55 protein-coding genes (2 of these 55 only partly in view) are annotated in these 55629 nt (G+C 73.7%); 23 read left to right on the top strand and 32 right to left on the bottom strand.

Translation table 11 applies throughout. The features are described from left to right. Together pheT and pheS are read right to left on the bottom strand one after the other, a co-directional pair. Positions 1-1163, bottom strand: partial view of a phenylalanine--tRNA ligase subunit beta gene (gene pheT / locus NLU66_RS08710; protein ID WP_259362498.1) — the 5' portion only. It extends 1429 nt beyond the left edge of the window; only the first 1163 of its 2592 coding nucleotides appear in the window; its start codon is at positions 1161-1163; the stop codon falls past the left edge of the window. 1 nt (position 1164) lies between these two features. Next, positions 1165-2271 carry a phenylalanine--tRNA ligase subunit alpha gene (gene pheS, locus NLU66_RS08705; protein ID WP_259362497.1) on the bottom strand — a complete coding sequence of 369 codons (1107 nt, stop codon included), beginning with the start codon at positions 2269-2271 and terminating at the stop codon, positions 1165-1167. Between the two features lie 166 nt (positions 2272-2437). Here pheS and NLU66_RS08700 point away from each other — a divergent pair, with 166 nt between their 5' ends. Both NLU66_RS08700 and NLU66_RS08695 read left to right on the top strand, forming a co-directional pair. Continuing rightward, positions 2438-3538 (top strand): S-(hydroxymethyl)mycothiol dehydrogenase, encoded by a 1101-nt coding sequence (locus tag NLU66_RS08700; protein WP_259362496.1) that lies wholly within the window; start codon positions 2438-2440, stop codon positions 3536-3538. Then, positions 3535-4155, top strand: coding sequence for an MBL fold metallo-hydrolase (locus NLU66_RS08695; RefSeq protein WP_137770284.1), 621 nt, complete (start codon positions 3535-3537; stop codon positions 4153-4155). The genes NLU66_RS08700 and NLU66_RS08695 overlap by 4 nt, the downstream gene beginning before the upstream one ends. A gap of 7 nt (positions 4156-4162) precedes the next feature. Here NLU66_RS08695 and NLU66_RS08690 read toward each other — a convergent pair whose 3' ends face one another. From NLU66_RS08690 to infC, 5 genes are all read right to left on the bottom strand, one after another. Beyond that, a complete protein-coding gene (locus NLU66_RS08690; RefSeq protein ID WP_259362495.1) occupies positions 4163-6256 on the bottom strand; it encodes a bifunctional copper resistance protein CopD/cytochrome c oxidase assembly protein in 2094 nt (697 codons plus the stop codon). A gap of 16 nt (positions 6257-6272) precedes the next feature. Beyond that, complete coding sequence (locus NLU66_RS08685; protein ID WP_259362494.1) at positions 6273-7163, bottom strand: TrmH family RNA methyltransferase; 891 nt, start codon at positions 7161-7163, stop codon at positions 6273-6275. 10 nt (positions 7164-7173) lie between these two features. After that, positions 7174-7554 carry a 50S ribosomal protein L20 gene (rplT, locus tag NLU66_RS08680; protein ID WP_137770281.1) on the bottom strand — a complete coding sequence of 127 codons (381 nt, stop codon included), beginning with the start codon at positions 7552-7554 and terminating at the stop codon, positions 7174-7176. Positions 7555-7616: 62 nt separating this feature from the next. Further along, positions 7617-7811, bottom strand: a complete 195-nt coding sequence (gene rpmI, locus NLU66_RS08675) for a 50S ribosomal protein L35 (RefSeq protein WP_137770280.1) — start codon at positions 7809-7811, stop codon at positions 7617-7619. A gap of 25 nt (positions 7812-7836) precedes the next feature. Beyond that, positions 7837-8418 carry a translation initiation factor IF-3 gene (gene infC / locus NLU66_RS08670; RefSeq protein ID WP_259362567.1) on the bottom strand — a complete coding sequence of 194 codons (582 nt, stop codon included), beginning with the start codon at positions 8416-8418 and terminating at the stop codon, positions 7837-7839. 388 nt (positions 8419-8806) lie between these two features. Here infC and NLU66_RS08665 point away from each other — a divergent pair, with 388 nt between their 5' ends. Both NLU66_RS08665 and NLU66_RS08660 read left to right on the top strand, forming a co-directional pair. Beyond that, positions 8807-9712: a DUF4352 domain-containing protein gene (locus NLU66_RS08665; protein WP_259362493.1), complete on the top strand. Its 906-nt coding sequence runs from the start codon at positions 8807-8809 to the stop codon at positions 9710-9712. A gap of 71 nt (positions 9713-9783) precedes the next feature. Next, on the top strand, positions 9784-10152 hold the full coding sequence (locus NLU66_RS08660; RefSeq protein ID WP_259362492.1) for a DUF1844 domain-containing protein: 369 nt from the start codon (positions 9784-9786) through the stop codon (positions 10150-10152). 15 nt (positions 10153-10167) lie between these two features. On the opposite strand, the gene NLU66_RS08655 is transcribed toward NLU66_RS08660, so the two are convergent. The 8 genes from NLU66_RS08655 to NLU66_RS08620 all read right to left on the bottom strand — a co-directional run bounded on the left by NLU66_RS08655 (position 10168) and on the right by NLU66_RS08620 (position 16337). Beyond that, positions 10168-11496, bottom strand: coding sequence for an MFS transporter (locus NLU66_RS08655; protein WP_259362491.1), 1329 nt, complete (start codon positions 11494-11496; stop codon positions 10168-10170). Further along, complete coding sequence (locus tag NLU66_RS08650) at positions 11497-12321, bottom strand: SseB family protein (RefSeq protein ID WP_259362490.1); 825 nt, start codon at positions 12319-12321, stop codon at positions 11497-11499. Next, on the bottom strand, positions 12318-13052 hold the full coding sequence (gene priA, locus NLU66_RS08645; protein WP_137770274.1) for a bifunctional 1-(5-phosphoribosyl)-5-((5-phosphoribosylamino)methylideneamino)imidazole-4-carboxamide isomerase/phosphoribosylanthranilate isomerase PriA: 735 nt from the start codon (positions 13050-13052) through the stop codon (positions 12318-12320). The genes NLU66_RS08650 and priA overlap by 4 nt, the downstream gene beginning before the upstream one ends. A gap of 61 nt (positions 13053-13113) precedes the next feature. Then, positions 13114-13272 carry a hypothetical protein gene (locus tag NLU66_RS08640; RefSeq protein ID WP_168198061.1) on the bottom strand — a complete coding sequence of 53 codons (159 nt, stop codon included), beginning with the start codon at positions 13270-13272 and terminating at the stop codon, positions 13114-13116. Continuing rightward, positions 13269-13943: an imidazole glycerol phosphate synthase subunit HisH gene (gene hisH / locus NLU66_RS08635; RefSeq protein ID WP_259362489.1), complete on the bottom strand. Its 675-nt coding sequence runs from the start codon at positions 13941-13943 to the stop codon at positions 13269-13271. The genes NLU66_RS08640 and hisH overlap by 4 nt, the downstream gene beginning before the upstream one ends. Next, a complete protein-coding gene (locus NLU66_RS08630) occupies positions 13943-14551 on the bottom strand; it encodes a hypothetical protein (protein WP_259362488.1) in 609 nt (202 codons plus the stop codon). Before NLU66_RS08630 ends, hisH begins: the two co-directional genes overlap by 1 nt. After that, entirely contained in the window at positions 14548-15168 is a 621-nt protein-coding gene (hisB, locus tag NLU66_RS08625) for an imidazoleglycerol-phosphate dehydratase HisB (protein WP_259362487.1), read from the bottom strand. Before hisB ends, NLU66_RS08630 begins: the two co-directional genes overlap by 4 nt. Then, entirely contained in the window at positions 15165-16337 is a 1173-nt protein-coding gene (locus NLU66_RS08620) for a histidinol-phosphate transaminase (protein ID WP_259362486.1), read from the bottom strand. Before NLU66_RS08620 ends, hisB begins: the two co-directional genes overlap by 4 nt. Before the next feature lie 138 nt (positions 16338-16475). Here NLU66_RS08620 and NLU66_RS08615 point away from each other — a divergent pair, with 138 nt between their 5' ends. After that, positions 16476-16868: a DUF3054 domain-containing protein gene (locus NLU66_RS08615; protein ID WP_259362485.1), complete on the top strand. Its 393-nt coding sequence runs from the start codon at positions 16476-16478 to the stop codon at positions 16866-16868. A gap of 8 nt (positions 16869-16876) precedes the next feature. Beyond that, the gene (locus NLU66_RS08610) at positions 16877-17380 is read left to right on the top strand and encodes a hypothetical protein (RefSeq protein ID WP_259362484.1); all 504 of its coding nucleotides are present in this window, start codon (positions 16877-16879) and stop codon (positions 17378-17380) included. Positions 17381-17414: 34 nt separating this feature from the next. Here the strand turns inward: NLU66_RS08610 and NLU66_RS08605 are convergent, their stop codons facing one another. The 5 genes from NLU66_RS08605 to hisD all read right to left on the bottom strand — a co-directional run bounded on the left by NLU66_RS08605 (position 17415) and on the right by hisD (position 23803). After that, on the bottom strand, positions 17415-18944 hold the full coding sequence (locus NLU66_RS08605) for a glucoamylase family protein (RefSeq protein ID WP_259362566.1): 1530 nt from the start codon (positions 18942-18944) through the stop codon (positions 17415-17417). Positions 18945-19228: 284 nt separating this feature from the next. Then, entirely contained in the window at positions 19229-20047 is an 819-nt protein-coding gene (locus NLU66_RS08600; protein ID WP_259362483.1) for a carbohydrate ABC transporter permease, read from the bottom strand. Next, entirely contained in the window at positions 20047-20988 is a 942-nt protein-coding gene (locus NLU66_RS08595; protein ID WP_259362482.1) for a carbohydrate ABC transporter permease, read from the bottom strand. Before NLU66_RS08595 ends, NLU66_RS08600 begins: the two co-directional genes overlap by 1 nt. Position 20989: 1 nt before the next feature. Next, positions 20990-22276, bottom strand: coding sequence for a sugar ABC transporter substrate-binding protein (locus NLU66_RS08590; RefSeq protein WP_259362481.1), 1287 nt, complete (start codon positions 22274-22276; stop codon positions 20990-20992). Positions 22277-22465: 189 nt separating this feature from the next. Further along, positions 22466-23803 carry a histidinol dehydrogenase gene (gene hisD, locus NLU66_RS08585; RefSeq protein WP_259362480.1) on the bottom strand — a complete coding sequence of 446 codons (1338 nt, stop codon included), beginning with the start codon at positions 23801-23803 and terminating at the stop codon, positions 22466-22468. Positions 23804-24005: 202 nt separating this feature from the next. Between hisD and NLU66_RS08580 the strand changes: the two genes are divergently transcribed. Together NLU66_RS08580 and NLU66_RS08575 are read left to right on the top strand one after the other, a co-directional pair. Beyond that, on the top strand, positions 24006-26234 hold the full coding sequence (locus tag NLU66_RS08580; RefSeq protein WP_259362479.1) for an NADP-dependent isocitrate dehydrogenase: 2229 nt from the start codon (positions 24006-24008) through the stop codon (positions 26232-26234). A gap of 74 nt (positions 26235-26308) precedes the next feature. Continuing rightward, entirely contained in the window at positions 26309-27097 is a 789-nt protein-coding gene (locus tag NLU66_RS08575) for an alpha/beta fold hydrolase (protein ID WP_259362478.1), read from the top strand. 24 nt (positions 27098-27121) lie between these two features. Here NLU66_RS08575 and NLU66_RS08570 read toward each other — a convergent pair whose 3' ends face one another. The 4 genes from NLU66_RS08570 to NLU66_RS08555 form a co-directional block, all read right to left on the bottom strand. After that, a complete protein-coding gene (locus NLU66_RS08570) occupies positions 27122-27937 on the bottom strand; it encodes a sulfite exporter TauE/SafE family protein (RefSeq protein ID WP_259362477.1) in 816 nt (271 codons plus the stop codon). A gap of 36 nt (positions 27938-27973) precedes the next feature. Continuing rightward, the gene (locus tag NLU66_RS08565) at positions 27974-28357 is read right to left on the bottom strand and encodes a DUF488 domain-containing protein (protein ID WP_259362476.1); all 384 of its coding nucleotides are present in this window, start codon (positions 28355-28357) and stop codon (positions 27974-27976) included. Between the two features lies 1 nt (position 28358). After that, positions 28359-28856 carry a thiol peroxidase gene (tpx, locus tag NLU66_RS08560; protein ID WP_259362475.1) on the bottom strand — a complete coding sequence of 166 codons (498 nt, stop codon included), beginning with the start codon at positions 28854-28856 and terminating at the stop codon, positions 28359-28361. A gap of 66 nt (positions 28857-28922) precedes the next feature. Continuing rightward, positions 28923-29795: a PPK2 family polyphosphate kinase gene (locus NLU66_RS08555; protein WP_259362474.1), complete on the bottom strand. Its 873-nt coding sequence runs from the start codon at positions 29793-29795 to the stop codon at positions 28923-28925. A 67-nt stretch (positions 29796-29862) separates the two neighbouring features. Here NLU66_RS08555 and NLU66_RS08550 point away from each other — a divergent pair, with 67 nt between their 5' ends. The 3 genes from NLU66_RS08550 (at position 29863) to NLU66_RS08540 (ending at position 33928) form a co-directional block, all read left to right on the top strand. After that, positions 29863-31035, top strand: coding sequence for an amidohydrolase (locus NLU66_RS08550; RefSeq protein WP_259362473.1), 1173 nt, complete (start codon positions 29863-29865; stop codon positions 31033-31035). Positions 31036-31167: 132 nt separating this feature from the next. Then, positions 31168-33630 (top strand): phosphoketolase, encoded by a 2463-nt coding sequence (locus NLU66_RS08545; protein WP_259362472.1) that lies wholly within the window; start codon positions 31168-31170, stop codon positions 33628-33630. Between the two features lie 10 nt (positions 33631-33640). Continuing rightward, positions 33641-33928: an acylphosphatase gene (locus NLU66_RS08540; protein ID WP_259362471.1), complete on the top strand. Its 288-nt coding sequence runs from the start codon at positions 33641-33643 to the stop codon at positions 33926-33928. On the opposite strand, the gene NLU66_RS08535 is transcribed toward NLU66_RS08540, so the two are convergent. After that, complete coding sequence (locus NLU66_RS08535) at positions 33925-35079, bottom strand: MFS transporter (protein ID WP_259362470.1); 1155 nt, start codon at positions 35077-35079, stop codon at positions 33925-33927. The two genes, NLU66_RS08540 and NLU66_RS08535, sit on opposite strands and share 4 nt — an antisense overlap. A gap of 155 nt (positions 35080-35234) precedes the next feature. On the opposite strand from NLU66_RS08535, the gene NLU66_RS08530 reads away from it, so the two are divergent. Then, a complete protein-coding gene (locus NLU66_RS08530) occupies positions 35235-36242 on the top strand; it encodes a DUF808 domain-containing protein (RefSeq protein ID WP_259362469.1) in 1008 nt (335 codons plus the stop codon). Between the two features lie 78 nt (positions 36243-36320). On the opposite strand, the gene NLU66_RS08525 is transcribed toward NLU66_RS08530, so the two are convergent. Beyond that, a complete protein-coding gene (locus tag NLU66_RS08525; protein WP_259362468.1) occupies positions 36321-36965 on the bottom strand; it encodes an SDR family oxidoreductase in 645 nt (214 codons plus the stop codon). A gap of 190 nt (positions 36966-37155) precedes the next feature. On the opposite strand from NLU66_RS08525, the gene NLU66_RS08520 reads away from it, so the two are divergent. The 4 genes from NLU66_RS08520 to NLU66_RS08505 all read left to right on the top strand — a co-directional run bounded on the left by NLU66_RS08520 (position 37156) and on the right by NLU66_RS08505 (position 41739). Then, positions 37156-37917 carry a DeoR/GlpR family DNA-binding transcription regulator gene (locus NLU66_RS08520; protein ID WP_259362467.1) on the top strand — a complete coding sequence of 254 codons (762 nt, stop codon included), beginning with the start codon at positions 37156-37158 and terminating at the stop codon, positions 37915-37917. Beyond that, the gene (locus NLU66_RS08515; protein ID WP_259362466.1) at positions 37914-38879 is read left to right on the top strand and encodes a 1-phosphofructokinase family hexose kinase; all 966 of its coding nucleotides are present in this window, start codon (positions 37914-37916) and stop codon (positions 38877-38879) included. Before NLU66_RS08520 ends, NLU66_RS08515 begins: the two co-directional genes overlap by 4 nt. Positions 38880-38954: 75 nt before the next feature. Then, entirely contained in the window at positions 38955-40988 is a 2034-nt protein-coding gene (locus NLU66_RS08510) for a PTS fructose transporter subunit IIABC (protein WP_259362465.1), read from the top strand. A gap of 58 nt (positions 40989-41046) precedes the next feature. Further along, the gene (locus NLU66_RS08505; protein ID WP_259362464.1) at positions 41047-41739 is read left to right on the top strand and encodes a TIGR02206 family membrane protein; all 693 of its coding nucleotides are present in this window, start codon (positions 41047-41049) and stop codon (positions 41737-41739) included. On the opposite strand, the gene NLU66_RS08500 is transcribed toward NLU66_RS08505, so the two are convergent. Together NLU66_RS08500 and NLU66_RS08495 are read right to left on the bottom strand one after the other, a co-directional pair. Further along, positions 41723-42232, bottom strand: a complete 510-nt coding sequence (locus tag NLU66_RS08500) for a phosphoribosyltransferase (protein ID WP_259362463.1) — start codon at positions 42230-42232, stop codon at positions 41723-41725. The two genes, NLU66_RS08505 and NLU66_RS08500, sit on opposite strands and share 17 nt — an antisense overlap. Before the next feature lie 55 nt (positions 42233-42287). Next, positions 42288-45485, bottom strand: coding sequence for a GH92 family glycosyl hydrolase (locus NLU66_RS08495; protein WP_259362462.1), 3198 nt, complete (start codon positions 45483-45485; stop codon positions 42288-42290). Between the two features lie 95 nt (positions 45486-45580). On the opposite strand from NLU66_RS08495, the gene NLU66_RS08490 reads away from it, so the two are divergent. The 3 genes from NLU66_RS08490 to NLU66_RS08480 all read left to right on the top strand — a co-directional run bounded on the left by NLU66_RS08490 (position 45581) and on the right by NLU66_RS08480 (position 47207). Further along, positions 45581-46228: a mismatch-specific DNA-glycosylase gene (locus tag NLU66_RS08490; RefSeq protein WP_259362461.1), complete on the top strand. Its 648-nt coding sequence runs from the start codon at positions 45581-45583 to the stop codon at positions 46226-46228. 81 nt (positions 46229-46309) lie between these two features. Then, complete coding sequence (locus NLU66_RS08485; protein WP_259362460.1) at positions 46310-46639, top strand: plasmid stabilization protein; 330 nt, start codon at positions 46310-46312, stop codon at positions 46637-46639. A 73-nt stretch (positions 46640-46712) separates the two neighbouring features. Then, on the top strand, positions 46713-47207 hold the full coding sequence (locus tag NLU66_RS08480; RefSeq protein ID WP_259362459.1) for a VOC family protein: 495 nt from the start codon (positions 46713-46715) through the stop codon (positions 47205-47207). A gap of 10 nt (positions 47208-47217) precedes the next feature. Here NLU66_RS08480 and NLU66_RS08475 read toward each other — a convergent pair whose 3' ends face one another. Continuing rightward, positions 47218-47790, bottom strand: coding sequence for a thymidine kinase (locus tag NLU66_RS08475; RefSeq protein ID WP_259362458.1), 573 nt, complete (start codon positions 47788-47790; stop codon positions 47218-47220). Between the two features lie 397 nt (positions 47791-48187). Between NLU66_RS08475 and NLU66_RS08470 the strand changes: the two genes are divergently transcribed. Continuing rightward, positions 48188-49216 (top strand): transglycosylase family protein, encoded by a 1029-nt coding sequence (locus NLU66_RS08470; protein WP_259362457.1) that lies wholly within the window; start codon positions 48188-48190, stop codon positions 49214-49216. A gap of 104 nt (positions 49217-49320) precedes the next feature. Here NLU66_RS08470 and NLU66_RS17710 read toward each other — a convergent pair whose 3' ends face one another. Beyond that, positions 49321-51102, bottom strand: coding sequence for a GNAT family N-acetyltransferase (locus NLU66_RS17710; RefSeq protein ID WP_323374650.1), 1782 nt, complete (start codon positions 51100-51102; stop codon positions 49321-49323). Between the two features lie 48 nt (positions 51103-51150). On the opposite strand from NLU66_RS17710, the gene NLU66_RS08455 reads away from it, so the two are divergent. After that, positions 51151-51933, top strand: coding sequence for an alpha/beta fold hydrolase (locus tag NLU66_RS08455; protein ID WP_259362456.1), 783 nt, complete (start codon positions 51151-51153; stop codon positions 51931-51933). 18 nt (positions 51934-51951) lie between these two features. Here the strand turns inward: NLU66_RS08455 and NLU66_RS08450 are convergent, their stop codons facing one another. Then, positions 51952-52899, bottom strand: a complete 948-nt coding sequence (locus tag NLU66_RS08450; RefSeq protein ID WP_259362455.1) for an L-lactate dehydrogenase — start codon at positions 52897-52899, stop codon at positions 51952-51954. 161 nt (positions 52900-53060) lie between these two features. Here NLU66_RS08450 and NLU66_RS08445 point away from each other — a divergent pair, with 161 nt between their 5' ends. Together NLU66_RS08445 and NLU66_RS08440 are read left to right on the top strand one after the other, a co-directional pair. Then, on the top strand, positions 53061-53381 hold the full coding sequence (locus NLU66_RS08445; RefSeq protein WP_259362454.1) for a putative quinol monooxygenase: 321 nt from the start codon (positions 53061-53063) through the stop codon (positions 53379-53381). Between the two features lie 140 nt (positions 53382-53521). Beyond that, entirely contained in the window at positions 53522-54013 is a 492-nt protein-coding gene (locus tag NLU66_RS08440; RefSeq protein WP_259362453.1) for a GNAT family N-acetyltransferase, read from the top strand. Positions 54014-54076: 63 nt separating this feature from the next. Here NLU66_RS08440 and NLU66_RS08435 read toward each other — a convergent pair whose 3' ends face one another. Next, positions 54077-55629: the 3' portion of an HNH endonuclease signature motif containing protein gene (locus NLU66_RS08435; RefSeq protein WP_259362452.1), read on the bottom strand. Its footprint extends 145 nt past the window's final position; 1553 of the gene's 1698 nt are visible here — the last part of the coding sequence; its start codon lies beyond the right edge, outside the window; its stop codon occupies positions 54077-54079.

Raw genomic sequence — 55629 nt, 5'->3', positions numbered from 1 at the left:
CGCGCGGTGCGGGCCACGCTCACGGGGTCGAAGGTCGCGGCCTCCAGGACGATGTCGGTGGTGCTCACGGAGACCTCCGTGGAGGCGCCGCCCATCACGCCGGCGAGGCCGAGCACGCGCGAGGCGTCCGCCCCGTCGGTGATGAGCAGGTCCTCGGGGTCGAGGGTGCGCTCCACGTCGTCGAGGGTCGTGAGCTTCTCCCCCGCCCGGGCGCGGCGCACGACGATCGGCGCGGTCAGCTTCGCCGCGTCGTAGGCGTGCAGCGGCTGGCCGAGGTCGAGCATCACGTAGTTCGTGACGTCGACGATCAGGGAGATCGGGCGCATGCCGGCGAGGGTGAGGCGGCGCGCCATCCAGCGCGGGGTCTGCGCGGAGGGGTCCACACCGGTGACCTCGAGGGCGACGAAGCGGGTGCAGCCCTCGGCGCCGCGGAGCGGGGCGTCGTCGCGGCGCTCGACGGCGATGCCGGTCCCGCTCGCGGCGGGGACCTCGACGGCGAGCGCCGGGTCGGTGTAGGCGGCGCCGGTCGCGTGGGAGTACTCGCGGGCCACGCCGCGCATCGAGAAGCAGTAGCCGCGGTCCGGGGTCACGTTGATCTCGACGACCTCGTCGGCGAGGCCCAGCAGGGCGATCGCGTCGTCGCCGGGCTCGCCGGTGAGACCCTTCGCGTGCCCGCGGCCCAGGACGATGATGCCGTCCTCGCCGTCGGGGTCCGGGCCCAGGCCCAGCTCGTCGCCCGAGCAGATCATGCCGTCGGAGGTGTGGCCGTAGGTCTTCCGCGCGGCGATCGCGAAGTCGCCGGGGAGCACGGTGCCGGGCAGGGAGACGACGACGTGGTCGCCCTCGACGAAGTTGTGCGCGCCGCAGATGATGCCGCGGCTGGGGCGCTCCTGCCCGGGCTGCGGGTCCTTCGGGTCGTCGAGGTCCTCGTTGTGCTCGGGGCCGACGTCGACGCGCACCCAGTTGATGGTCTTGCCGTTCTTCTGCGGCTCCTTGACGAGCTCGAGCACGCGGCCCACCACGAGGGGGCCGGTCACCTGCGCGCCGAAGATCGCCTCCTCCTCGAGGCCCACACGGGAGAGGTCGGTCGCGACCTGCTGGGCGCCGGTGCCCTCGGGCAGGGTGGTGTGCTCGGCGAGCCAGGTCAGGGGAATGCGAGGCATGTCAGATCTCCGTCCCGTAGTGCTGGGAGAAGCGGACGTCGCCCTCCACCATGTCGCGCATGTCGGCGACGCTGTTGCGCAGCATGAGGATGCGCTCGATGCCCAGGCCGAAGGCGAAGCCCTGGTACTCCTCGGGGTCCACGCCGGCCGCGCGCAGCACGTTCGGGTGGACCATGCCGCAGCCGCCCATCTCGATCCAGCCGGTGCCGCCGCAGACCCGGCACTCCGGGTCCGCGTCGTGGTCCAGGCCCAGGCGCGCGTCGCAGGAGAAGCAGCGGAAGTCCATCTCCGCGCTCGGCTCCGTGAAGGGGAAGTGGTTGGGGCGCAGGCGCGTCACGGGCGCCCCGCCGAAGAGGTGCGCGGCGAAGGCGTCGAGCGTGCCGACGAGGTTCGCCATCGTCAGGCCCTTGTCGATCGCGAGGCCCTCGACCTGGTGGAAGACGGGCGAGTGGGTCGCGTCGATCTCGTCCGCCCGGTACACGGTGCCGGGGCACGCGACGTACAGCGGGGCGCCGCGCTCGAGCATGGCGCGGATCTGCACCGGCGAGGTCTGCGTGCGCAGCATCATCCCGGAGCCCTCGGGCGCGAGGTAGATCGAGTCCTGCAGCGAGCGGGAGGGGTGCTCGGGATCCGCGTTCAGCGCGTCGAAGTTCAGCCAGGAGGACTCCGCCTCGGGGCCCTCCGCGATCTCCCAGCCGATGCCGACGAAGAAGTCCTCGATGCGGTCGGTGAGCGTGCTCAGCGGGTGCGCGGCGCCGCGGGGACGGCGGTCCGTGGGCAGGGTCATGTCCACGGTCTCGGCGGCGAGCGCGGCCTCCTCCTCGGCGGCGGCGAGCTCGCCCTGGCGGGCGGCGAGGGCCTGCTGGACACGGCCCTTGCCCTGCCCCACGAGCTTGCCCGCGGCGGCCTTCTGGTCCTTGGGGAGGTCCTTGATCGCGCGGTTCGCGGTGCTCAGCACGCTCGCGTCGCCCACGTGGTCGATGCGCACCTGCTTGAGGGTCGCGGTGTCCGGGGCCGCGGCGATCGCGGCGAGCGCGGCGTCGACGGCGGCGGTGATCGCCTGCTCGTCGATCGCGGGCCCGCCGGGCGCGGGGTTCGTCTCTGACACGGGGTTCGCTTTCGTCCTGGGGTGCTCGGGAGGCGCCGGCCGCGAGGCGGGCACCGCGGACCATTCTAGGAGGGATGCACGGGCGTCGGGCCACGGCGCCCGCCCCGGCCCGCGCTCCCCGCTAGCCTGGGACGGCAAGCCCGACCACTGCTGAAGGAGCATCCCCGTGCCCACGACCGTGAAGGGCGTCATCGCCCGCGCCGAGAAGGCGCCCGCCGAGCTCGTCGACATCGTCATCCCCGACCCCGGCCCGCACGACGTGATCGTCGACGTGGAGGCCACCGGCGTGTGCCACACCGACCTCGCCTACCGCGACGGCGGCATCAACGACGAGTTCCCGTTCCTGCTGGGCCACGAGTCCGCCGGCCGCGTGTCCGTCGTCGGCGAGGCCGTGACCCACGTCGAGGTCGGCGACTACGTCGTGCTGAACTGGCGCGCCGTGTGCGGCGAGTGCCGCGCGTGCAGGAAGGGCGTGCCGCAGTACTGCTTCGCCACCCACAACGCCTCGCAGAGGATGACCCTCACCGACGGCACCGAGCTCACCCCCGCGCTCGGCATCGGCTCCTTCGCGGAGAGGACGCTCGTCCACGAGGGCCAGTGCACCAAGGTCTCCGAGGACGCCCCCGCCGAGGTCGCCGGTCTGCTCGGCTGCGGCGTCATGGCGGGCCTCGGCGCGGCCATGAACACCGGCCGGATCCAGCGCGGCGAGAGCGTCGCCGTGATCGGCCTGGGCGGTGTGGGCTGCGCCGCGATCGCGGGCGCGAAGCTCGCGGGCGCCACGACGATCATCGGCCTCGACGTCGACGAGAAGAAGCTCGCGGCGGCGACCGAGCTCGGCGCCACCCACACCCTCGCCACGCAGGGCCTCTCCCCGCAGGAGGTGGCCGAGAAGGTGCAGGAGCTCACCGGCGGCTTCGGCGCGGACGTCGTCATCGACGCCGTCGGCATCCCGCAGACCTACGAGACCGCCTTCTACGCGCGCGACCTCGCCGGCCGCGTCGTGCTCGTGGGCGTGCCGCGCCCGGGCGTGGAGCTCACGCTCCCGCTGCTGGACGTGTTCGGCCGAGGCGGCTCGCTGACGTCCTCCTGGTACGGGGACTGCCTCCCCGAGCGGGACTTCCCCTACCTCACCGACCTGTTCCTGCAGGGCCGCCTGCCGCTGGACCGCTTCGTCACCGGCCGCACGGACCTCGCCGGCGTGGACACGGCGCTGGACTCCCTCCACGAGGGCGGCACGCTGCGCACCGTGGCGGTGGTGGGCCGATGACCGCGCGGCTCGAGCGGACCGTCGTCTCCGGCACCTTCACGCTCGACGGGGAGACCTTCGACGTCGACAACAACGTGTGGGTGCTGGGCGACGACGAGCAGTGCGTCGTCTTCGACGCCCCGCACGACGTCGAGGCGATCGTGCGTCTCGTGGGCGAGCGCGAGTGCGTGGGCATCCTGCTCACCCACGCCCACGACGACCACGTGCGCTTCGCCCCGGAGCTCTCCGAGGCGCTCGAGGCGCCGCTGCTGCTGAACCCGGCCGATGCCGAGCTGTGGAAGCTCACCCACGGCGACCTGCCCTGGGACGCCGACGTCGAGGACGGGGACATGTTCACCGTCGCGGGTGTGGACATCGAGGCCGTGCACACGCCGGGCCACTCCCCCGGCTCGACCTGCTACCACCTCGACCAGCTGCAGGCCGTCATGACCGGCGACACTCTGTTCCAGGGCGGCCCCGGTGCGACCGGCCGCTCGTTCTCCTCCCGCGACACCATCGAGGAGTCGATCCGGGAGCGCCTGTTCGTCATGGACCCCGCGACGGTGGTGCACACCGGTCACGGCGACGACACCACGATCGGCGAGGAGCAGGAGCGCGCCCGCGGCGACTGGCTCTGAGGCCCGCTCAGCTCCCGGCGCCCGTCCCGGGCCCGTCGTCCTCCCGCGCGGAGACGGCCGGGCCGGGGGCGGGCGCCGTCGCGTCGGCCTGGTCCCCGTCGGAAGCGGCACCGCCCTGGAGCCCCGCGAGGTACGCGTTGTACGCGGCGAGCTCGGCGCCGCCGTCGCGCTCGGCCTTGCGGTCGTACTGCCGGGCGCGGCGGTCCTCGGAGCGTATCCACTGGAGCACCATGAGGATCGCGTAGAGCACCGTCGGGATCTCGGAGACGGCCCACATGATCGAGGCGCCGCGGGCCTGGATCAGCTCGAGCTGCGCGGGACCGTAGAGGCCCAGCTCGGTGTACCAGTCCTGCGCCACGATCCAGGTCGCCGAGTACAGGGCGATGCCGAAGAAGGCGTGGAAGGCGAGGGTGACGAGCAGGGTGATGAGCTTGAGGACCGGGTTGATGGGCTTCTGCGCCGGGTCCACGCCGATCAGCACCCAGGCGAAGAGGTACCCGGCGAGCAGGAAGTGCACGGTCATCGCGACGTGGCCCACGTGGGTGCGCATCGACAGCTCGAACAGCGGGGTGAAGTAGAAGACCACGAGCGAGCCGGCGAAGAGCAGCCCGGCCACGGGCGGGCTCGAGACGATGCGCGAGTACCCGGAGTGGAGCGCCGCGAGCACCCACTCGCGCAGGCCACGGGAGCCGTCGGTGCGGGGCGCGACGGCGCGGGAGAGCAGCGTGACGGGGCCGCCGAGCACCCACAGCGGCGGCACGATCATCATCATCGCCATGTGCTGGACCATGTGCGCGTCGAAGCGGTAGCGGCCCCACGCGGCGGCGCCCCCGTTCATCACCCACACGAGAGCGAGGCAGCCGGCGAGCCAGAGCGCGGTGCGCAGCAGCGGCCAGGCGTCGCCGCGGCGGCGCAGGCGCACGACACCCGCGAGGTACAGCCCGGCCATCGCGGAGGCGATGATGACGCTGCCCCAGTCCGGGTGCCAGACGGTGACCAGGGCGGCCGGGTCCAGGGGCGTGGAGGGCGGCAGATAGCCCACGAGCGCGAGCCGGCGCAGGTCCCCGACGAGCGGGACGGTCTGCGGGACGGGCGGGGCGGTGCGGCCCAGCGCGATCGACGCCCCGATGACGACGGCGAGCAGGACGCCCTCGGTGAGGGCGAGGTGGCGGAACCGCAGCCGCTCCCCCAGGCGCCGCCGCTGGGCGGCGCCGAGCGCGGCGAGCCCCACGAGCAGCACCGTCTTCAGCAGCAGCACGCGACCGTAGGCCGTGGTCAGCAGCTCACCGGGGCCGTCGAGCCGGATCGAGGCGTTGACCAGGCCGCTGAGGGCGAGCACGACCACTGCCGCGAGCGCCCACGGGGAGAAGCGGCGCACGACGACGGCCAGCTCCGCATCCGGCAGCCGCGGCGCGATCAGGGCGATCGCGAGCAGCCCGCCCGCCCACACCGAGACCCCGAGGAGATGCAGCACCATCGCGTTGACGGCATTGGTGTGGTCCAGGCTCGCACCGGCATGACCCTCGAGGCCGACGGCGGCGACGCCGAGGCCGGCTGCCGCGAGCGCCCAGGCGGCGCCGACGGTGCTGCGGGCGAGCAGCCCGAGGAGGGCCGAGATCCCGGCGAGGATCGCGACGGCGAGCTGGATCCGGCCGAGGTCCGCGCCGAGCGCGACCTGCCAGACGTCGAGGTCGGTCCCGGCACCGGCCGCCTCGAGACCGCCGAGCGGGACGAGGGCGAGGGCGGAGAGGGCCCACAGGCCGGCGCCGGCGGCGGCGAGGCGCACGGTGCGGCCGCGGCCGCCGCCCAGGGAGCGCACCTCGGCGCGGGAGGGCCCGGGCTGCAGGAGCACGGCGGTCCCGCCGGCGCCCACGGCGAGCAGCAGGCCCAGGTGGTGCAGGCCGCGCACGGCGGGGATCCCCCAGGTGACCAGGCCCGATGCCGGGACGAGGGAGTTCGGGGCGGCGGCGCCGGTCGCGATGATCCCCAGCAGGGCCACGGCGATCGTCAGAGCGAGCAGGACCGGGACCGCGAGCGGGGTGGGGAGGGTGCGGCCGCCGTCCCGGTTGCGGGGCGAGGCTGCGGCGGGGTTCGGGCTCATCGGGCTGTGGGCGCCTTCATCGGGATCGGCGGCGGAGGGTCTCGAAGAGGCACACCGTCGCGGCGGTGTGCACGTTGAGCGATTCGGCGTGACCGGCCAGCGGGATCCGCACGGCGAGCGGGGCGGCGGCGAGGGTGGCCTCGTCGAGCCCCCGGGCCTCATTGCCGAGGATCCAGGCGATCCGCTCGGGCAGCTCCGCCTCGAACAGGTCCGTGCTCGCGTAGCCGCTCGTCGCGGCGGCGGTGATCCCCCGGCCGGCGAGGGCGTCCAGCAGGGCAGGGGCCTCGGCGCCGGCGATCACGGGGAGGTGGAAGGTGCTGCCGACGGCGGCGCGGACGGCCTTCGGGGAGTACGGGTCCGCGCTCGTGCGGGTGAGCAGCACGAGGTCCGCGCCGGCGGCGTCGGCCGTGCGCAGCAGGGTGCCGACGTTCCCGGGGTCCCGCACCTCGTGCAGGACGACCGCGGTGAGCGGCCCCTCGGCGGGCAGCGCGGCGATCGCGGCGAGGGCCGCACCGGCGCTCTCCTCGGGGAGGCGGGCCACGGCGATCGCGCCCTGCGGCGAGACGGCACCCGCGGCACCGCTCTCGGGGCGGTCCTGGCCCTCCCCGCCGCCGGGCTCGCGGGTCATGGCGCGGATGATCGTCTCGTCGACCTCGCGGGTGGGGACACCGGCCTCCTCGGCGAGCCGCGCCAGCTCGGGGTGGTCGCCTGCGGCGCGGGCGGTGAGGAAGAGCTCGAGCGCGAGCTCGGGGCGCTCGGCGAGCAGGGAGCGGACGGCCTGGGGGCCCTCGACGCGGAGGCGACCCTGCTTGCGACGTGCGGAGCGCCCGGACAGTGCCGCGATCCGCCGCACCCGCTCGGAGCGGGGCGAGGTGATCGGGGACTGGTCCGGGCGCTCGGGGTTCACACTGGTGGAGTCAGGCCGCGGGGGCGTTGACGTCCTCGGGCAGCGCGCCCTTGGCGACCTCGACGAGCGCGGCGAAGGCCGGCGCGTCGTTCACGGCGAGCTCGGCGAGCATACGGCGGTCGACCTCGACACCCGCGAGCCCGAGGCCCTGGATGAAGCGGTTGTAGGTCATGCCGTTCGCACGGGCCGCAGCGTTGATGCGCTGGATCCAGAGCTGACGGAAGTTGCCCTTGTTCTTCTTGCGGTCGCGGAAGTTGTAGGTCTGCGAGTGCAGGACCTGCTCCTTCGCCTTGCGGTACAGGCGCGAGCGCTGACCGCGGTAGCCGCTGGCCTGCTCGAGGATCTCCCGACGCTTCTTATGGGCGTTGACCGCCCGCTTCACGCGTGCCACGTGATTCTCCTTCGCTGGTATGTGAGTTCAGTGCTGCGGGAACTCTCCTCCCGCGAGAAGGTTCAGCGGCCGAGCAGCTTCTTCATGCGCTTGACGTCCGCCTTGGCCACATCGGTGTCGTTCCCGAGGCGGCGCTTGCGGGTCGAGCTCTTGTGCTCGAGGAGGTGGCGAGCGTTCGCCTTCTCCCGCATGAGCTTGCCGGAGCCGGTGACGCGGATGCGCTTCTTGGTGCCCGAGTGGGTCTTGTTCTTCGGCATGGTGCCTTGTCTCCTTCGTGCTGTCTCAGGACTCGTCGCCGGTGGGCGCGACGTCCTCGGCAGGCGCCTCGGCCTGCTTCGACGAGTTGCTCTCGGCCTTCTCGGCGTCGGTGCGACGCTTGCGCGCCTCGGCCATCGCCTGGGCCTTCTTCTTGTGGGGTCCGAGGACCATCACCATCGTGCGGCCGTCCTGTCGCGGGTGCGACTCGACGAAGCCGAGCTCGGCGACGTCCTCCGCCATGCGACCGAGCAGCTTGATGCCCATCTCCGGTCGGGACTGCTCGCGACCGCGGAAACGGATCATGACCTTGACCTTGTCGCCACCGCTCAGGAACTTCTCGACGTTGCGACGCTTGGTCTCGTAGTCGTGCTTGTCGATCTTCAGGCCCATCCGGATTTCCTTCTGGACGGTGTTGGCCTGGTTCTTCCGCGACTCGCGGGCCTTCATGTTGGCTTCGTACTTGAACTTGCCGTAATCCATGAGCCGCGCAACAGGCGGATTGGCGCCCTGGGCGACCTCCACCAGATCCAGATCGGCTTCCTGGGCGAGTCGCAGGGCGTCCTCGACGCGGACGATCCCGACCTGCTCGCCGTTGGGGCCGACCAGGAGGACCTTGGGGACCTTGATCTGACCGTTGATGCGCTGTTCGCTGATGGTGGCTCCTCACCTCGGTGTCGACACGGAACATGAGAAAAGGGCCCCCGCTCCTGCGGAGGCCCCGACACCATGGCGCGTGAACGCCGGCCGACCCTCGAGGGCCGGTCTGGTACTGACCCGGTGACGGTCGCCCGGCGCGCTGCGCTCGGGACGGTGGCCACGAGGTGGGAGGGACTCCACTTGAGGACTGCCCTGCCTCCCCACCCCGAACGGGACGGACAGACCGAAGACATGTTCCGGTCGTCTATTCTAGCAGGGCAGAGCGCCGCGTCCAGGGGGTCCTGGGTGATGTGCGTCGCGCAGGGGGACGCCCGCGCCGCGAGGACGAGGAGCACCGGTGGACACCACGGACCATGATCCCACGCCCGCGGAGGGCGTCGGCGGAGCCGACGAGGCCGCCGGATCCCCCGCGGTCGACGGATCCCGCACGACCCCCGCGCCCGGCGCGGCCGGCACGGCTCCCCACAGCTACGACTACGGCTCCGCCGACGCCCCTGACGGCTCGGAGGCCCTCGGTGCCGTCGATGCCCCCGCGGCTGGCTCCCCCGTCGACGCCGAGGCCCCTGCCCCGACCTCCCCGCGCGCCGTGCTCCGCCCCGTGCCCGAGGGCTTCCCCGCCCCCTCCGTCACCCCCTCGCGCCCCAACCGCGCCCCGGCCCTCCCCGTCACCGACGAGCCCGCCCCCCGCTCCGGGCGCGGCCTCCGGATCGCCGCGATCGCCGTCGCCGCCGTGCTCCTGCTCGCGGTGCTGACCGGCGGCGGGATCCTCGCCGTGCGCGCCCTGACCGGCGGTGGGGAGGACACGGCTACCGCGGGCTCCGACCCGGCCACGAGCACCGCGGCGACGGGCACGGTCGCGCTCGGTCCCGCGACCTTCCGCGAGGTCTCCACCGAGGTCGGCGTGCGCTCCGTGGGCGACACGTCGGACCGTCTCGAGCCCGAGGGGGAGTTCGTCGTCGTGACCGTCGAGATCACGAACGACGGCGAGGCCCCGCTCCTGGTGAGCTCCGGCGGTGGCACCATGGAGCTGGTCTCCGCCGCGGGCGACCGCTACCCCGTCTCCGACGAGGCGAACCGCGCGCTCGTCGCGGACTCCGAGGCCTTCGGCACGGTGGGCGCGGGCGAAACCGCCGTCTACCACGGCGTCTTCGACGTCCCGGCGGGCACCGAGCCCACCGGGCTCGACCTCGCCTTCTCCTCCGCCCCCGAGGTGGGCCGGGGCACGCTGCCGCTCGGCGGCTGAGCCCCGATACCCCACCGCACCCGATCCACGTCCGCCCCGCGCTCTCCCCCGCCGTCCCCGAAAGGACCCCCATGACCGAGCAGCAGCACCCCACCACCGAGGACGAGCTCGCCGCGCAGGCGCTGCGCGACATCGCCGACGTCGCCGCCGTCGAGATCATCACCAGCTCCTGCGTGCACCTCATGAGCGCTGCCGCCGTGAAGGTCGGGCTCGGCGAGGACGAGGAGGAGGCCGGCCACAAGGACCTCTCCGAGGCCCGCAAGCTCATCACCGCGCTCGCGGGGCTCGTCGTCGCCGCGGCCCCCGAGATCGGCAACGAGCACGCCCGCTCCCTGCGCGACGGCCTGCGCTCGCTGCAGCTCGCCTTCGCCGAGGCGCTCCCCTTCCCCGACGCGCCGGGCGAGGCCCCGGGCGAGAAGTGGACCGGCCGGGTCTCCTGACCCCGCCCCACCGCCTCAGCCGGCCCCGGCCTCCCAGCGACCCCGTCGCCGGGAGCGCCGCACCCGCCGCGCGAGCAGCGCCGCGAGCGCGACGAGGAGTGCGACCGCTCCCGCGGCGCCCACACCCCAGGCAGGTCCGGCCCCGTCGATGACGGCTCCCACCACGGGGGAGCCCGCGGCGGCGCCGACGGTCATCGCGGTGCCGTGCCAGCCCATCGCCTCCCCGCGCACGGCCTCCGGCACGAGCTGCGCGATCGCCTCCCCCGTCGCCGTGATCATCGGGGCGATGAACAGCCCCGCGAGGGTGATCGTCACCGCGAGCAGGAGCATGTCCCCCGAGGCGGTGACGGCGACCGGGAGCGAGAGCGCCCCGAGCCCCAACAGCACCCACAGCGGGTCCAGCCCGCGGCTCATCGCTCCGTAGACGAGGCCGCCCACGAGGCTGCCCGCGCACCACAGCGCCATCATCCCGGCGATCATCGCCGCGAGGCCCCGGTCGTCGAGGATCGCGACGATCGAGAGGTCCGTCGCGGTGAGGACGAGGGAGCCCGTCGCGGTCGCGAGCAGCACCGAGAGCCCGCCGGCCGTGAGCAGGGCGCGGCGCGCGGCGGCCTTCCCCGGGTCGCCCGGTCCCGGGTCGACCACCGGGATCTGACCCGTGCGGAGGTCCTCCGCGACCCGGCGCTCGGTGAGCAGCTCCTGCTGGGCGAGGACGGCGCCCTCCGCGGCCTCGAGCGGGGCCGGCAGCCGTGCGGGCAGCACGATCTGGTCGCTGCGGGTGGGCGGGTTCGTCACGGCCATGCCGATGCCGGCGAGGGCGACGAGCACCCCCACGACGACGAGGCTCGCGCGGGTGCCCGCGGCGAGTGCGGCGAGGGTCACCGCGGCCGGGCCGATCATGAACACCAGCTCGGTGAACACCGAGTCGAGGGCGAAGGCGCTGCGCCGCAGCGTCGCCGGCACGAGCACCGACAGCGAGGTGCGGACGATCGCCCAGACCGGGAGCCCGAACAGCCCGCCGATCAGCGCGAGCACGAGCACCGCCTCGAAGGGCGCGAAGGCCATGGCGACCACGGCGACGGACTGCACGAGGATCGAGGGCAGCACGGCACGGCGCAGGCCCTTGGTGTCCACGAGCCGCCCGCGCCACGGGGAGGAGATCGCGGTGCCGATCGTCGTCGCGGTGACGACGAGGCCCGCCTCGAGGTAGGAGCGGTCCAGGGTGCGCACGCAGTGGAGGGTCAGCAGCAGGCCCAGCGTGGAGAAGGGGATGCGGGCGAGGAACCCGAGCAGGAGGACGCCCGCGACGCCGGGCGCCGCGAGCACCCGGCGATAGGCGTCCATCTACCGTCCCAGGGCCAGGGTGAGCGAGGAGATCCGCTCCGCGACGAGGGTCGAGGCCCCCAGGCGTGCGGAGAGGTCGGTGACGACCGCCTGCACGCCGTCCCGGTCCAGGCCGTCCTCGAGCCGCACCCGGAGCACGACCTCGGTGCGCTCCCCCGGGGTCGCGGCGAGCGCGAGCACGGAGGGGACGGCGGCCGCGATCGCGTCGAGCTCGGCCGCGAGCTCGGGATCCTCGTGAGGCGGGATCCATGCGCGGCCCTGGGCGAGCGCCCACAGCACGGAGCGCGGCAGCTGGATCGGGCCGCCGTCGGCCGCAGTCACGTCGGAGGCCGAGGCGTCCAGCAGCAGCGACGTGCACCCCTCCTGGACCGCGGCCTGCGCGGCCTGGGCGGCGAGCACGGGCACGGGCCGGGCCTCACGGCGCCAGGCGGAGAGCGCCGCGGCGGAGGTGAAGACGGGCAGCACGCGGGAGCCGTCCGGCGCGGTGAGCGAGACCATCGCCATGTCCGCGCCGTTGTCCCCGGTGAGGCCGTGGGCGGTCTCGCCCTCCTCGGTCGCGACGGCCATGATCGGCACGAGCAGCCGGGAGCCGGCGATCGCGGCGACCAGCGCACGCCGGTGCGGGTCCTCCCCCGCGCGGTGCGCGGCGAGGGCGGCGGCGACGTCGGCCGGGGTGGAGCCGTCGTCCCCCGGGAAGGGGCTCACGGCGTAGTCGCGGCCCTTCCAGGGCACCCCGGCGGTGTCGGTGAGCGGGGACTTCTCGACGAAGTGGGCCGGGAGGTCCCGACGGGCGGGGCTCGGAGCGGGGTCCTGGGGGGAGGTCACGCCCGCCCCGCGACGTCGAGCGCCTCGGGCAGGGTGAAGGCGCCGGCGTAGAGGGCCTTGCCGACGATCGCCCCTTCGACGCCGTCGGCGACGAGCCCGCGCAGCGCCTCGAGGTCCGCGAGGGAGGAGATGCCGCCGGAGGCGACGACCTTCGCCTCGGTGCGGGAGCAGACCTCGCGCAGCAGGTCGACGTTGGGCCCCTGGAGGGTGCCGTCCTTGGTGACGTCGGTGACGACGTAGCGCTGGCAGCCGGCGGCGTCGAGGCGCTCGAGGGTCTCCCAGAGGTCGCCGCCGTCACGGGTCCAGCCGCGGGCGGCGAGGGTCGTGCCGCGCACGTCGAGGCCGACGGCGATGCGGTCGCCGTGCTCGGCGAGGATCTCCGCGGTCCAGTCCGGGTTCTCGAGGGCCGCGGTGCCGAGGTTCACGCGGCGGCAGCCGGTCGCGAGGGCCGCGGCGAGGGACTCGTCGTCCCGGATGCCGCCGGAGAGCTCGACGTTCATGTCCACGGCGGCGACGACCTCCGCGAGCAGCGAGGCGTTGCTGCCGCGGCCGAAGGCGGCGTCGAGGTCCACGAGGTGCAGCCAGCGGGCGCCGCCCTCCTGGAAGCCGAGCGCGGCCTCGAGCGGGGCGCCGTAGGCGGTCTCGGAGCCGGCCTCGCCCTGGACCAGGCGCACGGCCTGGCCTCCCTGCACGTCGACGGCGGGGAGGAGTTCGAGCACGGGAGCGGTCATGAGGGGTGTCTCCTGGTCAGGACTGTGGGGGTGGGTGACGGTGGGGCGGCAGGGGCGGCGCTCAGCCGGTCTGGATGCGCCAGATCGAGACGCCCAGGCACACCAGGCCCACCACCGCGAGGGCGATGACGGACCACAGCGGCTTCTTCGAGCGGAGGAAGGACCAGGCGCCGCCGAGCAGCAGGCCGCCCGCGAAGAGCATGAGGAAGGCGAGGATCACGGGGCGGTCCCCTCGTCCCCGGCCCCGCGGCGCGGGAGGGCCGCGAGCCAGTTGCGCAGCAGTCGCGCGCCCGCGGCGCCGGACTTCTCGGGGTGGAACTGGGTCGCGGTGAGCGCGCCGTTCTCGACGGCGGCGACGAAGCGGTCGCCGCCGTGCTCCGCCCAGGTCACCAGCGGCGGGGTCATGGGACCGATGCTGTCGAGCTCCCAGCTGCGGGCCGCGTAGGAGTGCACGAAGTAGAAGCGCTCCTCGGCGACGCCGTCGAACAGGACGGAGCCCTCGGGGCTCTCGACGGTGTTCCAGCCCATGTGCGGGACGATCTCCGCCTCGAGCCGGGTGACCTCGCCGGGCCACTGGTCCAGGCCCGTGCTGCGCACCCCGTGCTCGGTGCCGGCGGCGAACATGATCTGCAGGCCCACGCAGATGCCGAGCACCGGCAGGCCGCCCGCGAGGCGGCGCTCGACGATCCGGTCGCCGCCCACGGCGAGCACCTGCGCCATGGTCGCCGCGTAGGCGCCCACGCCGGGGACGACGAGGCCGTCGGCCGCGAGGGCCGCCTCGCGGTCCGCGGTGAGCTGCACGTGCGCACCGGCGGCCTCGAGGGCGCGCACCACGGAGCGCACGTTGCCGGAGCCGTGGTCGAGGACCACGACCTCAGGAGCGGTCGTCATCAGCGCTTCTTCTTCGAGATCCAGGAGAGCGCCTCGTTGCGCGTGAGCGTCGAGGGGTCGATGCCCTCGCCGAGCTCGTCGAGGGTGAGGGCGCCCAGCAGCAGCTGCTCGACCTCGTCCGCGACGGCGCCGAGCACGATCGCGGGCGAGACGTCCTCGCCGCGCTCCCCCGCCTTGTAGCGGGTCGCCGTCATGCGGTCGCCGCGGCGCCAGAAGAGCACCAGGCCGGTGCGCTGCAGGGCGGTGGAGGTGATCGCGGCGAGGTCGTGGGCGAGCTGCTCCTTGAGCTCGCCCACGGCGATCGCGCCGGTCTCGGTGTCGAGGGTGCGCGTGCCGCCGGGGATGTCGATCCCGTCGGTGCGGGCCTCGCGGCCCAGGCGGATCGCGCCGGCGAGCGCCTTCGCGGAGGCGACGGAGGTCGCGACCACGGCGATCGCGGGCTCCTCCTCCTCGGCGGACTCGGCGAGCACGTCGTCGACGGTCAGCGGCTCGTCGCCGAGGTCGAGGCCGGCGGTGAGGCGCGCGAACTCGGCGTCGATGTCGTGGGAGCCGTCGCCGGAGGGGTTCTCCTCGGGCTGCTGGGGGTCGGGGCGGTCGGCGGTGGTCACAGTGCTCCCTTCGTGGAGGGGACGTCGAGGACGCGGTCGTCGTAGGCGCAGGCCGCGCGGAGCGCACGGGCGAGGGCCTTGAACTGGGCCTCCACGACGTGGTGGGGATCGCGGCCGGCGAACACGCGCACGTGCAGGCAGATCGCGGCGTGGTGGGCGATGGACTCGAGCACGTGGCGGGTCAGCGAGCCGGTGAAGTGGCCGCCGATGAGGTGCAGGGCCTGCGCCTCGCTCTCCCCGGTGTGCACGCAGTAGGGGCGGCCGGAGAGGTCCACGACGGCCTGCGCGAGCGCCTCGTCGAGCGGGACCATCGCGTCGCCGAAGCGGGCGATGCCCTTCTTGTCGCCGAGCGCCTCGCGCAGCGCCTGGCCCAGCACGATCGCCGTGTCCTCGACGGTGTGGTGCACGTCGATGTGGGTGTCGCCGGTGGCGCGCACGGTGAGGTCGAAGCGCGCGTGGGTGCCGAGCGCGGTGAGCATGTGGTCGAAGAAGGGCACGGAGGTGGACACGTCCACCTGACCGGTGCCGTCGAGATCGAGGCTCAGCTCGATGCTCGACTCGCGGGTGGTGCGGATGATGCTCGCGGTGCGCGCGGGACGCGCGGGGGCGGTGGTCATCGGGGGTCTGCCTCCTCGAGGGCGGTGCGGAATGCGGCGTTGTCCTCCGGGGTGCCGATCGAGACCCGGAGCCAGGGCTGCGGCCCCACCTCGCGGATCAGCACGTCGCGATCGAGCAGCGCCTGCCACACCGCGTGGCGGTCCGCGGCGGTGCGCAGGAGGGGCTGGAAGAAGATGAAGTTGGCGTCCGACGGGGCGACGACGTGACCGCGCTCCGTGAGATGAGCGGCGAGCGCGTCCCGCTCCTCCCGCAGCGTCGCCACCTGGGAGAGCAGCTCCTCGCGGTGGGCGAGGGCGGTGCGGGCGACGGCCTGGGTGACGGCGGAGAGGTGGTAGGGCAGGCGCACGATGCGCACGCCGTCCACGATCGCGGGATCCGCGACGAGGTAGCCGATCCGGCCGCCGGCGAGCGCGAAGGCCTTGGACATGGTGCGGGTGACGACGAGGTTCGCGAACTCGGGCAGCAGCTCGAGGGCGCTCGGGACGCCGTCGCGGCGGAACTCCCCGTAGGCCTCGTCGACGACGAGCAGTCCGCCCGCGGCGAGCATGGCCTCCGCGGCGGCGCGCACGACGGCGGGGTCCAGGGCGGTGCCGGTGGGGTTGTTGGGGCTCGTGAGCACGAGGATCTGCGGCCGGTGCTCGGCGATCGCCGCGGTGACCTGCTCGGCGGTGAGCGCGAAGTCCGGGGCGGGGCCGCGCTCCGCGGTGACCCAGCGGGTGAAGGTGTCCCGCGCGTACTCGGGGTACATCGAGTAGTGCGGCGTGAAGCCGAGGGCCGTGCGCCCGGGCCCGCCGTAGGCGAGCAGCAGCTGGTGCATGACCTCGTTGGAGCCGTTCGCGGCCCACACGGTCTCCGCCGGCGGGGCGGGGATGCCGGACTCGGCGGCGAGATAGGCGGCGAGATCCTCGCGCAGGGCCGTGAACTCGCGGTCCGGGTAGCGGTGCAGGCCGGCGGCGGCCTCGGCGACCGCGGCGCCCATGTCCGCGGCGAGCGCGGCCGAGGGCCCGAAGGGGTTCTCGTTGACGTTGAGCAGATGGGCCACGTCGATCTGGGGAGCGCCGTAGGGCTCCTCCCCCGCGAGGTCGTCGCGTCGCGCCGGGATGCCGGGGCGCGCCGTGCTGGAGAGGGACGCAGGCACGGCCTGGTCCTGAGGGGTGTCGACGGGCATGGCTCCATGGTAGAGGTCCACCGGCCGTGCGGAGGGGGTCGTCCGGGCCCCGTCGCCGCCGCGCGATGCGGCACGTCCCACACCGCGCGGGGCCCTCCGTCCCCGTCCCCGCACCGGGCGCGTGGCTACCCTGGGGGGATGTTCCGCTCCTTCGGTGCCCTGGTGGCCGATCTCCTCGTGATCCTGCTGTTCGTGGCGATCGGTCTGTTCCAGCACGACCTCTCGCTCTCCATGGAGAACATCGCCCAGGTGGGCTGGCCCTACGCGCTGGGCACCCTGCTGGGGCACCTCGTGCTGCGGGCCTGGCGGCACCCGTTCCGGCTGTGGCCGCACGGTGTGCTGATCTGGGCGATCACGATCGTCACCGCGATGGCCGTGCGCACCCTCTTCGGGGCGGGCACCGAGGTGTCCTTCGTGATCGTCTCCGCCGTGTTCACCGGGGTGCTCATGCTCGGCTGGCGCGCCGTCGCCCTGTGGGCCACCCGCGCCGAGCGCCGCCCCGCCCCCGTGGAGCCCGAGCCCACCGCCTGAGGCGCCCCGTGCTGCACGGTGAGTTCCGCGTCGACACCGGCGACGCGCGCCGCGACCGCGCCCTGTCCCCCGAGGAGGTGGACGAGGGCGGTCACGGGATCATCGCCTTCCCCGCCGTCACCGCCGCGGCGGTCGAGGCGACCACGACGGTCACCGTCGAGGACGACCCCGCCGGGGTCGAGCTCGACGTCACGGGCCGGAACGAGCTCGCCCGGCTGTGGCTGCTCTCGCCGTCCCTCACCCTCGGCCGCGGAGCGCTCGTCACGACGCTCCGCGACGAGGGCGAGCACGAGGCCGCCCCGCACGGCAACCCCGGCCCGCCGTGGCGGTGCCACCGCTGGGTCGTGGACGTCGATCCGACCTCCGTCACCGGACCGCCGCTGCACCTCCCGCCGGAGGAGGTCGCGGCGAGCCGACCCGCGCAGGGCGACCGCGTCCTGCTCACCGTCGACCGCCGGGAGGACGGCGCGGCGCGGCGGATCACGATCGACCTGCGGGTCCTCGGCGGCTGAGAGGCGCCACGCCCCCCCCCCCGGCGGGGCGCGGTCAGGCCCCTGCGCCGAAGCGCTCCTGGGCGATGACGGGTCGCAGCGCCTCCTCGACGGCGGGGGTCCCGAACCAGTCGTGGAGGATCCCGCCGAGCAGCACGTTGCCCAGCGCCCCCATGATCATCGACTGGTCCAGGGAGAGGTGCCGCTCCGCGCGCACGCCCGTGCCCACGGCGACGGCGTCGTGGAAGCCGCCCTCCCCGTAGGCGCCGAGCTCCGTCTCGATCCGGGAGAGGTTCGCGAAGGCGGCCTCCGGCTCGTACTGGAGGGCGAGCGCCGCGGCGTGCGGCGTGACGACCCCGTCGAGGCCGCGGGGATAGTCCTCGCCGGCGTGCCAGTCGGTGCCGGCGGCGTCGGAGAAGTAGCCGGTGGGGTTCAGCCCGAGCGCGTCGACGCCGTACTCGCGGTACCCGGCGTGCGGGTCGGAGCTCGGGGAGAAGCCCCAGTAGCCGTAGCCGGCCTCGTCGAGCCCGTGCTCGCGCTGGGCGCGCACGTGGAGCGGGTGGTTCAGGCCCCAGCTGTCCGGGGCCCACTCCGCCTCGGGGACGAAGAGGTCCGGCATGAGCTCCTCGAACATGGAGCCGCCCCAGCCGGGAACGACGTGCATGCCGCGGTAGGGGTGCGCGCCCTCGAAGACGTCGACGCCCTCGTACGTGGCCCACTCCCCGACCGGCGCCGTCTCGGGCCAGGTCCAGTCCGGCGGGAAGGTGCGGAAGGTCGTGAAGTAGACGCCCGCGGCGAACTGCCCCGCGGCGATCCCGAGGTAGGTGACCATGCGGGCCTCGGAGACGGCCGTGTCGTAGTGGTGGGTCGCGTGGTACCAGACGTCCTCGCCGCCCACGCCGTTCCAGGGGGCGGAGGCGGTGACGCCGTCCCGGGACGGGTCCTCGAGCCAGAACCCGCCGACGACCTGCCCGGGCTGCGCATCGACCTCGCGGTCCAGGAACACGTCCCAGCGCATGGCGTCGGTGAGCGCGCGGGCGGCGCGCCGGTTCGAGGGGTCCGCCTCGGCGACGACGTGCAGGGCGGCGCCCAGCCAGCCCATGTCGACGCTCGAGACGAAGGGGACGACCACGTCGCCCGAGCCGGGCCAGGTGCGCAGGATCGACCCGTCGGCCTCGTCGTACCAGTTGACGTACATGCCCGACGGCTCGTGGCGCTCCATCGCGGCGAGGGTGCGCAGCGTGCGGGCGACGCGGCGGCGGGACTCGCCGGGGGTGATCAGGCCCAGCTCGCGGGCCACGAGCGTGGACCACAGCAGGCCGCCGATGTTCGTGGGCGAGGTGTAGCCGGAGCGGGTGGCGAGGTCCGCGCCGATGTTGTCCGCGGCGAGGCCCGTGCCGGGGTGGGTCATGGCGTCGAGGGAGCGCCAGGTGTCCGCGGCCCAGCGGCGCAGGGTCCGCTCGCGCTCCTCCGCGCCGGGGGCGGCGGGCGCCGTGGGGGCGACGGGCGCAGCCGGGGCAGCGGAGGCGGGCGCACCGGCGGCGAGGGCTCCCCCGGCGCCGAGCAGCGGGACGGCGCCGAGCATGCCCCGGCGGGTGAGGCGCCCGGGGGCGGCGTGGGCGCGCTCGGAGCGGCCCGGTCCGGGCGCGGCGCGGTCGGTGCCCTGCCAGGGGAAGGCGGGGCGGCGGTCGGGGCGGGGGGATGCGGCGTGCACGGGGTGCTCCTTCGACGTCGTCGTCTGGGGGATGGTGCACCGGCGGGTCCAGCTGCCGGAGGGGGCGGACGGTCGCCCGGGGCCGGGCGACCGGGTGCCGGCCCGGAGGCCGACGACCGGGGCCGACGGGGTGGTGCCCCGTCGGCCCCGGAGGGTCACTTGATGCCGGTGGTGGCGATGCCCTGGATGAAGTGGCGCTGGAAGAAGAGGAAGACCACGAGGATCGGCAGCACGATGAGCGTGGCGCCCGCGAGCAGCAGTCCGTAGTCCGTCTCGTTCTGGCCGGTCGAGATGAGGGCGAGGGCGACGGGCAGGGTGTAGGTGCTCTCCGAGGAGGAGACCACGAGGGGCCACAGGAAGTTGTTCCAGGAGCCCAGGAAGGTGAGGATCCCGAGGGTCGCGAAGGCGGGGCCCGCGAGCGGGAGGTAGATCCGGAAGAAGATCGCGATCTCCCCCACGCCGTCGATCCGTCCCGCCTCGAGCAGCTCGCGCGGGATGCCGAGGAAGAACTGCCGCATGAGGAACACGCTGAAGGGCTGCACGAGGAAGGGCAGGATCAGCGCGGGGATCGTGTTGGCGAGCCCCATGTTCACCACGAGCACGTACTGCGGGATGAAGGTGACGAGCCCGGGGATCATGAGGCACGCGAGCACGATGCCGAAGAGGATCCTCTTGCCCGGGAAGCGCAGGTGCGCGAGCGCGTAGCCGAACATCGAGCTGAGCACGAGGTTGCCGGCGGTGACGACCACGGCGACGACGGCGGAGTTCGTGAAGTAGCGGCCGAAGGGCCGCTCGAACAGGCGGCGGAAGTTGTCCGGCGTGGGCTGCTCGGGCCACCAGGTGGGCGGGGTGCGCAGCAGCTCCCCCTGGGTCTTGAGGCTGCCGAGGATCATCCACACGAAGGGCGTGATGACCAGGAGCAGGAAGACGGTGAGGACGATGTACGTCAGGACGGGGCGGCGACGTTCGATCATCACTTCTCCCTCATGAGGCGGAACTGGACGAGGGTGACGATCGCGATGACGAGGAAGGTCAAGTAGGCCATGGCGCCCGCGACCCCGTAGTTGCCGAAGCCGAACTGGCTGTAGGTGTACATCGAGGCGGAGATCGTCGAGTTCAGCGGCCCGCCGTTCGTCATGACGAAGGGCTCCTCGAAGAACTGCAGGTAGCCGATCGACGTCGTCACGAGCACGAAGAGCAGGGTCGGCCGGATCGAGGGCACCGTGATGCTGCGGAACCGCTGCCAGGCGTTCGCGCCGTCGAGCGCGGCGGCCTCGTGGAGCTGGCGGTCCACCGCCTGCAGGCCTGCGAGGAAGATGACCATCGAGGTGCCGAAGTTGCGCCACACCGCCATGATCACGAGCGAGAGCAGCGCGGTGCGCTGGTCGCCGAGCCAGTGCGGGCTGTCGATGCCGACCCAGCCGAGCACCGTGTTGACGAGGCCGTTCTCGGGCTGCAGCAGGAAGCGCCAGACCACGGCGACGGCGACGATCGAGGTGATGACCGGGGTGTAGAAGCCGACCCGGAACACGGCACGGAGCTTCCCGACGCCCTTGTCCAGGGCGATCGCGGCGGCGAGTCCGGCGATGATCGTCAGCGGCACGCCGAGCAGCACGAAGACGGCGGTGTTGAGGGCCGCCCGGCGGAACACCGGGTCCTCGAAGGCGGTGAGGTAGTTCTGCAGGCCCACGAAGTTCACGGCGAAGGGGCTGCGGATGTCGGAGATCCGCATGTCCGTGAAGGACATGATCATCGACTGCAGCACCGGCCAGGCGGTGAACACGAGGAAGAGGACCACGAAGGGCAGGGCCAGCAGGAGCCCGGCCCGGGCCTCCGCACCGCCGCCGCGCGAGCGGCGGCCGGCGGGTGCGGGGGCGGGGGCGGGGGCCGGCGCAGGCGCAGTGGAGCTCGTCATCTCAGGCCCCGGTGCCGATGCCCTGGGCCTCGGACTGGGTGGTCGCCAGGGCCTCCGCGGGGGCGAGGCCGTTCTTGCAGACCTCCTCGATCTGCGCGTCGAACTTCGCGGCGACCTGCTCCCAGGTGCCGATGACGGGCGGGGCGAGGGCGGTGTCGAGCTGCGTGCGGAACACCTCGAACTTGTCGTTCGCGGCGACGGCCTTGTCCTCCCAGCCCTTCTGGAGGGAGGGGAGGTCGGCGGAGAGGCCGAACCACTCGACCTGCACCTCGGGGGTGGAGAGGTGCTGGACGAGCTTCCAGGCGGCGTCGCGGTTCTTCGTGCCCTGGAAGACACCGAGGTTCGCGCCGCCGAGGAAGCTCGCGCTGGTCTCCTTCTGCGGCATGACGAAGACGCCGTACTTGTCGGCGAAGCCGTCCCCGCCGAGCGCCTCGACGGCGCTCATCATCCACGGGCCGGAGATGAACATGGGGACATTGCCGGAGACGAAGTCCTGCTCGGTGACGCCGTCCGCCGGGGCGGGGTTCGCGACCTTCTCGGTGAAGTAGGACTGGTAGTAGGCGAGCGCCTCCTCGTTGGGGGCGGACTCGAAGGTGAAGGCGGTGCCGGCCTCGTCGACGACGTCGCCGCCGCCCGACCAGATGAGCGGCATGAGGGTCTGCCAGGAGCCCTGGCCGCCGGGCTGGAGGGAGATGCCCCAGGTGGCGTCGGCCTTCTGCTGGAAGGCCTGGGCGAGGGCGAGCAGGCCCTCCCAGTCGGTGGGCGGCTCGGTGACCCCGGCCTTCTCGGCGAGGTCCTTGCGGTAGAAGACGACGCGGGTCTCGACGTACCAGGGCACCCCGTAGACGGTGCCGTCGACGGTGACGGAGTCGAGCGCGCCGGCGAAGTAGTCGTCGGTCGCGATCTCGGAGGGGGTGGGCTCGAGGGCGTCCAGGCCCACGAACTCGGCCATCCAGGTGGAGCCCACCTGGGCGACGTCGGGCGCGGTGCCGGCGGCGATCGCGGAGGTGAACTTGTCGTGCGCGCTGTCCCAGGGGACGGGGGTGACCTCGACGGTGACGTCGGGGTTCTGCTCCTGGAAGCCCTTGAGCAGCTCGGGGAGCTTCTCGCCCTCGGCGCCCATGGCCCAGACGGTGAGGCTGCCGGTCGCGGGACCGTCGGCTAGGGGCTCGGCACTCGCGGAGGCGCCGCCGGAGGTGCCGGCGTCGGGCCGGCCGCAGGAGGCGGCGAGGGCGGCGGTGGCCGTGATGCCGAGGCCGGTGAACACGCGGCGGGAGAGGCGATCCATGGTGACTCCTTCGTCCGGGGCGCCGCCGGGAGGGACCCGCGACGCCGGCGCCTCACGTATGGAAGCGCTTACATCAGGCGACAACGGTAGCGCAGGGCCGGGGAGCCCACAACTCCCCGGCCCTGTGTCAGGTGTCCGGATTCTCCGGACTGCTCTGGAGCGGCGAGGGCGCCCCGGCCCCCGCCCTGCTCAGCGCTCGAAGCGGATGTCGATCGCGCGCCCGTGCGCGGGCAGCCCCTCGGCGGCGGCGAGCGTGGTCGCGGCCTGCCGGGCGCTCTTCAGCGCGGCCTCGTCGTAGTCGACGACGTGGATCCCGCGCAGGAAGGTCTGCACGCCGAGCCCGCCGCCGAACCGCGCGCTGCCGCCCGTGGGCAGCACGTGGTTGGAGCCGGCCGCGTAGTCGCCGAGGCTCACCGGCGCGTGCGGACCCACGAACACGGCACCCGCGTTCGTGACCCGGGCAGCCACCTCGGCGGCCTCCGCGGTCTGGATCTCGAGGTGCTCGGCGCCGTAGGAATCGACGACCTCGAGCCCCTGCTCCACGTCCCGCACGAGCACGACGCCGCTCTGCTCGCCGCGCAGCGCCTCGGCGATCAGATCGGCGCGCGGAGCCTGTGCGACCTGCTCCGCGAGCTCCGCCTCGACGGCGTCGACGAGCTCCGGCGCATCGGTGACGAGCACGCTCGCGGCCATCGGGTCGTGCTCGGCCTGGGAGATGAGGTCCGCGGCGACGTAGGCGGGGTGCGCCTCGGCGTCCGCGAGGATCGCGATCTCCGTGGGGCCGGCCTCCGCGTCGATCCCGACGCGCCCGCGCACGAGACGCTTCGCGGCGGCGACGTAGACGTTGCCGGGACCCGTGATCATGTCCACCGCGTCGAGGCCGCGGCCGTCGCCGAGGTCCTCCGCGCCGTGGGCGAGCAGGGCGATCGCCTGCGCGCCGCCTGCGGCGATCACCTCGGTGACGCCGAGCAGCGCGCATGCGGCGAGGATCGTGGGGTCCGGGAGGCCCCCGCGCTCCTTCTGCGGCGGGGAGGCGAGGACGACCTGCCGCACCCCGGCCACCTGCGCCGGGACCACGTTCATGATCACGGAGCTGGGCAGCACGGCGCGGCCGCCCGGCACGTAGAGCCCCACACGGCGCACGGGGACCCAGCGCTGGGTGACGGTGCCGCCGGGCACCACCTCGACGCGCTCGTCGGGCCGGCGCTGGGCGGAGTCCACGGCGCGCACCCGCGCGATCGACTCCTCGAGGGCGGTGCGGATCGCAGGATCGAGCTCCGCGAGGGCCTGCTCGATCGCGGCGGCGGGCACGCGCAGATGCTCCGGCCGGATCCCGTCGAAGCGCTCGGAGGCGTCGAGCACCGCGGCGGCGCCGCGGGCGGCGACGTCCTCGACGACGGGGCGCACGGCCGCGGCGGCGGCCTCGACGTCGAGCTCGGCGCGGGGCAGCGCGGCGCTGAGCTCCGCGGCGCTGAGGCTGCGCTCGCGCAGGTCGAGGACGGAGAGGAAGGGAGCGGGATCAGGCATGGGCGCCAGTCTAGGAGCGGCGCCCCGTACCGGGCCGGGGAGCCCGGCCCTCGGTCCCGACCCGAGCACTCCCGCCCGCTCCCGCGCTCCCGTACCGTGGGCATGTCCGGACCGACGGGCGCCGAGGCCCCGCCCAGGCGCTGTCGATTAGTCTTGACGTCAAGACATCTGCCACGTCGACCCGAGGGAGCCCCCCGACACCATGGCGCGCATCATCTACACCCACACCGACGAGGCGCCGATGCTGGCGACGGCCTCGTTCCTGCCGATCCTCGAGGCGTTCTCCACCACCGCCGGGATCGACGTCGCCACCCGGGACATCTCGCTCGCGGGCCGCATCGTCGCGGCCTTCGGCGACCTCCTGCCCGAGGACCAGCGCGAGGCGGACGCCCTCGCCGAGCTCGGCGACCTCGCGAAGTCCCCCGAGGCGAACATCATCAAGCTGCCCAACATCTCCGCCTCGGTGCCGCAGCTCAAGGCCGCGATCGCCGAGCTGCAGGGCCAGGGGATCGACCTCCCCGACTACCCGGACAACCCCGAGACCGACGCCGAGAAGGACGCCCGCGCCCGCTACGACGCCGTCAAGGGCTCCGCCGTGAACCCGGTGCTGCGCGAGGGGAACTCCGACCGCCGCGCCCCGCTCGCCGTGAAGAACTTCGCGAAGACCCACCCCCACCGCATGGGCGCCTGGAGCGCGGACTCCCGCACCCGCGTCGCCACGATGGACGGCCAGGACTTCCGCGACTCCGAGCAGTCCGTGGTCCTCGAGAAGGAGGACACCCTCTCGATCGTCCACGTGGCCGCCGACGGCGCCGAGACCGTCCTCAAGGCGGAGCTGCCCGTGCTCGCCGGCGAGGTCGTCGACTCCACCGTCCTGCACGTCGCCGCGCTCGACGCCTTCCTGAAGGACCAGATCGCCGCCGCGAAGGCGGACGGTGTGCTGTTCTCCGTGCACCTCAAGGCCACGATGATGAAGGTCTCCGACCCGATCATCTTCGGCCACGTCGTCCGCGCCTTCTTCCCGACGCTCTTCACGCAGTACGGCGACGTGCTCGCCGAGGCCGGGCTCTCCGCCAACAACGGTCTCGCCGGCATCCTCTCCGGCGTCGAGGCGCTCGACGAGGCGACCCGCGAGGGCGTCAAGGCCGCCGTCGCGCAGGACCTCGCCGACGGCCCCGCGCTCGCGATGGTGAACTCCGCCAAGGGCATCACCAACCTCCACGTCCCCTCCGACGTCATCGTCGACGCCTCCATGCCGGCGATGATCCGCACCTCGGGCCACATGTGGAACGCCGACGACGCCGAGCAGGACACCCTCGCCGTCATCCCCGACTCCTCCTACGCGGGCGTCTACCAGGCGACCATCGAGGACTGCCAGGCCAACGGCGCCTTCGACCCGACCACCATGGGCACCGTCCCCAACGTGGGCCTCATGGCGCAGAAGGCCGAGGAGTACGGCTCCCACGACAAGACCTTCGAGCTCGCCGCCGCCGGGAAGGTCGAGGTGCGCGACGCCTCCGGCGCCGTGCTCATGAGCCACGACGTCGAGGCCGGGGACATCTTCCGCGCCTGCCAGGCGAAGGACGCCCCGATCCGCGACTGGGTCCAGCTCGCCGTGCGCCGCTCGCGGCTCTCCGGCATGCCGGCCGTGTTCTGGCTCGACGAGTCCCGCGCCCACGACCGCAACCTCATCGCGAAGGTCGAGGCGTACCTCGCAGAGGAGGACACCGAGGGCCTCGACATCCGGATCCTGAACCCAGTCGAGGCGACCCGGCATACCCTCGAGCGCGTGCGCCGCGGCGAGGACACGATCTCCGTGACCGGCAACGTGCTGCGCGACTACCTCACGGACCTCTTCCCGATCATGGAGCTCGGCACGAGCGCCAAGATGCTCTCCGTGGTGCCGCTCATGGCCGGCGGCGGCCTCTTCGAGACCGGTGCGGGCGGCTCCGCCCCCAAGCACGTGCAGCAGCTCGTCGAGGAGAACTACCTGCGCTGGGACAGCCTCGGCGAGTTCCTCGCCCTCGCGGAGTCCCTGCGCCACCTCTCCCGCACGGCGGAGAACCCGCGCGCCGCGGTGCTCGCGGACGCCCTGGACCGGGCGACCGAGACGCTGCTGAACGCCGACCAGTCGCCGCAGCGCAAGCTCGGCACGATCGACAACCGCGGCAGCCACTTCTACCTCGCCCTGCACTGGGCGCAGGAGCTCGCGCAGCAGAGCGAGGACGAGGAGCTGCAGGCGGCCTTCGTGCCGATCGCGAAGGAGCTCACCGAGGGCGAGGAGACCATCGCCGCGGAGCTGCTCGCCGTGCAGGGCTTCCCCGCGGACATCGGCGGCTACTACCGCCCGGATCCGGAGAAGGCCGCGGCCGTCATGCGTCCCTCGGCGACCTTCAACCGCATCCTCGAGGAGATCGCCGCGGCCCTCTGACCGCCCGCTCCCCTCAGCACCTGCCGGTCGGCCCCCTCGGGCCGGCCGGCAGGTCCGTCCCGGAAGGAATCCCCGTGCCCGTCATCCCCTCCCCCGTCGACGGCATCGACCTGCGCTTCGACGTGACCGGCGAGGGATCGCCGGTGGTGCTGCTACACGGCTCGGTGCTCTCCCGCGCGATCTGGCGGGGCCTCGGCTACCTCGCCCCGCTCGCCGCGGAGCACCGGGTGATCCGGGTGGACCTGCGCGGCCACGGCCGCTCCGGGAAGCCCGACGATCCCGCCGCGTACACCCAGGACGCCTTCGTCGCCGACCTCCTCGCCGTGCTCGACGCCGAGGGGATCGACCGGGCCGCGCTCGTGGGCTACTCGCTCGGCGCGCGGGTCGCGCTCACCGCAGCACTGCGCCACCCGGACCGGGTGACCCGCCTGGTGAGCCTCGGCGGGAGCGCCGCCGCCCAGCACGGCGCCGTGGACCAGGTGTTCTACCCGGGTGTGATCGACTCGGTGCGCGAGCACGGCATGGAGGGGTTCTGCGCCGCGCAGGGCCTGGGCCCCGAGGTCACCTCGCGCCGGGAGGCGGCGACCCGGGCGGCCTTCCTCGCCGCGGACCCCTCCGCGATGGCCGCCCTCTTCACGGCGACGGATACCACCCCGGCGATCCGCGAGGAGGACCTGCGCGCGCTCGCGATGCCCTCGCTGTGGATGGCGGGCGGCGACGACCACCCGCGCTGCGAGGAGTCCCGGGAGGCCGCCGCGGTGATCCCCGGTGCCCGCTTCGTGGAGCTGCCCGGCCGCACGCACGGCGGCACGCTCAGCCCCGCGGAGCCGGTGCTGGCGGAGGTCCTGCCCTTCCTGCGGTGAGCGCCGCCGGAGCGGGCACGGGGCTCAGAGCACCTGCCGCACGAGGGCCACGACCGCGACGACGACGATGATCCCGCGCAGCACGCCCTCGGGCAGCTTCTTCGCGAGGTGCGCCCCGAAGTAGCCGCCCAGCAGGGCGCCCACGGCGATCGCGGCGGTCGCGATCCAGACGATCTCCACGCCGAGCACGACATTCGCCACGAGGTAGACGGCCGCGGCGGCGCCGTTGACGACGAGGCTCGCGAGGTTCTTCACGTGGTTGACCTTGCCCATCGGCTTGCCCGTGAAGGCGCCGAGCACGCCGAGGTAGAGGATCCCCTGGGCGGCGGTGAAGTACCCGCCGTAGACGGAGGCGCCGCCCATCGCGGCGAGCAGCGCCGGGGAGCGGTAGGGGCTCTGCTCCGCGGCGGTGGCAGCGCGGGCGACGGCGGGGTCGGCCGCCGCGCGCCGCTCACGCCGGGCGCTGATCGCGCGCGTGACCCGCTTCTGGAAGACCACCATGAGCAGGGCCACGACGATGAGGACGGGCACCACCACGTCGAGCGCGTCCGAGGGCGAGAGCAGCAGCAGCACGGAGCCGGTCGCGGCGAGCACGGCCGTCGTGACGATCAGCGGGACCAGGGCGCGGCCCTCGGCGGCGATCTCGCGGCGGTACCCGGTGACGGAGCCGATCGTCGAGAAGAGGATGCCGATCGTGTTGGTGCGCACGGCCGTGCCCGGCGGGATCCCGAGGGCCAGCAGCACGGGGAGGGTCAGCAGGGACCCCGAGCCCACGGCCGCGTTGATGGCGCCCGCGAGGGTGCCCATGATCAGCAGGACGAGCAGGGAGAGGGGATCCACGGCCGCTGACCCTACCGCCGGTCACGACGGGGGCGCTCAGCCGTCCCGGGAGCCCTGCGTCTCCTCGAGCACCTCGCGCAGCACGAGCGCGTGGTTGTGCTCGGCGTCGGCCGCGGCGTAGAGGAGGGTCAGGCGCTCCGCCCCGGCCTCCCGGGCGGCCGCGAGCAGCGCCTCGGCGGCGCCGCTCTGCGCGAGCTCGGCGCGGTAGCGCTCCGCGAACGCCTCGAAGCCCAGGTCCCCGCCGTGGAAGGCCTTCCGCAGCTCCGTGCTGGGGGCGACGTCCTTGTCCCAGCGGTCGTGCACGAGGCGGTCCTTGCGAACCCCGCGCGGCCACAGCCGGTCCACGAGCACGCGGGACGTGCCGGCCGCGGCGCCGCCGTCGTCCAGCACGTCCCGCACACGCTCGAGGTCGATCTCCATGTCAGGCGAGGGCGGCCTTCGCGGCCTCGTAGTCGGGCTCCTCGGTGACCTCGGCGACCTGCTCGGTGTAGACGACGGTGCCGTCGGCGTCGGCGATGACGACCGCGCGGGAGAGCAGGCCGGCGAGCGGGCCGTCCTGCATGGTGACGCCGTAGTCCTCGCCGAAGGAGGAGCGGAAGGCGGAGCCGGTGACGACGTTCTCGATGCCCTCGGCGCCGCAGAAGCGGGCCTGCGCGAAGGGGAGGTCCTTCGAGGCGCAGACGACGACCGTGTCCTCGAGGCCGGCGGCGATCTCGTTGAAGGCGCGCACGGACAGGGCGCAGGTGCCGGTGTCGAGCGAGGGGAAGATGTTCAGCACGATGCGCTTGCCGGCGAGGTCCGCGCTCGAGACGGGGACGAGATCCTGGCCCACGAGCTCGAAGGCGGGCAGGGCGGAGCCGACGGCCGGCAGCGTGCCGGCGGTGGTCACAGGGGCGTTCTTGAAGGTGATGGAAGCCATGGCCCCATCCTCGCCCCCGTGCGGGGGAACCTCAAGCCGGCTCCGCGCCCGCCCTGCCCGGACCCGTCAGTCGAGGGTCGCGGTGAGACGCTCGATCTCGCCGCGGATGTCGAAGTCCGCCGCGGGCCACTGCGGGTCGATCCCCTGCAGGGCGTCGAGCAGCAGCTGCTGGACGGCGATGCGGGCGTACCACTTGCGGTCCGCGGGGACCACGTGCCAAGGGGCCGCCTCGGTGGAGGTCGCCGCGAGCGCCTTGTCGTAGGCGTCCATGTACTCCTCCCAGCGCAGCCGCTCGTCGACGTCGCCGGGGTTGTACTTCCAGTGCTTGTCGGGGCGCTCGAGCCGCTCCATGAGCCGCTCGCCCTGCTCCGCGTGGGAGAGGTGGAGCATGACCTTGACGACCGTCGTCCCGGCCTCGACGAGCTCCTTCTCGAAGGCGTTGATCGCGGCGTACCGGTGGCGGATCTCGTTGCCGTCGGCCCAGCCGTGCACGCGGTGGATGAGCACGTCCTCGTAGTGGGAGCGGTCGAAGACGCCGATGATGCCGGGGCCGGGGACCTGCTTGCGGATCCGCCAGAGGAAGTCGTGGCGCTTCTCCGCCCGGGTGGGGGCCTTGAAGCCGGTGATGTGGACGCCCTGCGGGTCCACGCCGCCCACGACGTGGCGCATGATGCCGCCCTTGCCGGAGGTGTCCATGCCCTGCACGACGAGCAGCACCGAGGGGCCCTCGCCGGTCGCCCGGGACTGGGCGTACAGCCGCTCCTGCAGCTCGTCGATCGGGGCGTCGAGCTCCGTGAGCCGCTGCTGGCCGTCCTTCTTCTTCCCGTCGAAGCCCGGGGTGGAGCGCGGATCGATGTCCCGCACGGTCCCCTTCCAGCCCGGCTCGATGAGCACCCCGCGGGGAGCGTCCCCCGTGTCCTTCTGCTTCTTCGCTGACATGGGCACACTCTAGTCACGGGCGCTCACCCCGCTTGACCTGCGACGCGCCCCGGGGAAGGGTGCGGGGATGAGCACCCTCGCGATCACGAACGCCCGCCTCCTGCCCATCTCCTCCCCCGCCGTGGACGGCACCGTGATCGTCGAGGACGGACGGATCGCGGCGCTCGGCGCGGGCGTGGCCCCGCCGCCCGGGGCGGAGGTGATCGACGCCGCGGGCGCCTGGCTCACCCCGGGCCTCGTCGACGCGCACGTGCACCTCGGCGTGCACGAGGAGGGCGAGGGCTGGGCCGGGGACGACACCAACGAGATGACCGATCCGGTGATGGCCGCGGCCCGCGCGATCGACGCGATCAACCCCCTGGACCTCGGCTTCGACGACGCGATCACGGGCGGCGTCACCGCGGTGAACGTCAACCCCGGCTCGGGGAACCCGATCGGCGGTCTCGCGGTGGCCCTGCGCACCCACGGCCGTGTGGTCGACGAGATGGTGCTGCGCGAGCCCTCGGGGCTGAAGGCGGCGCTCGGCGAGAACCCCAAGCGGATCTACGGGGAGAAGAAGCAGACCCCGTCGACGCGGCTCGGGGTCGCGCTGACGATCCGCACGGCGCTCGCGAAGGCGCGCGCCTGGGCGGCGGAGGACCCCGAGGAGCGGGACGTGGACCTCGTCTCCGCGGCGCTCGCGCGGGTGCTCGCCCGCGAGATCCCGTGGCGCCAGCACTCCCACCGGGCCGACGACATCGCCACCGCCCTGCGCCTGGCCGAGGAGTTCGGCTACGACCTCGTGCTCGACCACGGCACCGAGGCGCACCTCATCGCGGACCGGGTCGCGGCGGCGGGCGTGCCCGTCCTGTACGGCCCGCTGATCGTCTCCCGGTCGAAGGTCGAGGTGCGCCACCGCACCCCGGCGGCGCCCGGCATCCTCACCCGCGCCGGGGTCCCCGTCTCGATCATCACCGACCATCCCGTCGTGCCGATCGAGTTCCTCGTGCACCAGGCGGCGCTCGCGGTCAAGCACGGCATGGACCCCGCCGACGCCCTCGCCGCGATCACCCTGCACCCCGCGCGGGTGCTCGGGATCGACGACCGCGTGGGCAGCCTCGAGGTGGGCAAGGAGGCGGATCTCGTGCTGTGGGAGGGCGATCCGCTCGACGTCAGGAACCGGACCCTGCGCGTGTGGCAGGCGGGCCGCGAGGTCATGCGGCGGGACGACGCGGGCGAGGCGGTCATCGCGCCGCGCTGAGCGGGCCGCGGCGGCTCGCACCGACCGGTCCGTCGGGACCGAAGACCCTTCCCGGTCGGGCCGGCCCGCCGTAGCGTGGTCATGCGGTCGCACCGCGGCCGCCCCAGGTTCCCGCTTTTCCAGGAAGGCGCCATGACCACCGTTCCCGCTCGGCCGAACTCCCCCTCCCACGCACCCACCCCGGAGGAGCTGCACGCCCTCCACGCCTGGTGGCGTGCCGCGAACTACCTCTCCGTGGGCCAGATCTACCTCATGGACAACCCGCTGCTGCGCACGCCGCTCGAGCGCGAGCACGTGAAGCCGCGGCTGCTCGGCCACTGGGGCACCACACCGGGCCTCACGTTCCTGTACGCGCACGCGAACCGGGCGATCGCCCAGCGGGACCTCGACGCGATCTTCGTGACCGGTCCCGGCCACGGCGGGCCCGGGCTCGTCGCGGCGAGCTACCTCGAGGGCACCTACAGCGAGGTCTACCCGACCGTCTCGCAGGACGACGCCGGCCTGAAGCGGCTGTTCACGCAGTTCTCCTTCCCCGGCGGCATCCCCTCCCACGTGGCGCCGGAGACCCCCGGCTCGATCCACGAGGGCGGCGAGCTCGGCTACGCGCTCTCCCACGCCTACGGCGCGATGTTCGACAACCCGGGCCGGATCGCGTTCACGGTCGTCGGCGACGGCGAGGCGGAGACCGGGCCGCTCGCGACCTCGTGGCACTCGAACAAGTTCGTCAACCCCCAGCGCGACGGCGTGGTCCTGCCGATCCTGCACCTGAACGGCTACAAGATCGCGAACCCGACCGTCCTCGCCCGGATCGGGGAGGACGAGCTCGACGCGCTCATGCGCGGCTACGGCCACGAGCCGTTCGTGTTCACCGGCGGCTTCGACGACGAGGACCCGCTCGAGACGCATGCCCGCTTCGCGGCGCTGCTCGACGAGGTCCTGGACCGGATCGCGGAGATCACGGCGCAGGCGGCCGCCGCGGCGGGGGCGGGCGAGGAGCTCGAGCGGCCGATGTGGCCGATGATCGTCCTGCGCACCCCCAAGGGCTGGACCGGTCCGAAGGAGATCGACGGGCAGCGCACCGAGGGTTCGTGGCGCTCACACCAGGTGCCGCTCGCGAGCGCACGCGACACCGAGGAGCACCTCGCGGACCTCGACGCCTGGCTGCGCTCCTACCATCCGGAGGAGCTCTTCGACGAGAGCGGCGCCCCGGTCCCGGAGATCCTCGGCGCCTCGCCCGAGGGCACGCGCCGGATGTCCGCGAACCCGATCACGAACGGCGGCAGCGTGCTGAAGGCGCTGCGCCTGCCGGACTTCCGCGACTACGGCGTGGACGTCCCGGGGCCCGGAGACACCGTCGCCGAGCCGACGAAGGTGCTCGGCACCTGGCTGCGGGACGTCGTCGCGCAGAACCCGGAGACCTTCCGGATCTTCGGGCCCGACGAGACCGCCTCGAACCGGCTGCAGGCCGTGTACGAGGTCACCGACAAGCAGTGGAACGCGGACTTCGTGCCCGAGGACCACGACGAGCACCTCGCCCGCGCGGGCCGCGTCATGGAGATGCTCTCCGAGCACCAGTGCCAGGGCTGGCTCGAGGGGTACCTGCTCACGGGCCGCCACGGCCTGTTCTCCTCGTACGAGGCGTTCATCCACATCGTCGACTCGATGGTGAACCAGCACGCGAAGTGGCTGAAGGTCACCAACGAGATCGAGTGGCGCCGGCCGATCGCCTCGCTGAACTACCTGCTGAGCTCCCACGTGTGGCGCCAGGACCACAACGGCTTCAGCCATCAGGATCCCGGCTTCATCGACCACATGGTCAACAAGAAGGCGGAGATCGTGCGGGTCTACCTGCCGCCGGACACCAACACGCTGCTCTCCACGATGGACCACTGCCTGCGCTCGCGGCAGTACGTCAACGTCGTGGTCGCCGGGAAGCAGCCGGGGCCCAGCTGGCTCACGATGGAGGAGGCGGTGCTGCACTGCACGCGCGGCGTCGGCATCTGGGACTGGGCCGGCACGGAGGTCGAGGGCGAGGAGCCGGACGTCGTCCTCGCCTGCGCCGGGGACATCCCGACCATCGAGGTGCTCGCGGCCGCGATGATCCTGCGCGAGGAGATCCCCGAGCTCAAGGTCCGGGTGGTCAACGTCGTGGACCTCATGCGCCTGCAGGACGACTCCGAGCACCCGCACGGGCTCTCCGCGAAGGACTTCGACGGGATCTTCGGGGAGGACGTGCCGGTGGTCTTCGCCTACCACGGCTACCCGTGGCTCATCCACCGCCTCGCGTACCGCCACGACCGGAACGGCCGGATCCATTTGCGCGGCTACAAGGAGGAGGGCACGACGACCACGCCCTTCGACATGCTCATGCGCAACGACACCGACCGTTACCACCTCGTCATGGACGTGCTGGACCGGGTTGAGGGGCTCGGCACGCGCTTCGCGTCCCTGCGCCAGCGCATGGTCGACGAGCGGCACCGGGCGCGGGCCCACGCGTACACGCACGGCGAGGACCTGCCCGAGGTCGCCTCCTGGCAGTGGGGCGACGGCGGCGACGCGACCTCGCTCCAGGACACGGGCGGCGACAACCAGTGAGGTCGCTCCGGTGAGCGGGCAGGACGCCCTGCGCCGGGTCGTGCGGGTGCACGGCCGGGTGCAGGGCGTCGGCTTCCGCTGGGCGACCGCGCAGGAGGCGGAGCGCCTCGGTGTCGCGGGGACGGTGCGGAACCTGCTCGACGGCACCGTCGAGGCCGATGTCGAGGGGCCGGCCGCGGCGGTGGGCGCGCTCGTGGACTGGCTCGGCCACGGGCCGCCGTCGGCGCGGGTCGAGCGCACCGAGGTGACGGAGCGGGCACCGCGCCCCGCTCCGCCGTCGGGCTTCCGGGTGCTCTAGACCGTGCGGTGCCCGGGCCGGGCCCGGTAGCGGGCGACGAGCGCGGTGCCCGCGGCGGCGAGGAGCACCGAGAGGGCGAGCATGCCGGTACGCCCCGCGATCTCCAGGAGGATCCCGCCGAGGGCCGCGCCGAGCGCGATCGAGACGTTGAAGGCCGCGCTGTTCAGCGCCGTCCCCTCCTCGACGCGCGCCCCGGCCTCGGAGTCCACGAAGGACTGGATGGTGACGGAGGCGGCCCCGGCGAAGAGTCCCCAGGCGGGCAGCAGGAGCATGGCCGCGAGGGGGCTGCGCAGCAGCAGCGCGACCGCGAGCAGGGAGAGCGTGAGCCCCGCGGCGATGACGAGCACGGCGGTCGGGGCGCCGCGGCGACGGATCACCGGGGCGATCGCGAAGTTCCCGACCATCCCCGCGATCCCGAAGAGCAGCAGGAGCAGGCCCGTGCGCCCGAGCGGCACCCCGGCCTCCTGCAGCAGCGGGCTCACATAGCTGTAGGTGACGAACTGGGCGACGATCAGCAGGAGCGTGAGGCCGACGGCGTGGCGCACCCCGCGACCGCGCGCCGCCTCCCGCATCATCGCCGGGGTCACGGGGACGGCCGCCCGCACGGGCCGCACGAGCACCGCGACGAGCAGCGCCATGACGAGAGCGGCGCCGCCGACCACCGCGAAGGCCTCCCGCCAGCCCAGGTGGGTGCCGATCCAGGTGGCGAGCGGGACCCCGAGCACGAGGGCGCCACCGGTGCCGCTGAAGGCGAGGGTGAGGGCGGTCGCGTGCCGGGAGGGGTCCACCTGACCCACGGCGACGATCGGCAGCACCGCCCAGTACAGACCGATCGACACCCCGGCGAGGACCCGCGCCGCGAGGACCACGCCGAAGCCCGGGGCGAGGACGGTCAGCAGCGAGGAGGCCGCGACGCAGAGCAGCGCGAGGACCAGCACGAGCCGGCGGTCCAGACCCCGCACGAGGACGGGGGTCGTCACGGAGGTCGCGGCCGCGACGAGACCGGGCACGGTGACCGCGAGGCCGGCGACCCCCTCGGGGATGCCGAGCTCCGCGGACATCACCGAAAGCACGCCGATCGGCAGCTCCTCGATCGTGATGAGCACGAAGATCCCCACCGCGAGGGACATGACCCCGGACCAGCTCCGCATCGGCTCCCGCTCCTCCTGCTCCTCGTCACCGCGCTGCGTCCCCGGCGGCGCGCAGCGCGGACCAGCCTACGGCCGGGCGACCGACTACTCTGTGGCCCTGAGCCGCCGCCGCGACCAGCTGGGCCGGCGCACGACGACTCCCGAGGGGGACCCGCATGGCCGGAGGCCTGGCTGCACTGCTCGACGACGTGGCCGCGATCGCGAAGATGGCGGCCGCGAGCACGGACGACGTCGCCGCCGCGAGCGCGAAGGCGTCCGCGAAGGCGGCCGGCGTGGTGATCGACGACGCCGCCGTCACCCCGCAGTACGTGAAGGGGCTGAACCCCTCCCGCGAGCTGCCGATCATCTGGCGGATCGCCCGGGGCTCGTTCATCAACAAGCTCGTGATCATCCTGCCGATCGCGCTGCTGCTCTCGTGGCTCGCGCCGTGGGCGCTCACGCCGATCCTCATGATCGGCGGCACCTATCTGTGCTTCGAGGGCGCGGAGAAGGTCTGGGAGCTCGTCTCCGGGGCCGAGCACGAGGAGCAGCCCGCCGCGGCGAAGGGGGCGGACTCGGAGAAGGGGATCGTCTCGGGCGCCGTGCGCACGGACCTCATCCTCTCCGCGGAGATCATGGTGATCTCCATGAACTCGATCGACGCGGACTCGATCTGGATGCGCGCGATCATCCTCGCGACCGTCGGCATCCTCATGACGGTCGCCGTCTACGGCGCCGTCGGCCTGCTCGTGAAGATGGACGACGTGGGCTTGGCCCTGTCCCGCCGCGAGCGGAAGGGCAGCCAGAAGCTCGGCGAGGCGCTGGTGCGGGCGATGCCGGTGGTCATGACCGTCATCAGCTACGTCGGCATGGTCGCGATGCTGTGGGTGGGCGGCCACATCATCCTCGAGGGCCTGCACACCTTCAGCCTCGCCCAGCCCTACGGCCTGGTCCACCACCTCGAGGAGGCCGTCGCGCGCGTCCCGGCCGTGGGCGCGGCGCTCGCCTGGCTGGTCAACACGTTCTTCAGCTTCGTGCTGGGGCTCGTGTGGGGTGCGATCATCGTCGCGGTCCTGCACGTGCTGCCCTTCGGGAAGAAGGAGCACGGCGGCTCGGGTGAGCACGGCACGGCGGAGACGGATGCGGACGCGGCGGCGGTGTCCGCCCCACGCACCGAGCACTGACCGCCGAGCACCGAGCGCCGGGCACAGCGAGAGGGCCCCGCACCATCCGGTGCGGGGCCCTCTCCCTGCGCGGGCGGCTCAGCCGCGGCCGACGGCCTCCGCGATCGGGGTCTGACCGGAGTTGAAGGCGAGGAAGCGGCCGTGGGTGTCCTCGCGGTCCACGACCTCGGCGATGACGGCGGCGACGTCGGCACGGCTCACGGTGCCGCTCTCGGCGGCCTGCGTGTCGATGCGACCGGTCGGCTCCTCGAGGGTGAGGCCGCTCGGGCCGAGGATCGTCCAGTCGAGGTCGGTGCCCTGGAGGTGCTGGTCCGCCGCGGCCTTGGACTCGGCGTAGGCGAAGAAGCCGTTCTCGGGGTCCACGCCGTGGTCGGGGCCTGCCCCGAAGTAGCTGACCATGACGTAACGGCGGGCGCCCTGGCGCTTCGCGGCCTCCATGGAGGCGATCGCCGCGTCGCGGTCCACGCGGTACGTGCGCTCCGGGTCGCCGCCGCCGGCGCCCGCGGACCACACGACGGCGTCGCTGCCCGCGAGCAGCGCGTCCCAGCCGGCGTCGTCGAGCGTCTCGATGTCCGTGACGACGGGCGTCGCGCCCGCCTCCTCGATCTCGGCGCGGTGCTCCGGGTTGCGGATCACCGCGCTCACCTCGTGGCCGGCCTTCGCGAGCAGCGGCTCCGCGAGCAGCGCGACCTTGCCATGTCCTCCGACGATCGTGATCTTCATGGGCCCCACCCTGCCACCGCGCGGCGCCGAGCGGCAGGGGTTCGGCGGTCGGCGAACGACGCCCTCGCCCCGTCCCTCCGCGCACTCCCCCACAAAAACAACAGATCCACATGTTGCTTTGTGTGGACTTCGGGTCTACGGTGGGCACACGCCGCAGCACCTCCTCCGATGACGCAGGTGATCGATCCCCATGTACGCCCCCCAGCGCCACCGCGCGATCCTCGATGCCCTCGCGGCCGAGGGCCGGGTCGCCGTCTCCGATCTCGCCGAGCGGTTCGAGGTCACGACCGAGACCGTGCGCCGCGACCTCGACCAGCTGGACCGCCGCGGCGTCCTCGCCCGCGTCCACGGCGGCGCCATCCCCCGCGCCGCCGCCGTGCTCGAGCCGGACCTCGCCTCTCGCCGCGGCACCCGCACCGACCTCAAGGAGCGCATCGCCGCGGCCGCCGCGACGCTCCTGCCGCTGGACCCCGAGGCCGCCGTGCAGCTCGACGCGGGCACGAGCACCCTCGCTCTCGTCCCCCATCTCTCCGAGCGCACCGGCGCCGTCGTCACCCATGCGCTCGACGTCGCCCAGGCGCTGCTCGCCCTCGACGGCCCGCCCGTGCACCTGCTGCCGGGGCGCCTGCGGCCGGGCACTGGGGCCGCCGTCGGCGCCGCGACCGTCGACGCGATCCGCGCCCTGCGCCCCGAGGTCGCCTTCCTCGGCTGCAACGGCTTCGACGCCGAGGGCCTCTACACTCCGGACCCCTCCGAGGGCGCCGTGAAGACCGCGCTCCTGCAGCAGGCCGGGCGGCGCGTGGTCCTCGCGGACTCCTCGAAGGCCGGCGCCCGCCGGCTCGTCCGCATCGCCGACCTCGAGGAGATCGACGTGATCGTCACCGACGACGGCCTCGCCCCCGCCCTGCGCGGGGAGCTCGAGGCGACCGGGGTGGAGGTCGTGATCGCATGATCATCACCCTCACCGCGAACCCCTCCCTGGACCGCACCGTCACCCTCACCGCCCCGCTCGTCCCCGGCGGCGTGCACCGCATCGCCGAGGACGCCACCCAGGCGGGCGGCAAGGGCGTGAACGTCTCGCGCGCCCTGCACGAGGCGGGCGAGGACACCCTCGCCCTGCTCCCCGCGCGCGCCGAGGACCCGCTCGTGGGCCTGCTCGAGGGAAGCGGCCTCCCCCACCGCACGGTCCCCGTCGCGGGCCCCGTCCGCACGAACCTCACCGTCGTCTCCCCGCCCGGGGTGACCACGAAGATCAACGAGCCCGGCCACCCCCTCACCGGGGCGGAGGCGGAGATGCTCGCCGCCGCGCTCCACGGCGCCGCCCGCCCCGGCGACCTCGTCATGCTCTCCGGCTCCCTCGCCCCGGGCCTGCCGGCGGACTGGTACGCGCGCCGCATCCAGGAGCTGCACGCCGATGCGATTCCCGTGGGCGTGGACACCTCCGACGCCCCGCTCGCCGCCCTCGCCGCCGCCTGGCGGGAGGACCGCTGCGCCGCCCCGGACCTGCTGACCCCGAACGCCGAGGAGCTCGGCCAGCTCACCGGGGCCGACGGCGCCGCGATCGAGGCCGCCGCGGAGCAGGGCGAGCTCGCCCCGGTCGCGGAGGCCGCCCGCGCCCTGCACGACCAGGGCGTCGGCGCGGTGCTCGTGACCCTCGGCGCCGCGGGCGCCGTGCTCGCCTCCGCGGAGGGGACCTGGCACTGCGCGGCCGTCGCCGGGGAGGTCCTCTCGACCGTCGGCGCCGGGGACTCCGCGGCCGCCGGCTACCTCCTGGCGAGGGTCCGCGGCCGCGAGGAGCCCCAGCGGCTCGCATGCGCCGTCGCCTACGGCACCGCCGCGGTGGCGCTGCCCGGCACCACGATCCCCCGCCCCGACCAGGTCGCCGTCCGCGAGGACCTCGTCCGCGCCCTCTGAGCATCCCCGCCGTCGGCCTCCCGGCCGTCGGCCCCTCCCCGGGAATCCCCCGGGCCACCAGTGAAGGAGCTGGCAGTGTCCGCACTCATCACCGCCGACCTCGTCCGTCTGGACGTCGCACCGGCCGGCGACAAGCTCGCCGTCATCGGTCAGATGGCCGATCTCATCGCCTCCACCGGCCGCAGCGAGCGGGACGGCCTCGAGGCCGGTCTGCTCGCCCGCGAGGAGTCCTTCGCGACCGGCATGCCCGGCGGCTTCGCGATCCCCCACTGCCGCACCGAGGCGGTCCACGAGGCCGCCCTGGGCCTGATCCGGCTGAGCGAGCCGGTGGACTTCGGCGCCCAGGACGGCCCGGCCGACGTCATCATCGGCATCTCCGCCCCCGCCGGGACCGACGACCAGCACCTCCAGCTGCTCGCCCAGCTCTCCCGCGCGCTGATCCGCCCCGAGTTCCTCGCCTCGCTGCGCGCCGCCACCACCTCGCAGGAGGCGGCGGACCTCGTGCTCGACGTGCTCGAGCCCGCGCACCGCGGCGAACAGCCCTCCATCGCCCCCGCGGCCGAGGCCGCCCCTGATTCCGCGACCGCGAAGGACCTCCCCGTCCTCCTCGCGATCACGTCCTGCCCCACCGGCATCGCCCACACCTACATGGCCGCCGAGTCGCTCGAGAACGCGGCGAAGGAGCGCGGCGTCGAGCTGCACGTCGAGACCCAGGGCTCGGGCGGCATCACCCCGTTCACGCCCGAGCAGATCGATCGTGCGGGCGCGCTCATCGTCGCGGCCGACGTCTCGATCTCGGGCCGCGACCGCTTCGCGGGCCTGCCGCTCGTGGAGCATCCCGTCAAGCGCGCGATCTCCCACGGCCCGCAGATGATCGACGAGGCGATCGCGGCCGCCGGCGACCCCTCCGCGCGGCGCGTCCCGGCCACCACCGGCGCCTCCTCGGCCTCGTCCTCCGGCGGCGAGCAGCAGCAGTCGTGGCCCAAGCGGATCCAGGCGGCCGTGATGACGGGTGTCTCCTACATGATCCCCTTCGTCGCCGCGGGCGGCCTGCTCATGGCGCTCGGCTTCCTGCTCGCCGGCTTCGACGTCGCCTTCGTGGCGCAGGACGTCGCGACCGGCAGCAGCCTCACCGACCTCCCCGGCCACGTCGCCTACGACGGCGCGACCGGCGCCACGGCCACCGAGCGCTCGGGCCTGCTGCTCTACCTCGGCTCGGTCGCCTTCCTGCTCGGGAACACCGGCATGGGCTTCCTCGTCGCCGCGCTCTCCGGCTACATCGCCTTCGGCCTCGCCGGTCGCCCGGGCATCGCGCCGGGCTTCCTCGGCGGCGCGATCTCGGTGCTTGTGGGCGCCGGCTTCCTCGGCGGTCTCGTGACGGGCCTGCTGGCCGGTCTCATCGCGCTGTGGCTGACGACCTTCCGACCGCCGCGCTGGCTCGCCGGGCTCATGCCCGTGGTGATCATCCCGCTCGTGACCTCCGCCGTGGTGGGCGGGGCGATGCTGCTCGTCATCGGGCGCCCGCTCGCGTGGGTGATGACGACCCTGCAGGACGCCCTCACCGGCATGAGCGGCTCCTCCGCGATCCTGCTCGGCGCGATCCTGGGCCTCATGATGTGCTTCGACCTGGGCGGCCCCGTCAACAAGGCGGCCTACCTCTTCGCGACCGCAGGCCTGTCGCAGGGCACCGAGGCGTCCTTCGAGATCATGGCGGCCGTCATGGCCGGCGGCATGGTCCCGCCGCTCGCCATGGCCCTGTCCACGACCATCGCCCGCCGCCTCTACTCCCCCGTGGAGCGGGAGAACGGCACGACCGCCTGGCTGCTGGGCGCGGCCTTCATCTCCGAGGGCGCGATCCCCTTCGCCGCGGGCGACCCGCTGCGCGTCATCCCCTCGATGATGGCGGGCGGCGCCCTCACCGGCGCCCTGACGATGGCCTTCGGCGTCGGATCGCAGGCCCCGCACGGAGGCATCTTCGTGTTCTTCGCGATCTCCCCGCTGTGGGGCTACGTGGTCGCGATCCTCGCGGGCACGCTGCTCTCCGCGGCGCTCGTGACGCTGCTGAAGGCGCGCCACGCCCGCACGTCCGGCGCCGCCGTCGCCGCCTGAGGCGCGCTGTCGCCACCGCATCCGGAGCGGGGGCCGCACGGGGAGCTAGCCTCCCGATGTGGCCCCCGCTCCGTTCGCGCGCATGACCCCCTACGGCACCGAGCACCTCCTGGTGCTCGCCCTCACGGCCCTCGCGGCCGTGCTGCTCGTGCGCTGGGCGCGCCGCACCCCCGCCGGGCACCGGGACCTGGTGCTGCGCCGCGCGGGCTGGGTGCTGCTCGTGAACAACCTGCTGTGGATCCTGTGGGGCTTCGCCCCGTGGTCGTGGAACATCGACGAGTCGCTGCCGCTGCACTTCTCCGACGCTCTGCGCGTGCTCACCCCGATCGCGCTGATCACGCGGGCCCGCTGGGCGGTCGCCGTGAGCTGGTACTGGGGGCTCGCGCTGAACCTGCAGTCCGTGCTCACCCCGGACGTCAACTACTTCGTGTGGGCCCCGCTCGAGCTCGCCGAGTACTGGATCGGGCACAGCACGGCGCTGCTCGCGCCGATCGTGCTGTGCTGGGGCTGCGGCTTCCGGCCCACCTGGCGCGCCTACGGCCTCGCCTATGCGGCGACCGTCGGCTGGGCGGGGGTCGCCTTCGTCGGCAACCTGCTGAGCGGCGCGAACTACGCCTATCTGATGCACGCCCCGGCCGGGCCGAGCCTGCTCGACGTGCTCGGGCCGTGGCCGTGGTACCTGCTCGTGGAGGCCGTGGTCATCGCCGCCGTGTGGGCGGCGATGACCTGGCCGTTCACGCGCTCGGGGTGACCGGCGGCTCCGCGGACCACGGGAAGACGATCCAGCGGTCGGTGCGGCGCCACGCGAAGTCGGGGGCGACCACCGAGGCGGACTTCGCGTAGAGCACGGCGCTGCGGGCGTCCGCGCCGGTCTCCCGCAGCAGGTCGAGCACGAGCGCGAGGGTGCGCCCGGAGTCGGCGACGTCGTCGACGACGAGCAGCCGCTTCCCCGCGATCGACTCGGTGTCGAGCATCGGGGCGAGCAGCACCGGATCCGGCAGCGTCTCGTGGACGTCGGTGTAGAACTCGACGTTGATCGCGTCGGAGAGCTTGAGACCCAGCGCGTAGGAGAGCGAGCCCGCGGGCAGCAGACCGCCGCGCGCGATCGCGATGATGATCTCCGGCGCGAAGTCGGAGTCGGCGATCGTCTGCGCGAGCTCCCGGGAGGCGGTGCCGAACTGCTCCCAGGTCAGCACCTCCTTCTCCGCGAGATCGGAGGAATCGGCGTGGTAGGCCTGGGTCATCGTGGGACTGCTCCTGGATCGGTGGGGCGCGAGGTCACCGATCGTACCGATGCCCTCAGGCGAGGAGCTCCACCTGGGCGAGCCGCACCGCCGTCCCTGTGCCGCGCAGCACGATCCGGTGGTGGGCGACGGGCGCGTGCTCCGGCAGGGCGAAGGGCCGGGTCTGCCGCCGCCACGGGAAGGTCAGGTCCTCGCGGGCGTCGAGCAGCTCCCATGCGGCGCCGTCGGCGGAGGTCTCGAGCCGCCAGGCGATCGGGTCCGCCCCCTCCTCGGCACCGGAGGTGAGGGTGAGGAAGCGGGCCGCGGCCGGCTCCTCGAGCCGGGGCAGCACGACGGTGATCCCGTCGGTCCCGGCCGGCTCGGCCCCGGTCAGCTCGACCTCGGTGCGGGAGTCGTCGTCCAGGAGCGGATCCGCGCCGTCGCGCGGCAGCAGGTCGAGCAGCGGGCGCGGCCTCTCCCCAGGGGCCGTGGGCGAGGGCGGCACATCGCCCCAGCCGGTCGGCTCCCCGGCGAGCGCCATCGCGATCTCGCCGCGCAGGTCGCCGTGCTCGATCCAGGCGCGGGGATGGTCCTGCCCGCGCACGGTCATCGCGGTGACGTAGGGGTGGTCCGCGGCCTGCCCGGTCGCGGTCACCGTGAACGCCTCCCCGCCGAGCGGTCGCACGCGGGCCTGCGGGAACAGGGGCGCGACGAGGTGGTAGCGGGGCGTGCCGAGCTGCAGCGGGTACAGGCCGAGCGCCGTGAGCAGCCACCAGGCGCTCATCTCGCCGTTGTCCTCGTCCCCGGGGTAGCCCTGGCCGATCTGCTCGCCGACGAACAGCCGGCGCTGCACCTCCCGCACCACCTCCATCGCCCGCTCGGGGGCGCCCGCGTGGTGGAAGAGGAAGGGGATGTGGTGGGAGGGCTGGTTGGACATGCCGAACTGGCCCATCCGCACGGCCCGCGCCTCGTCCATCTCGTGGATCGCGTGGCCGTAGGTGCCCTTGCGGTCCGCGCGCTCCGGGGTCGCGAAGAACTCCTCGAGCTTCGCGCGGAGCCCGTCGCGGCCGCCGTACAGGGAGGCGAGACCCTCACCGTCGTGCGGGACGTGGAAGGCGAAGTTCCAGCCGTCGGTCTCGGTGAAGTCCCCGCCCCAGGAGAGCGGGTCGAACTCCTCGGGCGTCTGCGCGACGGCGCCGTCGGCCCGGCGGCCCTGGAAGAAGCCCACGGCGGGGTCGAAGAGCAGCGGGTAGTTCGCGGAGCGGGCGCGCAGGTACGCGGCCTCCTCGCGGATCTCCCGGCGGCGCGCCTCGGGCAGTGCCGGGTCCGCGGCGAGGAGCTCCGCCTGGGCGGCGAGGCCCGCATCGTTGATGTGCGCCTCGAGCGCCCAGGAGACGGACTCCTCGGTGTCGGTGTCGACGTAGCCGGTGAACACGGAGCGCTCGCCGCCGCGGCGGCCCACCTCCCCCGCGCTCGGCGTCACGGTCGCATTGCGCAGCCCGGCCTCGTATGTCGCGAGCGGGTCCGGCAGCGGGACGCCCTTCACCTGGAGGTCCGCGAAGGAGATGTCGGAGCTCGTGCCGGTCATGCAGTCGGCGTAGCCCGGCGAGGACCAGCGGGCGATCCAGCCGCCCTCGCGGTGCTGCTGGACGAAGTCGTCGGCGAGCTGCGCGGCGAGCTCGGGGTAGAGCAGCGCGTAGGCCGGCCAGGCGGTGCGGTAGGTGTCCCAGAAGCCGTGGTTGACGGCCATGCGGCCCTCGACGATCTGCGCGTTCGTCGCGTCGTCGCTCGCCTCGCCGACGACGGGCAGCACGGGGCTCGCGTGCACGGGGCGCGGCGCGCCCTCCTCCCCCGCGTCCTCCCAGTGGGAGTTGGGGTAGAGGTTCAGGCGGTAGAGGCTTCCGGCGAGGGTGCGGCGCTGCGGAGGCGTGGCCTCGGGCACCTCGATCACGGAGAGCCGCTCGGTCCAGGCGGCGTGGGCGGCCTCGCGCACCTGCTCGAGGGTGCGTCCCGCGAGCTCCCGTGCGAAGGTCCGCTCAGCCTGCTCCTGGCCCACGAAGCTCGTCACCCAGCGCACGGTCACCGCGGTGGTGCCCTCGGCGAAGCGCAGCACGGCCGCGCCGGGCGTCGCCCCGGGCGCCGGCTCGACGGCGACAGGGGCGGGGTCGAGCTCGGCGCGCACGAACATGCGGGTCGTGCCGTCGGCCCGCGCGAACCCCTCCTCGATGCCGGAGTCCACCCAGGCGCGGACGAGGCCGCGGCCGACGGCGTCCTCGGCGAGCACCCGGGAGTGCTCGTCGACGCCCTCGAGCAGGAGCCTCGGCGCGGGGCCGGCGGGGGCGCCGACCTCGATCACGGCGCCGTGGTCGGTGGGGGCGAGGCGCAGGGTGTGCCCGCCGTCGAGGGTCACGGCGTAGAGGTCCGGCCGGGCGACCTCGTCGGCGTGGGAGAAGCCGAGCGCACGGGCGGCCGGGGAGGCGTCCGCGGCGTCGGCGTCCAGCGGCATGAGCAGGAACTGGGCGCGGTCCCCCATCCAGGGGCTCGGCTGGTGGGAGATGCCGAGGCCCTCGAGGCGGGGCCGGTTGTCGGCGCCGTTGCGGCGGTGGTACTCGTACACCCAGCGCCGGGTGCGGGCGTCGGTCATCGGGGTGAAGAAGGCGAAGCCGTTGGGCCACGCGGTGAGCGGGAGGTTGTTGCCGCGGGAGAAGTCGCCCGAGGCATAGGTGCCGCGGCGCGTGTCCACCCAGGCGACCGGGTCGTCGACGGGAGGATCCGCGGGGAGCGCGCCCAGGTACGGGCCGTCGATCCAGCCGCGCAGCTCGGGGTCGCCGCCTGCGGGGGCGTCCGCCGCGAGGAGCACCCCGGTGATCGTGCGGCCCGCGGCGGCGGTGAGGTCCACCTGCACGTCGTTCCACTGGTCGGCGTAGAGGATCCTGCCCTCCCCGATGCCGCTCGCGGTGGCGGGGGTGCCGTGCTGGTCGCGGGGGTCGAGAGCGGAGAGGCGGGTGCCGTCGTCGAGCTCGAGGTCGATCGCGACGTGGGTCGCACCCCAGGTCTGGGCCTCGTCGAGGGCGGGGAACAGATAGGTGCGCAGCACGTCCCCGGGGGCGATGCGGCGGCCCACGATGCTCGCGACCCCGTCCTGCGCGGGCAGCGGCGCCTCGGCCCTCTCCCCGGGGGCGAGGCGGTAGGCGAGGGCGGTGGGCGCGAGGAAGCCCGCGCCGTCCCTGCTGGTGGGGGTCCCCTGGGGGCCGGCGTCGACGGTGACGATCATGGGGACGAGCCTAGTGGCGCCCCCTCCCCGGGCGGTCCGGGTGGTCCGCCCTCCGGACAGGCATCTCTCGGGGCGCGGGCTAGGGTGCCGGGGTGATGCCCCGACGCCCCTCCCCGCTCCGCGGCCGACGCCCCACCAAGGACGACCTCGCCGAGGTCCCCACCACGGATCCGGACGTCATCGACGACCTGCTGCCGGACCCGGCGGCCGATCCGGCGCTGCGGCTGCTGATCGTGGGCATCAACCCGGGGCTGTGGACCGCCGCGGTGAACGCGCCCTTCGCCCGCCCCGGCAACCGCTTCTGGCCCTCGCTGCACGCCGCGGGTCTCACGGCTCGACCCGTGGACGCCTCCCGCGGGCTCGAGGACGAGGACGGCGCGGATCTGCTGGGCCGCGGGGTGGGCGTCACGAACCTCGTGGGCCGGGCGACCGCTCGCGCCGACCAGCTGAGCCGCGCGGAGCTGCGCGAGGGCGGCGCTGACCTCCTCTCCCGCCTGCCCGCCCTCGCGCCGCGGGTCGTCGCGATCGCGGGCATCACCGCGTACCGCCAGGCCTTCGACCTGCCGAAGGCGCGTCTGGGCCGCCAGGAGGAGGTGCTGCCGGACGGCTGGCCGGAAGGGTCGACGCTCTGGGTGGTGCCCCAGCCGAGCGGTCTGAACGCCCATGCCACGATCGCCTCCCTCGCCACGACCTGGCGGGAGGTCGCCGCGGAGGCCGCCGTGCCGCTCGCCGAGCACTCCTGAGCCCCTCGACAGCCCGGCGGAGACGGCGCAGGATCGAGGCACGGGGCGTCCCGGCCCCGCCCGCCGACGGAAGGAGCGGCCATGCCGCAGCAGGCCTGGAGCGACAAGCGCGAACGCCAGTACGAGCACGTGAAGGACAGCGCCCTGGATCGGGGTGAGGACCAGGACACGGCGGAGGAGATCGCCGCCCGCACCGTCAACAAGGCGCGGGCGCAGGCGGGTGAGGCGGAGGAGGCCTCCCGCACCTCCCTCGAGGACGACTCCCCCTCCCGCCGCGGCGGGCGCCGCTCCCACGAGGGGGCGCAGGGCCGCACGAAGGAGCAGCTGTACCAGGACGCCCGGCGCGAGGGGATCGAGGGACGGTCCCGCATGAGCAAGGCGGAGCTCGAGCAGGCCCTCGAAGGCCGCTGAGCACGCCGGATCCGCGGCGACGAGTTCCCGCTCAGCCCTGGACCTCCCGTCCCTCGGGGCGGAGGATGCCGCCATGACGACGGTGAGGACATGTCTCTGGTTCGACGGCGGGGTCGACGCGGCCGCCGACTTCTACACGACCCTGGTCCCGGGGTCCCGCGTGCTGCACCGGATGCCGTACATCCCGGTGCCGGACTCCCCGGCGACGCCGCCGGCCGACGGCGGCTCCCTCACGGTGGTGCTCTCCCTGGCCGGCGTGGAGTACACGCTTCTCAACGGGGGCCCGCACTTCCCGCAGTCGGAGGCCGTCTCGATCGAGCTGATCGTGGACTCGCAGGCGGAGGTGGACCGGCTCTGGGACGCGATCGTCGGCCGCGGCGGCGAGGAGTCCATGTGCGGCTGGTGCAGGGACCGCTGGGGCGTGAGCTGGCAGATCGTGCCGCAGCGCCTCTACGACCTGCTCGAGGAGTCCGGGCCGGTCGCCACGGCGGTGACCGCGGAGATGTTCACGCAGCGACGCCTGGACACCGCACGGCTCGAGGCCGCCGCGGAGGCCGCCCGCTCCTGAGGCAGGGCGCTCAGGACCGCTCGTGGTGGCGCAGGCACCGCGCCCGGTAGCTCTCCGCGCCGCCCACGGCTCCCGCGCCGATCTCGAGGCCGTCCTCCTCCCCCGTGCGGATCCGCTGGTGGTACGCCGCGTCGCGCCCGCACACGGAGCAGACGGCGGTGAGCTTGCGGACGTCCTCGGCAAGCGCCATGAGCGCGGGCAGCGGCGGGAACGGATCGCCGTCGAAGGTGACGGAGAGCCCGGCGACCACGACGATGCTCCCGGCCCGCGCCGCCTCGAGCACGGGGTCGATGAGGTCGGGGCCGAAGAACTGCGCCTCGTCGATCGCGAGGAGATCCGGGGCGCCCGCCCGGAGCAGGTCCCGCAGCGCGGCGGCGTCGGCCACGGCGCGGGCGGGGATCCGGTCGCCGGTGTGCGCGGTGATGCCCTCCGCGTAGCGGGTGTCGAGGGCGTGGGTGAGGACCTCGACGCGGAGCCCGGCGAGGTGCGCGCGGCGCACACGGCGGATCAGCTCCTCCGACTTCCCGGCGAACATGGGACCGGCGATCACCTCGACCCGTCCCGCGCGTGTGACCGTCGTCACATCGTGGAATGTCGGGGCACCCGGCCCCGACGGGTCGTCCAGCACCCTCCCAGCCTCGACCGAACCGCCGTCGTCACCTGGCGCTCTCTCCATGGCGGACACCGTACGCGCCGCGCCGGCCGACACGCCGGAGGCCCCACCTCCCACCCCTCGCTTGACGTCCTGACCTGCACGTTCGATGTGGAGGCGCAGGGATCGGCAGTGCGTCGTGACCTTCCTGTGACCGAGCAGACGTGCTTGGTCAAGCCTCCTTCAAGCCTCGTTCACGACCCTTGAGGTCCCCCCGGGGGTCGCTCGTAGGTTGGGCCCTGCGTCCGCCGCGGACGCACCCGCAGCGCTCCTGCTGACCGGTCCTGTGCGTCGCGGCCCCCACGTCGAGCATCCTGAGGAGCACCCCATGACCACCAGCACCACCGAGCGCAAGTCCCTCCTGGGCCGCACCGCGCTGACCCTCGCCGGGGGCGCCGTCGTCGCCGCCGGCGCCTTCGCCGCCGCTCCCGCCCAGCAGGCCGACGCGGCCGGCGGCTGGGATCAGGTCGCGCAGTGCGAGTCCAGCGGCAACTGGTCCATCAACACCGGCAACGGCTTCTACGGCGGCCTCCAGTTCACGAAGTCGACCTGGCAGGCCTACGGCGGCGGCCAGTACGCCTCCACCGCCGACAAGGCCACCAAGAGCCAGCAGATCGCCGTCGCGGAGAAGGTCCTCGCGGGCCAGGGCGCCGGCGCGTGGCCCAACTGCGGCAAGTACATCACCGGCGGCGCGGACACCTCCTCCTCCCCGTCCTCGGACTCCAGCTCCTCGGACTCCGATTCCTCGAAGTCCTCCGACTCGAGCTCCTCGAGCTCGAGCGAGTCCCGCTCCTCGGAGAAGAAGTCGGACCGCTCCACCGAGCGCGAGTCCACCTCGAGCTCCTCCGAGAAGAAGTCCACCGAGAAGCAGGGCGACTGGTCCTGCGACGGTGACGGCATCGCGAACAACTGCACGGACAACGGCTTCACCAAGAAGACCGAGAAGAAGTCCACCTCCTCGGAGAAGTCCACCTCCTCCGAGAAGAAGTCCTCCGAGTCCACCTCCTCGAAGAAGTCCTCCTCCGAGTCGACCTCCTCGAAGAAGTCCACCAGCTCCTCCAAGAGCGCCGTGGGCAACCCCGACCTGCAGGTCGCGGGCACCCTCGAGGTCGACGGCAAGATGGGCCCCAAGACCATCACCGCGCTGCAGGACTGGCTGGGCGTCGAGCAGACCGGCGAGCTCGACGAGACCACCACGAAGGCGCTCCAGGCCTGGGTCAAGACCGACCAGGACGGCGTCATCGGCAAGGACACCGTCAAGGGTCTCGAGCACGAGGTCGGCGCGAACCACACCGGTTCCGACGAGGTCGACGGCTCCACCGTCAAGGTCCTCCAGGCCTTCCTCAACCTGTACTGAGCACTCCTGCACCCAGGATCCTGAGCAGCAGCGGCGGGCATGCCCCGCCGGCTCCGGCGCTACGAGGCCGGGTCGTCCTTCGGGACGGCCCGGCCTCGTGCATGTCACAGGGGGCGCTTGAGCCCCACGTGGCTCGCCTCGTAGCCGAGCCGCGCGTAGAACTGCTGCGCCGCGGTGCGCGTGCCGTCGGTGGTGAGCTGCGAGAGCGCGGCCCCGCGGGAGCGGCCGTGGTCGTGCGCCCAGGTGAGCATCGCCGTGCCGAGCCCGTGCGAGCGCTCGGACCCGGCGACGCGCACCCCCTCGATCTGCAGGCGAGTGGTGCCGCCGCGGGAGAGGCCGGGGATGATCGTCAGCTGCATGGTGCCCACGATCCGCTCCTCGGCGTCGCGCACGACCGCGAGGTAGTGGGCGCCGTCGCGGGAGAGCACCTCGTGCGCCGCCTCGTACCGCTCGAGGTCGGCGCCCTCCCGGGTGCGTCCCAGCTCGTCGTCCGTGAGCAGGGCGACGATCGCGGGGACGTCGGCCCGCCGGGCACGGGAGACGCGGTACTCGCGGCCGCCCGCGAGCAGACGCGTGCCGGCGGAGGCGCGCGCCGTCGAGCGCAGCAGCGCGACGAGCGCGTCGAGCCAGGAGCCCACGCTCTCCCGGGCCTGCGCGGTGTCCGGGTAGCGGCAGCGCAGGTGCACGCCGGCGTCGTCGAGGATGAACCAGAGCATGACGCCGGAGGTGCGGATCCCGGAGCTCACGTACTGCGCCTCGAGCCCGATGTCGTCGATCCGCACGGGGAGGCGCCGCAGGTCCAGCCACGACAGCGCGAACATGCCGGGCGCCTCGGGCATGCCGCCCCAGGGGGCGAGCACCTCGCGCAGCGGCCAGGAGCCGAGCGCGATGGCCTCCTTGACCGCGGCGGCGGCCGCCTGCGGGGACACGTCGGCGCTCTCGAGCACGGAGTTCGTGATGAACCAGCCCACGGAGTCGTGCCAGGTCTTGTCGTAGCGGCTGTGCACGGGGAACACGGCGCGCAGCGGGGCGCCGGCGAGGTCGCGCGTCACCTGCGTCATGAGGGATGTGGTGAGGGCGAGGGTGGAGACGCCGTCGGCCCGCGCCTGCGCGCTGAGGGCGGCGGTGTCGTCCACGTCGAGCACGTCGCGCACCTCGACCCGCTCGGGCTGCGGGGCCGGGTCGCCGAGCGGCAGCGGGAAGCGCGGCATGACCTCGTCCCCCGCGGCGAGGATCTCCGCCCAGCGGCGGTGCACCTCCTCGGGCACCTCGGTGCGCCGCTCGAGCACGGCGGTGTGCTCGGCGAACTCGGGGACCCACCCGTCGGCGGGCTCCCGGCCGGCGCGGACGTCCGCGAGGGCGGCGAGCAGGTCGCGGGCGAGGACGAGCATCGACCACATGTCCACGTGGGCGTGGTCGGAGGCGATGACAAGGGTGGGGCCGACGGCGGTGTCGATCGTGCAGAGCCGGTGCGAGGGAGCGGAGAGCGGGCGGCAGCTCGCGTCGAGGACCTCCTGCAGCGCGGCGTTCATCGACCGGCCGGGGACGATCTCGTGGTCCTCCCAGCGGCCCGGGCCGATCCGCAGCCGGCGCAGGTGCACGCCGCCGTCCTCGTCCTGCACGAAGCCGGTGCGCAGCGTGCCGTGGCGGGCGATGACGGCGAGCCAGGCGGCGGCGAGGTCCTCCGGGTCGACGGGCTCGCGCAGGCGGATCGACACGGCCATCCAGGAGCCGGGGCGGTCCCCGGCGCCCACATGGCGCGCCTGGTCGAAGGAGACGGGCAGCTCGGCGGCGGCCGAGCCCGCGGGCTCCGGGGTCGCCGTGACCTGGTAGCTGCGCAGGGCACCGAAGGGGAGCCGGAGCTGATCGACGTGGGTGAGCCGCATGGCGGTACGGTAAGCGCCACCTGTTCCCCCTCGCCATCGGAGGCCGCGTTGTCATCGTTCCGTGTCCCGGGAGCGGAGCTCGCCACCTCCTTCAGCGACGAGCACGGCCATCCCGTGGTCCAGCTGCACGGGCTCACCTCGTCCCGGGAGCGGGACCGCATGATCGACCTGGACCTGGGGCGCGGGCTCTCCGGCACGCGGCTGCTGCGCTACGACGCGCGCGGCCACGGGGACTCAACGGGGAGGACCGTCCCGGAGGACTACACCTGGCCGCGGCTCGCGGAGGACCTGCTCGCCCTGCTCGAGGACCGCTTCCCCGGGGAGGCGGTGCACGGGGCGGGGCCGTCGATGGGGTGCGCGACGCTGCTGCACGCCGCTGTGCAGGACCCGGGCCGCTTCAGCTCGCTCACGCTGCTGATCCCCTCCACCGCCTGGGGGACCCGGGTCGCGCAGGCGGAGAACTACGAGCGTCTCGCGGACTTCGTCGAGCAGCACGGGATGGAGCGCTTCCTCGCGGCGAGCCGCGACGTGCACCGGCCGCCCGCCCAGCTCGGCACGCCGGAGACCCTGCCGCAGGTGCGGGAGGAGCTGCTGCCCTCGGTGTACCGCGGGGCGGCGCTGAGCGATCTCCCCTCCCCCGAGGCGATCGCCCGGATCGACGTGCCGGTGACGATCCTCGCCTGGACCGACGATCCGGGGCACCCGGTCTCGACGGCGGAGCGTCTGCACGAGCTCCTGCCGGGATCGGCCCTGCAGGTCGCCTCGACCCGCGAGGAGGTCGCCGGCTGGCCGGCGGTGCTCGCGGCCGACGTCGTCCGCGCCGCGCGCTGAGGTCCTCCCGCTCTGAGCTCAGCCGCGCAGCTCGGCGGCGACGCGGCGCAGGGACTCCGCGGACTCGTGGAGCCGCTCGAGCTCCTCGGGGGCGAAGGGCGTGCCCGGCAGCGGGCGGGCACCCGCGGCGTCGACCACGCAGGGCACGGAGAGCGCCACGCCGTCCAGGCCGTGCACCCCGTGCAGGACGGGGGCGACGGGGAGCACCGCATGCTCGTCGCGGAGGATCGCCTCGACGATCCTCGCGCTGGACAGGCCGATCGCGTAGTTCGTGGCGCCCTTCCCGCGGATGACGGTGTAGGCGGCGTCGCGCACGTCGGCCGCGATGCCGTCGAGGTCCTCGCGGGTGAACAGGGGCGCGCCGTCCTGCGTCCAGTCGAGGATCGGGACCGTGCCGATCGTCGCGCTCGACCACAGGGCGAGCTCCGTGTCGCCGTGCTCGCCGACGATCTGCGCGTGGACGCTCGAGGTCGCGACCCCCGCACGGCGCGCGATCTCCCAGCGCAGCCGCGAGGAGTCCAGGGTGGTGCCGGAGGCGAAGATCCGCTCCGGCGGCAGCCCGCTCGACTCCGCGGCGAGCATGGTCAGCACGTCGCAGGGGTTCGTGACGACGACGTAGACGGCGTCCGGTGCGACCTCGAGCAGCTGCGGCATGAGCGCGTCCATGATCCGCGCGTTCGTCGCGGCGAGCTCGATGCGGGTCTGCCCGGGCTTCTGCTTCGCCCCGGCGGTGATGACGACGACGTCGGAGCCCGCGGCGACGGACACGTCGCTGCCGCCGGTGATCTCCCCGCTCCCGGCGAAGAAGGAGCCGTGGGCGAGGTCGAGGACCTCCGCCACGGTCTTCTCCGGGGCGATGTCGTAGAGGGCGATGTGCCGAGCGCTGCCTCGGATCATCGCGGCATAGGCGACGCTCGATCCGACGGCGCCGGCTCCGACCACGGTCAGCTTGGAGGTTCCGCTCATGGCACCGAATCTAGTCCCGGGGCCGCGGCCCGGCACGGGACCTTCGTCGCGTCCTGCCGGCCATCTCCCGAGACCCGACCCGGGGCCTGCGCTCGGGCAGCACGGAGCCGACGGTGGCAGGATCGGATGCGCACCCGAGACCCCAGAAGGAAGGACCCCCGATGATCCTCATCAACGTCAAGTTCCCCGTGAAGGCCGAGTTCGCCGATCGCTGGCCGGAGATCTCCCGCCCGTTCACCGAGGCCACCCGCGCCGAGGAGGGCAACAAGTGGTTCGAGTGGTCCCGCTCCGTGGAGGACCCGAGCACCTATGTGCTCATCGAGGCGTTCACCGACGAGGGCGCCGCCCCGCACGTGGAGTCCGCGCACTTCAAGGCCATGCAGGAGGAGTTCCCGCAGTACCTCTCCGCGACCCCGCAGATCGTCTCGGAGCAGGTCCAGGCGGAGGGCTGGGGCCCCATGGGCGAGATCCAGGTCGACTGAGCCGCACCGCACAGCGCTCGGGCCCGTCGTCGGCTGCACCGATGGCGGGCCCGAGCTCCGCTCGATGGGAGCCGGTCACGATCCGATCGCACCGGCCGGCGGAGTGGGGTCCGCCCCGACGGGACGGTTACGGTCGGCCCATGAGCACTGATGTGATGGTCCGCGCGGCGGATCTCGAGGCCCCTGACCTGGTCGCCTTCCTGGCGGCGCATCTCGCGGAGCTGGAGCCGACAGCCCCGCCGGAGTCCCGCCATGCACTGGACCTCGAGGGGCTCCGCTCCCCCGCGGTGCGGATGTGGGAGGCGCGGGTGGCGGGGGAGGTCGCCGGGACGATCGCGCTCGCGGACCTCGCTCCGGGGCATGCGGAGCTGAAGTCGCTGCGCACCTCCCCCGCGCTGCGAGGCCGCGGGATCGGCGCGCTCCTGCTCGAGGTGGCGCTCGACGACGCCCGGTCGCGCCAGCTGGGCCGGGTGTCGCTCGAGACCGGCAGCGCGCCGCTGTTCGATCCGGCACGACGGCTCTATGCGCGGCGGGGCTTCACGGTCTGCGGACCGTTCGGCAGCTACGTCGAGGACCCGCACAGCGTGTTCATGACCCTCGAGCTGCCCGTCGCGGAGCCCGTGGCCGGCTGACCACGTCGCGGCACGGATTCACCACGGCGCGGTTCAGAACGACCGGGATCTGCACGACGGGTCTCAGAACGGCGGGGGCTCGTCCTCGGGCAGGGGCGGCGGTGGCGGCGGGTCCGTCCCGGGCGGCCCCTCCCAGTGCGTGTAGTGGGCGACGAGATGGTCGCCCCACCGCTGCCGCCGGCGCTCCGCGGCATGATCCGCGAGGGTCACGGGGATGATCCCCTCTCGGCGCATCTGGGCGAAGACCTCGGCCTCGTGGAGCCGCTCCTGGAACAGCCTCCATGCTCGCGCGAGGTCCCGGGCGAGGGTCTGGGTGACGAGGTCCCGGTTGCGCGCGACGTCCATCCAGTGGGGCCCGTGCACGCTCCAGCGGGTGGAGCGACCGTCCGGCCTGCGCTCCGGGTCGAGGTCGCCGCGGGTCTTCGCGCGGTGGTGCTCGCGGCACAGTCCGTGCAGGTTGGCGGGGGACGTCGGCCCGCCGGCTCGGGGGTGGAGGTGGTCGAACTCCTCGATGTGGTCGACCTCGCCGACGTCGGTGAGGCGCCGGGTGCAGCCCGGGAGGGCGCAGGTCGGGTCGATGAGCCTCACGTGCTCGATCATCGCGGCCGTCGGCCGGTACTGCTGCGCCGCCACGGGGAGGAACTCCCCGGTGACGGGGTCGGTGAGCACACGGTGCCAGACGGCCGCGTCGCCGCACATCTCCCTCGCCATCGCGATCGGTACGGGGTGGACGCCCTCGAGGGTGGCAGGGGCGTCGGAGAGGCCCAGCAGGGAGAGGACGGGCACCACGAGGTTCATGCGCAGCGGCATCCTGGGCACGGGGACGCCGTCGGTCCCGATCTCCGAACGGGTCATGAGCACGTAGCGGATCGCGCCGAGGCTCATCGGCCGGCCCGTCGCCGCGGCCTCGCCGTGGAGGTCCCAGGGGATGTGCTGGTCCTGGCCGCCCTCGGCGATCCGCGCGAGAGCCTGCCGCTGGGCGTCCTGCACCGTGTGCGCGGCCCGGTCCAGGCGCTTGGTGAGATCGAGGATCTCGGGGATCGGGCCGGTGACGGTCATGCAGGCGGTGCCGTCCGCCGAGGCGGTGAGATCCGTGCTGACGTGGCGCGACGCAGCGGAGGTCGCGGCTGCGGCCTCGGGCCCGCACCACAGGACCAGGTGCCGCAGCAGCGTGCGGAAGCGCTCCGGCGGCAGGGCCTCCAGCTGCCAGGCGGAGACCTTCTCGTCCACCTGGTGCCGCTGCTCGGGGAGGAGGTCGCGGACGGAGCGCACGAGCTGGTCGAACCACTCCGACGGCAGGTCACCGGTCTCGACCCGGCCGAGGCAGAGGGGGAGGTCGCGGATCGCGACGCCGGCATCGCGGAGGCGCAGGCCGGCGCGGCCGAGCCTCGTGCGCAGGACCATCCCCGCGGCGATCGCGTTCGTCTCGCGCGAGGGTCCCGGATCCGGGTCGTCCATCGATTCCGGGTCCGCGAGCGCCGCGAGATCACGGAGCTCGGCGACGTACAGCGCGGCGTGCGCGGTGCGGCGACGCTCGAGGATCCGTCGCAGCACGAGGGCGTCGGAGGAGTCCTCGGCGACGAGGGCCCGCCGGGCGATGTTCTCGGTGGTGACCT

The sequence above is a fragment of the Brachybacterium sp. NBEC-018 genome (assembly GCF_024860185.1).
GTDB lineage: Bacteria > Actinomycetota > Actinomycetes > Actinomycetales > Dermabacteraceae > Brachybacterium > Brachybacterium rhamnosum.
This window is presented reverse-complemented; position numbering and strand designations above follow the sequence as displayed.

Excerpts from the sequence above, each read along its gene's own strand:
- NLU66_RS08695 (WP_137770284.1), top strand. The coding sequence starts at position 3,535 with ATGACCGCGCGGCTCGAGCGGACCGTCGTCTCCGGCACCTTCACGCTC.
- NLU66_RS08690 (WP_259362495.1), bottom strand. The coding sequence starts at position 6,256 with ATGAGCCCGAACCCCGCCGCAGCCTCGCCCCGCAACCGGGACGGCGGC.
- rpmI (WP_137770280.1), bottom strand. The coding sequence starts at position 7,811 with ATGCCGAAGAACAAGACCCACTCGGGCACCAAGAAGCGCATCCGCGTC.
- NLU66_RS08660 (WP_259362492.1), top strand. The coding sequence starts at position 9,784 with ATGACCGAGCAGCAGCACCCCACCACCGAGGACGAGCTCGCCGCGCAG.
- NLU66_RS08655 (WP_259362491.1), bottom strand. The coding sequence starts at position 11,496 with ATGGACGCCTATCGCCGGGTGCTCGCGGCGCCCGGCGTCGCGGGCGTC.
- priA (WP_137770274.1), bottom strand. The coding sequence starts at position 13,052 with ATGACCGCTCCCGTGCTCGAACTCCTCCCCGCCGTCGACGTGCAGGGA.
- hisH (WP_259362489.1), bottom strand. The coding sequence starts at position 13,943 with ATGACGACCGCTCCTGAGGTCGTGGTCCTCGACCACGGCTCCGGCAAC.
- hisB (WP_259362487.1), bottom strand. The coding sequence starts at position 15,168 with ATGACCACCGCCCCCGCGCGTCCCGCGCGCACCGCGAGCATCATCCGC.
- NLU66_RS08620 (WP_259362486.1), bottom strand. The coding sequence starts at position 16,337 with ATGCCCGTCGACACCCCTCAGGACCAGGCCGTGCCTGCGTCCCTCTCC.
- NLU66_RS08615 (WP_259362485.1), top strand. The coding sequence starts at position 16,476 with ATGTTCCGCTCCTTCGGTGCCCTGGTGGCCGATCTCCTCGTGATCCTG.
- NLU66_RS08605 (WP_259362566.1), bottom strand. The coding sequence starts at position 18,944 with ATGCTCGGCGCCGTCCCGCTGCTCGGCGCCGGGGGAGCCCTCGCCGCC.
- NLU66_RS08600 (WP_259362483.1), bottom strand. The coding sequence starts at position 20,047 with ATGATCGAACGTCGCCGCCCCGTCCTGACGTACATCGTCCTCACCGTC.
- NLU66_RS08595 (WP_259362482.1), bottom strand. The coding sequence starts at position 20,988 with ATGACGAGCTCCACTGCGCCTGCGCCGGCCCCCGCCCCCGCCCCCGCA.
- NLU66_RS08590 (WP_259362481.1), bottom strand. The coding sequence starts at position 22,276 with ATGGATCGCCTCTCCCGCCGCGTGTTCACCGGCCTCGGCATCACGGCC.
- hisD (WP_259362480.1), bottom strand. The coding sequence starts at position 23,803 with ATGCCTGATCCCGCTCCCTTCCTCTCCGTCCTCGACCTGCGCGAGCGC.
- NLU66_RS08580 (WP_259362479.1), top strand. The coding sequence starts at position 24,006 with ATGGCGCGCATCATCTACACCCACACCGACGAGGCGCCGATGCTGGCG.
- NLU66_RS08565 (WP_259362476.1), bottom strand. The coding sequence starts at position 28,357 with ATGGAGATCGACCTCGAGCGTGTGCGGGACGTGCTGGACGACGGCGGC.
- tpx (WP_259362475.1), bottom strand. The coding sequence starts at position 28,856 with ATGGCTTCCATCACCTTCAAGAACGCCCCTGTGACCACCGCCGGCACG.
- NLU66_RS08555 (WP_259362474.1), bottom strand. The coding sequence starts at position 29,795 with ATGTCAGCGAAGAAGCAGAAGGACACGGGGGACGCTCCCCGCGGGGTG.
- NLU66_RS08550 (WP_259362473.1), top strand. The coding sequence starts at position 29,863 with ATGAGCACCCTCGCGATCACGAACGCCCGCCTCCTGCCCATCTCCTCC.
- NLU66_RS08545 (WP_259362472.1), top strand. The coding sequence starts at position 31,168 with ATGACCACCGTTCCCGCTCGGCCGAACTCCCCCTCCCACGCACCCACC.
- NLU66_RS08535 (WP_259362470.1), bottom strand. The coding sequence starts at position 35,079 with ATGCGGAGCTGGTCCGGGGTCATGTCCCTCGCGGTGGGGATCTTCGTG.
- NLU66_RS08530 (WP_259362469.1), top strand. The coding sequence starts at position 35,235 with ATGGCCGGAGGCCTGGCTGCACTGCTCGACGACGTGGCCGCGATCGCG.
- NLU66_RS08525 (WP_259362468.1), bottom strand. The coding sequence starts at position 36,965 with ATGAAGATCACGATCGTCGGAGGACATGGCAAGGTCGCGCTGCTCGCG.
- NLU66_RS08520 (WP_259362467.1), top strand. The coding sequence starts at position 37,156 with ATGTACGCCCCCCAGCGCCACCGCGCGATCCTCGATGCCCTCGCGGCC.
- NLU66_RS08515 (WP_259362466.1), top strand. The coding sequence starts at position 37,914 with ATGATCATCACCCTCACCGCGAACCCCTCCCTGGACCGCACCGTCACC.
- NLU66_RS08500 (WP_259362463.1), bottom strand. The coding sequence starts at position 42,232 with ATGACCCAGGCCTACCACGCCGATTCCTCCGATCTCGCGGAGAAGGAG.
- NLU66_RS08495 (WP_259362462.1), bottom strand. The coding sequence starts at position 45,485 with ATGATCGTCACCGTCGACGCCGGCCCCCAGGGGACCCCCACCAGCAGG.
- NLU66_RS08490 (WP_259362461.1), top strand. The coding sequence starts at position 45,581 with ATGCCCCGACGCCCCTCCCCGCTCCGCGGCCGACGCCCCACCAAGGAC.
- NLU66_RS08485 (WP_259362460.1), top strand. The coding sequence starts at position 46,310 with ATGCCGCAGCAGGCCTGGAGCGACAAGCGCGAACGCCAGTACGAGCAC.
- NLU66_RS08480 (WP_259362459.1), top strand. The coding sequence starts at position 46,713 with ATGACGACGGTGAGGACATGTCTCTGGTTCGACGGCGGGGTCGACGCG.
- NLU66_RS08470 (WP_259362457.1), top strand. The coding sequence starts at position 48,188 with ATGACCACCAGCACCACCGAGCGCAAGTCCCTCCTGGGCCGCACCGCG.
- NLU66_RS17710 (WP_323374650.1), bottom strand. The coding sequence starts at position 51,102 with ATGCGGCTCACCCACGTCGATCAGCTCCGGCTCCCCTTCGGTGCCCTG.
- NLU66_RS08450 (WP_259362455.1), bottom strand. The coding sequence starts at position 52,899 with ATGAGCGGAACCTCCAAGCTGACCGTGGTCGGAGCCGGCGCCGTCGGA.
- NLU66_RS08445 (WP_259362454.1), top strand. The coding sequence starts at position 53,061 with ATGATCCTCATCAACGTCAAGTTCCCCGTGAAGGCCGAGTTCGCCGAT.
- NLU66_RS08440 (WP_259362453.1), top strand. The coding sequence starts at position 53,522 with ATGAGCACTGATGTGATGGTCCGCGCGGCGGATCTCGAGGCCCCTGAC.